This is a genomic window from Mesorhizobium sp. M1066, assembly GCF_040318635.1.
Lineage (GTDB): Bacteria > Pseudomonadota > Alphaproteobacteria > Rhizobiales > Rhizobiaceae > Mesorhizobium.
In genome coordinates, this window is the sequence record NZ_JAMYMR010000001.1 from 576,060 (window position 1) to 633,730 (window position 57,671).

The following is a 57,671-nucleotide window of genomic DNA, read 5'->3' on the forward strand; positions in this document are numbered from 1 at the left end:
TCGCGCCTGGCGATAAGGTTGCGATGATGTCGCCAGGGTTTTCGTTCAACCGCAAACTTGCCATGATTCAGGGCGCCGAGTTTCTCGAAGTCGGATGTCAAGCTCATTCCCTGCCAATGGAGCAATTGCTTTCCGGTCCGGCAAAAGACGCCAAGTTCATTATGTTGGCCAATCCAAACAATCCGACCGGAACATTCCTCCCGATAAGCGATATCGAACGCCTCGTAGCACAATCGGACCGCTTGGTTGTCCTTGATGAAGCCTACGTCGACTTTGCACCCGATCATGGCCTGCGCCTCATCAACCAGTATCCGAACGTTCTGATCTTGAGGTCATTCTCGAAAAGCTATGCCGCCGCCGGCATTCGCGTCGGTTTCGGTTTCGGTCACCCTGAAATTATTGGCAGGCTGCGAAACATCCAGAACGTCTTCAACATGAACGTCATCGGGCATGCCGTTGGTATCAGCGTGCTTGCGCATCGCGGCGCCTACGCAGAGAACCACAAGCACATCAAGGATGAACGAGAGCGAGTGACAGTCGCGCTGTCGCAACTCGGATTTTCCGTAACGCCCTCCCGCGCAAATTTCTTGCTGGCCCGTGTGCCCGCGGGACAGGACGGCTCATGGTGGCAAGCAGCATTGGAAAGGCAAAAGATACTTGTCGCGTTTTTTCCGGACAAAGGCTTGGAACACTGCATCCGCGTCAGCATCGGCACAAAAGAGCAGATGGATGCATTTCTTGCTGCCGCTGGCGACATTGCTGGAAGCTTAATGGTGCCAAGCTCCAAGGGCAGGGAAGCGTCAGGCTCTGCTTCTTCGTTACGCTGACGCAAATCGGCGATCACACACATCTCTTCCGACTTGCTTGGTCATCCCAGCAAGAGAACAGCCTGCCTTTTAAAATCGGGGACTTATCGAGTGACAAACGTCTTTCCTTCAAACCTAGCGTTCGGCATCTTCGATCATCTGGACGAGGATGGCCGCGACATCGGTCGGCAATACGAAGATCGCCTGATATTAGCAGAGGCGTGCGATCAGCTAGGGTTCTATGCCTATCATCTCGCAGAACATCACTGTACTCCCCATGGGAGAGGTCCATCGCCGAATCTGTTCTTATCGAGCGTCGCCCAGCGCACCCGGCGCTTGCGTCTCGGACCCTTGGTGATGCTGCTTGCGCTTTATCATCCGCTGCGTGCGTTCGAAGAGATCTGTATGCTGGACCAGTTGAGCGGTGGCAGGCTCGAACTGGGCATAGGGCGCGGTGCTCTCCCGATCGAATTGGGCTACTTCGGGATTGGTGCGGACGCGGTGCCGGGCCGTTATGCCGAAGCCAGCGAAATCCTCATGGAAATACTTGTTAATCCGATGAAGGTCGGCACGCTATGCTATCAAGGCCGCCATTTTGATCTCAATGACGTTCCTTTGACGTTAAGACCTCATCAGCGTCCACATCCGCCGACATGGGTTGCTGCCAATCGACCCGAGTCCGCAGCTTGGGCGGCTGCGAATGGAACCAATATCGCGTGTGTAGGACCTTCCTCTTCTGTTCGCAAAACTACTGATGCGTTCCGCGCCTATCGAGAGGACAACGCTGGCGCGGGGGATCAGGCGCAATTTATCGGATTGCTCCGCATGGTCGTGGTTGGGCGTTGTGACACACATGCCTATTCGCTCGCGGCACCTGCTTACGAACGCTGGCTCAAGAGCTTCCAATTCCTTTACGAGCTTAACGCTATCCCCACTCCACCAAACCTGCCGCTGACCTTCGATGCGGCAGTCGAGAGTGAATTGTGCGTGGTAGGATCAGCAGAATCTGTGCGAAAAGCTCTGTTAGGTCAGTTGGAAGTGGCAGGTGCCAACTACCTGCTTTGTCAACTGGCATTTGGAAATCTGCCGCTAGATGCTTCCCTGTACACTGCGACGAACATTCAATCCGAAATCATGGCTCGATTTGGCTGACCATGAAATTCGCAGTCTGAGGTTGAATCGTTGTACAGCGCTCCCTCACATCCACGTGCTCTAGCGTGCACGTGGTGGGGACGGGCAATCGGGAGGGAGGCCAAACTGACGACGAGCCGGCGGCACAGAATACCAGGTTTGTGCGTTGGCTGGCGTCTGGGCCATCTTGTGAACCTGCATGATCCTAAGGAGATGATGGCCGAGCGCGTCACAATGCAGGCACGCGTCTGCTCGTCGCGCTCGCGCTAGCCGTTGCCCATAGCCCGCCGCAGAGGTTCTTCTCGCCCGGGGCGGCGTCGGTGCGGCGCCTCCAGCTTCATCAGCGGCCCGGCGGTAGCAAAGCCGCCACTCGCTTCGGCGCTGTTGAGGGCGCGCTCGCGAGCGGCTTTGCTACGCCCAGCCACCACCAGGAGCGAGCTCGCCCGATGATGGGGTGCACCGCGGTCGGGATACGATGCTGGAGGAAATCGTTCGCAGCCGGTCTTCACGAACTGCGAGGAGTGCTTGTCCTTGAATGCTGCCTGCTGGCCGTCTGCGGTGCCTGAGTGGTCCGCCGACACGCCCGAAAGTCAACGCCACTACCACAAGGCCGCCAAAAACTCAGGTCTGGGAGCCAGCTTGGACGGTGGTCTCGTGTTCGGGGATGTCGTCGAAGGAGGCGTAGTTGAGATAGTAGAGTTTGGAATACAGGCCGCCCATAGCTATTAGCTCATCGTGGTTGCCAGTCGCAACAACTTGGCCATTCTGAAGCACGATGATGCGGTCGGCCCCCCGGATCGTGGCGAGACGGTGGGCGATGACGAGGCCAGTCCGCCCTTCAAGCAGCTTGATCAGAGCCTTCTGAATCTGCAATTCCGTATAGCTGTCGATGTTGGCGGTCGCTTCGTCGAGCACGAGGATCTTGGCGTCAGCGACGAGGGCGCGGGCGAAACTGATAAGCTGGCGCTGGCCGAGAGATAAGTTGTCGCCGCGTTCGCCAAGTTGGGTCTCATACCCGTCGGCGAGGCTCATGACGAAGTCATGCGCGCCGACCGCCTTCGCCGCCTCGATCACCTTGTCGCGCGTGGCTTCCGTCTTCTGGTATCGAATGTTCTCGAAGACCGTCCCGGTGAACAGGAATGGCTCCTGCAGCACCATGGCGACCTGGCGGCCGAGCGATTCCTGGGTGAGGTCGCGCACATCATGCCCGCCGACCAGCACCTGACCCTGCTGAACATCATAGAAGCGGTGGACCAGGGCCATCGCACTCGATTTGCCAGAACCGCTCGGTCCGACCAGTGCGACCGTCTCGCCGGGATTGACCCTGAAGGAGACATTTTTCAGAACCGAACGGTTCGGATCGTAGCCGAATGTGACGTCCCTAAACTCGACCGAGCCGTCCATTTCGGGCGAAAGTACCTCGGCATTGGGTTTGTCCTGAACATCGATCTTGACATCGAGCACATCGGTCAGGCGCTTGCCTGAGGCCATGGCGCGCTGCATGATCGAATATTGCAAGGTGAGTGAGCGGATCGGGTCAAAGAAGCGCTGGATGTAAAACAGGTAGGCTACCAACACGCCCACATCTATACGGCTATTCACGACCATCGAGCCGCCGACCACAATAACGGCGGCCAAGGCGAGGCCCGTGAGGCCATCGACGATAGGCACCATGACCAGTGCATATCTGGCAGCGATCAGTTGGGTCCTGAGGTTGGCATGGGCCCGGTCGTCGAAAAGAATGAAATTCACCTGCTGGCGATCCATCGACTGTATGGTCCGCACGCCGTGAATGGCTTCGGCCAGCGCGCCATTGACGACTGAATTGGTTTCGTGTGCAGCCATGAAGGCGTCGCGGGCACGCGGCAGCCAGACAATGCGGACGATCACCAGGATCGGCAGAACCGACAGCGTCAGGAGGCCGAGGCGAAAGTCGAGCCACAGCATTACGAAAACGATGCCGAAGAGAAGCGCAACATCGCCTAGGGAATATACCGAGGTTTCCAGGAACTCCTGTATGGAGTTAACGTCGCCTTGCAGGCGCGACATCAGACGTCCGACCTCAGTCTTGTCCATGAACGAGAGCGAAACCTTTTGCAGATGGCCAAACATGGCGCGGCGGATGTCGAACAGGACAGTTTCGGCAATTTTCCCATCCAAGGTTTCCTGCATGTAACCGGCGGCGAAATTGACCAAAATCGCCGAAAGGAACGCGCCGACGGCCGCAAGCTGGGCTGAGCGATCGCTCGCTACCGGGTTCATGCCCTGGTCGATCGCGTAGCGGATGATCAAGGGGATGAGAAGCTGCGTCCCGGTGAAGATCAACATCGCGACAATCGTGACAAATACCTTTGCCCGATAGGGATGGACGAAGCCCCAGATCCGGCGGAGGATGCTCTTGTCGAAAGCCCGGCCGAACATCTCCTCCTCGATCCGGTGCGAGCCGACGACCGCGCGCGGAGGGCGTCTGCCGTCGTCACGTTCGGCTTCGAGTTCGCCGGGGCCCTGGTCCATCAGCGGGCGCCCCCATACTGGGTCATATGCTATCACCTGGGCGCGTCTGGAGATCGTAAAGGGCCCTGTAGCGTCCCCGCTTCGCCAGAAGCTCTTCATGCGTGCCGCGTTCTACGATTTCGCCGTTATCGACAAAAAGGATCTGATCGGCATGCAGAAGCGCACTCAGCCGGTGCGCGATGATGATCGTCACCCGATCCTTGGCGAAGCGCCGCGTCGCCGCGCGAATGCGCTGCTCGGTGCCGGCATCGATCGCGGCCATCGAGTCGTCGAAAACGACGACAGAGGGGCGCAGCATCATGGTGCGAGCAATCGTGAGACGCTGGCGCTGGCCGCCAGAGAGAGAGACGCCGCGTTCGCCCACGACCGTCTCATACCCTGCTGGGAGCCCGAGGATGTAGTTGTGGAGCTGGGCGAATTCGCCAGCGCGTTCAATTCGCTGTCTCTTCGCCCAGGGGTCGCCATAAGCGATGTTGTTCTCGATCGTGGTGGTGAACAGGAACGCATCCTGCTGTACAACGGCAACCGCCTTGCGAAGGCTCTCGAGGGTGACATTGCGTATGTCCTGGCCGTCCAACGTGATGGCGCCACCGGTCACGTCGTAAAAGCGGGGGATCAGATGAGCCATCGTCGATTTGCCGGAACCCTGCGGACCGACGATCGCGATCGTCTCGCCTCTCCGGGCCTCAAAGCTGAGGTTCTTCAGAATGGCGCGGTTTTCGACATTGGGGTACGCAAATGAGACATTGTGGAAGCGCAGAGTGCCGTCGCTTATCTCAAGCGGTCTGGCCTCGAGAGCATCCCTGATCGTGATCTCCTGATCGAGGAGACCGAAAAGCCGCGAACCGCAGCTGGAAGCGCGGGCAAAGGCATTGACCATGAGGCCGATCTGGCGGACTGGCATTTGCAGGATGGTCATGAAGGTCAGGAAGGTCGCCATCGTTCCGACGCTGATCTCGCCAGCGATGAGCTTGTTGCCACCGATCCAAAGCACCAATCCCATTGCGAAAAAGAAGGACAAGGTCATCGCCGACGTGCTGGGTACGTAGATGTCAACGAGATCGTTGGCGAGGCCGAGCGCGGTCTTGGAAGCGCGGTCGAACTTCAGCATCTCATAGGATTGAGCCGCAAAAGCGCGGACCACGCGGATGCCTGCGAGATTTTCCTTCATCACGCGGCTTAGTACCGAAAGGCGCTCATAGAGGTCGAGCCAGGTGGCGCGCAGCCTAAGCTGTGTGGTCGATGAGCGCCAGGCGACAAAAGGCACGAAGCTCAGCGCGACCAGGCCGAGCATGAGATCGATCGAGATCATCATGTAAGCGCCGATCCCGATCAGCATGGTGAGCAGGACCACGCGAACGAGCGCGGTGGAAAAATACATCCGCACGCCTTGGAGATCGAGCATTCCGATGGTGATCAGATCGCCTGAATGGACCCGATCGTGAAAGGAAAAGCTGAGACGCTGGATCTTGTCGTAGTAGGCGAGCCGCAGTTCGTACGCGACATGATGCCCGACGGCTTCGGCAAAATAGTTCTGCGCCATCGTGAAAAGGCCGCGTAGCGCGCTGACGGCGAGCAGCAGGAGAGCCGGGGTCCAGAGCGCTTGTCCTGCCGCGCTCCCGGCGACACCGCCCCCGATGGCTGTCTGGGCCTGGTCGACAGCCCGGCCGAGAAGCTGGGGAATGAGCAACTGGAGGATTGCCGCCATGATCGTCGAGCCCATAGCGAAGGCGACCTGCCAGGGATGCCGAAAATTCATACGCGTTATGCGCAACAGCGTACTCAAATCCCGGCCCCAGCGCGCCGCTTCAACATGGGTCAACGAATTCAGAGCGTCCGTTGCGCTGCCGACAGCATCACTGTTCACGGGTGTATTCCCGACTGCATTTTGCGCCTTCGAGGAAAGCCGAAGGACGCATCATCAAAGGCGACCGCCATTTTAATCCTGTCCACAACCTGCAGCCTTGCCCGTTCCCAGAAGCCGAGCCGCCGCTTGACTAAGTGGCATGTCGATCACCGTGATTCCGCTTGCCGCAAGGAAACGCGCTTCGTTTCTGGTCAGGGTTTCCGCGTCCATTACGGTGCAATAGGGACCGCGGGAGCGCTTCATGATCTGTCTGGCGTAGGTGCGCAGCATTTGATCGTTGAAGCGGCAGCCAACGAAGAAAAATCCACGGGTGATGCGCCGTTCCTTCACCACGTCAGGGATAGGTGTCTGGATATCAATTTCGGTCAGGACTTCGACATAGTCGGAATCTGCGACGAGAAAGTTTTGCGAGGGCCTACTACTCCCGTGAGGTGCATAGAGGACCGTCTTTGCCCCCGATCGGGCGTCGAGCTCCCTCCCGGACAAATCGTAGGTTTTTGTCCAAATGTTGCCGATTTCGTTCGCCCGCGTGACGCCTTGTATCTCAACGACGTCCGTTCGGCCGGTCTCCACGAGAGCCGTGCGCATCGCGCTGTCATACCAGCTGTCGATGATGAGGGAGAGCGGCAGCCTTGCGAGCCAGGCGTGGAGGAGGGTTGGCCTCACCGGCGCTGCGAATATCTCGGTCATCCAAGCTTGAAGCGTCCGGCGATGCCGGCGCTGTTCGATGAACTGCGCAACCGACCACATATTGGTGCGGATCCTGGAAGGGGCGGGCGCCCGTGCATTGAGTGCCGCGGCAACGACCTCCGGAGTATGCGGCACAGGCGGTTCCGCACAGTTGAACCCAAGAAGACCCGGACCGAGATAGGGGATCACCTCATCGGCGGCGAGCGCTGCCTTCGCCAGGTCAAGCAGCTTATCGGCAAAACTGTCCCGCACTATGACAAGGTGGCCCGATGTCAGGATCGTATTCATGCTCGTTTCCTCGCGACGCACTTAGCGGCAGCATCAGTCCTCTTCGGAAACCTTCCTTGCCTCGACAGTGATCGGCAGACGCGTATCCCGTGGGAGATCGGGTAAGACGAGCCGCCACCCGTTCCGGAGCGTGATAGTTCCGCCCCACAACTCTTCCTTCTCAAGCTTGATGATCGGCTCTTCGAGGTCTTTTTTGGGGACATACGCCGACAAGCCAGCATCGGTCCTGCGGATCATGACTTTCATCTGGCCGTCCCTTCATTGGAATTGCTTTCAGCACTGCAGGACTCGGCTTTCTCGAGGCTCATCAGTTCACGCGCTCGCATGCCGACGACGGTGCCACGGTCGATCCACTCGACCGCATAGATGAAGAACTGCTGGAGAAAGGTGCCGATGTCGCGCACATATCCCTCGTCGCCCTTGCGCACGAGATTTTCGCCGATCTCCCTGCCAGGATAGGTGCCGTCATTCTTTATGTGGCGAGTGGCACGTACCCGCTCTCCCGGCATGAATCGTGGAGGCCTGCGGATTTCGATCTCCTCTTCGCGTCCGAGCGACATGTCCGTTCCCTGATTTCTCTTGCGGCTGCAGGTTGTGAACAAGGCGTTGCAGGCGTCCTGCGTAGGCAGCCCCGCCCATGTCGGCAGCCCATGTGGTCACGCAGGAACGCAGGTCTTCGGCACCGGACATACCGAGGCACATTGCTGCGCATCGAAGACCCCCTCGCATTCGGTGCACTTCTGTGACTCGATCACGTAGCTCTCGCCTTTGAACTTGATCGCGCCGGAAGGACATTCGAATTCGCAGGCGCCGCATTGGGTGCATTGGGATGCGATGATCTTGAAAGCCATTTTAACTCCTGGTCCGAATGGATGAGACAGCTCAGGCCGTCGCCGCGAGTGCGGGGGCCCCTGACGCGGCGGTGTAAATCGCGCTGATTGCCGTCTCGATATAGTCATGGGCACAAGCGTCGGTGGCTCTGATTCCAGCGTCCGCGAGCTGATCCTGCGGGCAAGTTCCAATCCTGGCGCACAGCACGATATCTATGCCTTGAAGGGCTGCGACGATGCCACCGAGGGCGGCTTCCTTGCCCAAGCCGCCGAGGCAATACTTCTCCACCTTGCGATGCCCGACAAAGCTGATCCCTCTCGGCGAGGCTTCGTAAACCTGGAATTCCTTCGCATGGCCGAAATGTTCGTTGACGCGGCCGCCGCCCTTGGTCGCCACCGCGAAGAGGACGGCTTTGCCGGGCCTCGCTGCCTTGACCAATCCGATCGCTTCACTTCTGGCCGCCACGTGATCACGGCGCTCCTGCGCGACCAGCTCCCGATAGGCGTTACGCTTGCTGGCATCGTAGGTGACCTCGCCGGGAATCCGGTCGGCCCTGAATTCCTGGCCACGATCCTCGCCAAGCATGCCGACGGCATCTGCCCGGCACTGCCGGCAGTGGCGCATCAACTGGGCGCCGCCTTCGAGACGATCCTGAAGAGCCTTCAGCTCCATTGCGTTTGGGCCGCGCTGCCCACTCAGTCCGTAATGCGTGCCGTGCGCCGGGTCCGAAATCAGCGGCATGAGGTTGTGCAGGAACGCGCCTCGCTCCTTGACCCATCTATTCACCTCGATCAGATGCTCATCGTTCACGCCAGGAATCATCACCGAATTGATTTTGGTGAGGATGCCGCGCGCGGTCAGCATCTCCAGGCCCAACATCTGCCGCTCGTGCAGCATCCGGGCGGCTTCGAGGCCGACGTAGCGGCGATGGTCGTAAAAGATCCAAGGATAGATCTTTGTACCGACCTCAGGGTCGACCATGTTGATGGTGATCGTCACGTGATCGACATTCATGTCGGCAAGCTCATCGACATGGTCCGGTAGCGCGAGCCCATTCGTGGAGATGCAAAACTTGATGTCTGGGATTTCCCTGGCGACCCTGGCGAAGGTCGCCTTCGTCTTCTTCCAGTCGTAACAGGCATCGCCCGGTCCGGCGATGCCGAGCACGGAAAGCTGCGGCACCTCGCTGGCGACCGCGATCACCTTGCGTAGCGCCTGGTCGGGCGTCAGCTTTTCAGAGGCCACCCCAGGCCGGCTTTCGTTGGCGCAGTCATATTTGCGATTGCAGTAGTTGCACTGGATGTTGCAGCCCGGCGCGACCGCGACGTGCATGCGCGCGAAATAGTGATGCGCCTCTTCTGAAAAGCAGGGGTGATCCTTGATCTTCTCCCAGACAGCCGGATCCGTGTCGTCGGGCTTTGTCGACGAGCCGCAGGATGACGCGCAGCCACCGGGTTTCATGGTGCCAAGCAACTGGTCACCGAATGTCGTGCTGAGGCTCTCAAGCGAAATTGCCGGTGCAGACATGAACGGCTCCGTTGCTGCGTGATGTCGCAGTTCAAAGCGCAAGAGCTATGCCAGCTCAAAGAGCTGTTTCGGTTCACGAATAGGCTTGTCGTGTCAGATTCCTTCGGATTGCTCCGACACACCTTTGTCGGGCTTACGACAGTGGACACGCAAATAGGGTCGCGAGGCTACCAGCCTTGGGCGCGCAAAGTGTGAACGAGACCACTCCGGGCTGCTTACGGTTGACGTCATCACGACGTCTAGAATTTCTTCACCACGATACCATGCCGGCGCAGGGCGTAGCCGACTTGCCGCGGCGTGAGCCCGAGGATACGAGCCGCCCTGGCCTGAACCCAACCGGCCTTGTCCATCGCGTCGATCACCCGGTCGCGTTCCGCCAGACGCGGGGGACAAGTGGGATCGTTCGGATCGCCTGCCGTAAAGGGAGATATCTTGCCTGCGGAGGCACCGATGCAACTGGCCGGCAGCCGCAATCCGACCGGCGCTGCGTTGACCCGTGCGAGATCGTCGATGGCATTGCCGCCATTCGAGCGGTCGGCTCGCTTCCAGAGGAGCCAGGAAAGGCACTGGCCCTTCTTACAGGCGAAATCGGATGGAGTGATCGTCCTTGAGCGCGCAAGTGTGGCCGTCCTTTTGACGCAGTTCTCCAGCTCGCGGACGTTACCAGGGAAGTAACATTGCGAGATCAGGTCAAGCGCCGGCGCCGCGAAGGCTAGTGCGCGATCGTTCTCCTTGTTGAACCGGTTGAGGAAGGCGTTCGCAAGGCGTGGAATATCGCCGGTTCGCTCTCTGAGCGGAGGCAGGATAATTGGCACGACATTGATGCGGTAATAAAGGTCGGCCCTGAACTCCCCTTTTATGACGGCCGTCTCCAGGTCCTTGTTGGTGGCGCATATGAGGCGCACGTCGACCTGTAGCGTTTTGGTGCCGCCGACTCGCTCCAACTCGCCTTCCTGCAAGACACGCAACAGCTTGGCTTGAAAGGCCGGCGAAATCTCGCCGATTTCATCAAGTAGCAGCGTTCCCTCATTTGCCAATTCAAAACGACCGGCGCGCTGGGAGATAGCACCCGTGAAAGCGCCCTGTTCATGCCCAAACAGTTCTGACTCCAGAACGCTTTCAGACAGTGCGGCGCAGTTCAATTTGACGAAAGACTTCTTCCTCCGACGTGAGAGCTTATGGATGGCCTGCGCAAAGAATTCCTTGCCGGTGCCGCTTTCACCCCGAAGAAGCACGGTGGAATTGGTCCCTGCTACGACCGAGACGGTTTCGAGCACCTGCTTGAGTGCGGGGCTTTCCCCGATGATCCCGTCGATTTTGGCATCCGCATGCCGGGCAGGGTCGTAGGTCCTCCCCTCGTTGGGCGATTTCTCCGGTCCCGATTGCTCATGGCCACACCGCTGACGATCTGTACTCAGGGCGCGATGGAGGCGGATGGTCCGGCCGACAAGGTTGGCGACCATCGTCAGGAAATAAATGTCCTCGTCGTCGCGAAAGTCGGTGGCGCCGTCTCCGGCGCGGTCGATCGACAATGTCCCAAGGATATCATGATCAGCCTTTAGCGGGATACCGATAAAGGCAATTGGGATGGTTCCGATGCTCGAAGACGTTTGAAGGTCAGCCTGAAATAGTTGGGACTTGCGCACGTCCGGTATGAAGAGCGGCGTCCCCGTAGCGACGATTTGATCTGTTACGGCCTGTGGTATGACGCGGCGAGTGCCTGATTGACGTACGTGGGTATTGCCGGCAGTCGCGGCAATCTCCAGCTCTCCTTCAGCGTCCAGGACGACGATTGCTCCGTGACGCATCTGCAGAAATGAAGGCAGGACGTTCACGACATTGGCGAGCGTAATCTCCAGCTCGCTGGGGGCGGTCAGCACCTTCGATATCTCGTAGAGTCCTCTGAGCGCGATATCTGATTGGGGCATGCTTTTGATGGGCGGTTCAGGGCGGGTCTCCCGAGGTCCAACCTCGTCGACCCGATCTTGCGGTCCGTGGGTCATGGAAACACCTCAGGGGTTGTCGTCCAGAGTGCTCCTCCTTTTTTATCTGAATTCTGAAAGCACAGTATTCATGAGCTTCTCTTCGTCAAAGCGACGATCGAAGCAAAGAAAATAGACTTGGCGTTGGGCGAGACCTAAACTGTATCAAGATCAACCCTCTTAATACGTGCGTGCGTCGGTCATCCGAATTTGAAGAGGACTCCGAAACCGCCGCGTGGATAGTTCCACTCGATCTCGCCACTGGTCTCACACAAAATCCGGCAGGTGCCGCACTCCATGCAGCCGTCAGCAGTGATCTCCACTTGACCTTTGTCGTTCAACTCATAACATTTCGCCGGGCAGACGTGGGTAAGCGCGAGCAAGTTCGCGCTTGGCCTCTCGTGCGGTCGCACTTTGATATGCGGGCGGCCGGAATCCACCAAGTAGCGGTTCTGGTAAAGCTTGTCCTCGACACGTGACTTTGTCACTGCGATCGTCATTTCGTCTCCCTTCAGCGCCACGCCAATGCAAGGCGGACCGCGTCGCTGACCAGCCCCCAACGCGAGCGCGCCTTGATGAAGGCCGCCGTGGTCGCCTTTTCCTTCTCGATCTTCGGCGTGCCGTCGACACGCATGAAGTTCTGCGCGGCTTGCGACATCAACCGCGGATAAGTTGTGAAGTAATTGCAGGAATTGGTGTGGAGCAAGGCCGGCATATCTTTGTATTTCTTTAGGTCCTTGACCACGAAGGACTTGTCCAGCATGGCTTTGTAAAGAGCGAGATTTCGTTTGGTCATAGGAGCGTTGCGGCTGTTGACCTCGATGATTGCCTCAGCCGCGATGCGGCCGGAGGTCATGGCGAGGTTCGAACCCTCGCGGTGAATGGCGTTGTTCAGTTGCGCGGCATCGCCGACCACGACCCAACCATCGCCAAACAGCTGCGGAATAGCCTTGTAGCCGCCTTCGGGAATGAGGTGTGCGGAATATTCTTTCACTTCCGAGCCGGCGATCAGCGGCCGGATCGAAGGATGGCTCTTTAAGGCATCAAGGAGAACGTAGGGGCTCTCGACCATCGCGGCAAAATCGGAGACGAGGCAGCCAATGCCCAGTGAGATCGACTCCTTGTTGGTGTAGAGGAAGCCGAGCCCGGCCATGCTGCGGGAGGTCGTGCCCACCGCCTCGATCACGCAGCCTTCATCGCCCTTGACGCCGAACCGCTGCTCAATGACCTCTTCGGGCAGGAAATGCATTTCCTTAACGGCGAGCGCCACGGTTTGTGGCTTCGGCATCTGGCGCAGGCCGGCTCGCGTGCCAAGCAGTCCGCAGACACCTTCTGCGAGAACGACCACGTTCGCGTAGATGGCTCCGCCGGCCCGATCTGTGCGGACGCCGACCACCCTGTCCTTGGCGTCACGGATGAGCTCCGTCACGGTCGTCTCGCACAGAACCGTCGCGCCGGCCTCGCGCACCTTACGCGAAAACCATTTGTCGAACTGGGCACGGATGATTGTGTATCGGTTGGGCTTGGCCTCATTGAAGTCGTCCGACCGATAGTGAATCCCGGTATGGGATGTGTCGTCCATCACCCAAAGCCGCTGTTCAACCAAATGCCGCTCGAGAGGCGCATCGTCCCTGAAATCCGGGATGATCTTCTCCAGCATGTTCGCGTACATGATGGCACCTTGGACATTCTTGGAGCCCGGATATTCACCGCGCTCCAACTGCAGCACCTTTAGGCCATGGCTGGCCATGGTGTAAGCAGCTGCGTTTCCGGACATGCCTGCCCCAACAACAATGGCGTCGAAGTTTTCCTCGATCATGTCCGTCCCTTAGCTCGCAAGCTTATCGCGACTGTGGGGCGACAGCCGCCGCGTGAAGGCTTCCGTCAGTGCGGGCAGGAAGCGGATCGCGTCGGTGACGATTCCGAGGTGAGCGAAATCGAAAATCGGCGCGTTCGGGTCGGTGTTGATGGCCACGATGAGATCCGCCCCCTCGACGCCAACCCGATGCTGGACGGCGCCGGAAATCCCGGCCGCTATGTAAAGCTTCGGCCGGATGGTCTTGCCAGTCTGGCCGATCTGCCGATCAGCTGGCATCCAGCTCTTCTGGACCAACGGGCGCGAACAGCCATGCTCGGCGCCGATTGCTCGCGCGAGGTTCTTCACAAGCTGCAGGTTCTCCGCCGCGCCAAGACCAAGGCCTCCCGCAACCACGACGTCGGCATAGGCAAGGTTTGCCTTTGCCGACTGATTGTCCGGCAGGAAGCCGAGGACTTTGGTAGCGATCTCGTCCTCGGCAAGCGAGAGCTTGTGCCGGATGACACGCCCGACCGGTTTATCCGTCCGCTGCGGCATGGGCATGACCCTTGGCCGCACTGTCGCCATCTGAGGGCGGAAATTGAGCGTATAGATCGTGCACAACAAGGAACCGCCGAAAGTCGGACGCGTGGCGGCGAGCGAACTGTCGGTATCCACATCGAGTTCGGTGCAGTCGGCCGTGAGCCCTGTCTGCAAGGTCGTCGCCACGGAGCCGGCAAGATCCCTGCCGAGTGTGGTGGCACCGAGAAGAAGGATTTCGGGTTTGTGGGTATCGACCAGATCCGTCATCGCCTTGGTGAAAGGCTCGTTCCGATAGTCGGCGAGCAGGGGCGCCTCGGCGATGTAGACAAGGTCAGCACCATAAGCGAATGCTTCGGCAACGGCGTTCCCGACGGCCTCTCCCGGCGGTCCGAGCACGACGCCTGCAAGCTGGACCTGAAGCTTGTCTGCTAATTTGCGGCCTTCGCCGAGCAGCTCGAATGATACGGGATGGACCTGGCCGCGTTCGAGCTCGATGAAGACCCAGACGTGCCGGTAGTCCTTGAAATGGGTGGGCAGCTCCTTCTTTATGCCGGCGCGGCCGGCGGCAGGGCGAGGGGTTTCTCGGTTCGCGGTCGACATCGTTTTGCTCCTTGCCGTCACGCGCCGCCGTTAAAGGCGAGCTCATGTTCCAGCGCCGGCTGGCGGGTGAAGATTGCGGTGATGAGTTCGTCAGCGACATCGCGCAAGGCCTTCTCGGCGGTGTCGATTAGTGCCGCCTTTTCAGCTCGAGCAGGAGGGGCGAAAACACGCTTGACGACGGTCGGTGAGCCGCGCAGGCCGCATTTGGTGAGATCCTCAATGCCGGCGTCGGCCGCACTCCATTTCAAGACCTGGCTGCGCGCGGCGCACAAGGCGTCGTGGATCGAGCCCCGGCGGATCTCGTTTGTGCCTTCTAGCATGGTGATGAGACAAGGCAGCCTGCTCTTCAGCATCTGTGTGCCGCCTTCGGAGCGGCGCTCGACCTTGATCTCGCCTGCAGCAAGGTCAATAGAGGGGATCTTCGCGACATAGGTCAGTTGCAGGAGTCCGAGGCGCTTGGCGATGCCGGGCCCGACCTGGGCGGTGTCGCCATCGATCGTCTGCTTGCCGGTGAAGACGAGGTCTGGCGTGCCGAACGTCTCGCCGACCTTCGCGATTGCCTGGGAAAGGGCGAACGAGGTCGCCAGCGTGTCGGAGCCGGCAAAATAGCGGTCGGTCAAGAGCACCGCTCGGTCGGCGCCGTAGCCGAGCGCCTTGCGCAGCGCGTCCTCTGCCATGGGCGGACCCATGGTGAGCACAGTGACTTCGCCGCCATAGGCATCGCGCAGTCTGAGCGCTTCTTCGAGGGCGAACAGGTCGTAAGGGTTGATGATGGTCGGAACACCCTGGCGCATGATTGTGTTCGTCACCGGATGGACCCTTATCTGTGCCGAGTCCGGCACCTGCTTGATGCAGATTACGATGTGCATTGGCGGTTTCTCTAGGCTCCTGTCCGGGTGCGGGCATTGCGGTTATCTCCTTGATCCGCATAATTCGTGCCAAGTCTCTTGCGCTGCCCCCTTCCTACAACTTCGGCTGGTTGCTTCTGACGGCGCTGTGGTGATGACCGGATTTGTCGGCTGCTCGACATTGTCGCGTCGCAACCCTTGTCGCCGCTCATTCCCGTCCGAACCGCTTCAGTACCGAGTCGAACGGGACAAAGGTGTGACCCGGCGCGGCAGGTCTGTTCGGATCGTGGTCTTTGAGCACCTTGAAGACCCGATGCGTGAGCGGCGAGGAAATCGCAAAGTCCTCGTAAGCGCGTTCGAGCGTCGCGCGCACCCTCGCGGCAATCACCTGGTCGGGTAGACCGGAGAAATCTTCTTCGGCAAGGTATTGGCCCACGCGCTTCATTATATGGAGCCGCGAGACATTCAGCACCTTGGGGTCATAGGAGACGCCAAGGACTGAGAAGAACTCCTCCGCGGCCGACAGGCGCTTCAGTCGTGCGAGGATGTCTGTGACATCGATGGGGCGGCTGTCAGCAGAACAATTCATTGCATTCTCCCTGGTCGCAAAACTGTGGCCTTTGCGCGCGCGCGCACGGCTGACCTGGACCCGCACAGCTCGAAGACGGACGCCTCGCTGCACATTTTATCGTAGAGCTCGACCAGTTGAGTTGCAGTGAGCGTCGATTTGGTCTCGGCCGCCTCGCGCCGGACGCGGGCCACCATCGCGGCTGCCAGATCCGGGTCGAGATCGCGACCGCTTTCGCTCAGCACATGGGCAATCGCAGTGGCGCCGGAATGCTTGCCGATGACGATCCGCCGGCAGCGGCCCACGAGAGCCGGATCAAGCCCCTGATAAGTACGCGAGTCCTTCAGCAGCCCTGCGACGTGAATGCCGGATTCGTGGGTGAAAACATCGGCGCCGACGACCGGCTTGGTGGCCGCGGTCTGCCGGCGGGCGGCCCAGGCCACCTCGGCGGCGAGGCCGGGCAATGCGGTCAGCTCGATGCCGGTATCTGCGCCGCCGAAGACCGCCATCGCGGCGGCCACCTCTTCCAGCGCGGCATTGCCCGCACGCTCGCCGAGCCCCAGGACGGTAACGGAGGCATGGCGCGCGCCTGCGCGGATCGCGGCTAGCGTGTTGGCGCCAGCAAGTCCGAGATCGTTGTGCGCATGAAATTCAAGGTCGATTGGAGACTGCACCACCAGCTGGGCGACAAGTTCGAAGGTTGAAAACGGGTCGAGAACACCGACTGTGTCGGCCAGCCTCACGCGGCTTGCGCCGGCGCGTGCGGCCGTCTCGATGACGCGGGCGAGATGATCCCGATTGGCCCGCGAGGCATCCTCGCACCCCACCGCGACGAAGAAGCCGGCGGCGGCGGCGCGCCTGACCATATCATCGATGACCTGGAGCGCTCCCGCCTTGTCGAGGCCGAGCTTGGCGGCAAGTTGGATGTCCGACGCAGGCAGCGACAAATTGACCGCTTGGACCCCGCTCTCGATCGCTGCATCGAGATCCAACGACGTCATCCGGCACCAGGCCATGAGCCGAACCGGAAGACGCCGCGCGACCACGGCGCGAATTGTTTCGATCTCGTCGACGCCCATGACCGGCGTGCCGATCTCGATCTCTGTCACGCCGGCCGCCGCAAGAGACTCAGCGATCTCCAGCTTTTCCGTCGTGGTAAAGGCGACGCCCGGCGCCTGCTCGCCATCGCGCAACGTCGTATCGTTGAGAGAGACATGACGGGTCATGACCGGTAGCCTGTTCTTCTGCCGCTCACGCATAGACCGGATTACCCGGCCCAGAACCGAAAAAGCTGCGCAGCTTCCCCACGATTGCCGGCATGACCTCGAGCACCCGGTCGATATCCTCTTCGCTGTTGTCCCGCGCCAAGGAGAAGCGGACTGCCGCGTGCGGCGTTTTCATCGCGCTTAGGACATGGCTTGGTTCCTGAGAGCCGGAGGTGCAGGCCGAGCCAGAGGAACACGCGATGCCAATGCGGCTGAGGAGAAGTGGAATTCCATCACTGTCGACATGTTCGAAGGAGATGTTTGCGGTGTTGGGCAACCGTTGCAGGGGATCACCAGTGACACAGGTGCCTGGGATGCGCTGGAGGATCCCGCCCTCCAGACGATCGCGGAGCGACTTTACCCGTGTGGTCTCGTCGTCCATGAATTTCAAGGCGAGTTCGGCCGCCGTGCCGAGCCCGGCTATGCCGGGCGTATTCTCGGTGCCAGCACGCCGGTTGTGTTCTTGGTGACCCCCCTTGATCAGCGAATGGAAGTTGACGCCACGTTTTACGAAAAGCGCACCGATCCCTTTCGGCCCGTGCAGCTTGTGGCCGGAGAGCGACAGCATGTCGATTGAGGTCGACTTCAGGTCCATCGGAAGCTTGCCGACCGCCTGTACAGCATCGGTATGGAATAGGGCGCCCACTTCCTTGGCCAACTCGGCAAGCCTGGCCACGGGGAAGATCACACCAGTCTCGTTGTTCGCCCACATTATGGAAACGATTGCCACCTGTGGGGTTAGGGCGGCCATATAGGCGTCGAGGTCGAGCCGGCCACGGCAATCCACCGGGATCCTGTGCACCTTGACGCGGCGGGTCTTCTCAAGATGCGCACAAAGCGTCAGCACGGCGGGATGCTCGACCGCGGACGTAACGATCTCGGTTCGGTTGGGCGCCGCCTCGAGCGCTGAAAGAAGCGCTGCATTGTCGCTTTCTGTCCCACCCGAGGTGAAGGTGATCTCATCGTCGAACTCCGCGCCGATCAGCGCTTGCAACTGCCTCCGCGCCTTTCTCACCGCCGCACTGACTGAGGCGCCAAGAGCGTGCGCCGACGAAGGGTTGGCGAATTGATCCCTAAAGAGCGGCAACATCGCTTGCAGGACCGCAGGATCGACCCGTGTGGTTGCGTTGTTGTCGAGGTAGACAGGCTTCATAGGTGCGATCCTCAGTTGACCAGAATGACGCGGCGCGGACCGACTCGTTGAGCCTCTGGCGCATGCCGTTGATGATAATGGGCCTGAACTGGCAGCCCGCGCAGACGCCCGGTGTGTTTGACGCAGACCGGATCTCCGTCGAGATGGACATGTTCGCAGTGGCCGCCGTCAGCCGTAAGGACGCCCGAACGCGATAACGTTATCGATGAGCCGAATTTGGCACAGCAGCGCGATCTGTCCGCAAGCAGCTCGGGTGACACCAGGACCCGAGCTGTTTCGGGAGGCGGCGTTCTTTGCACCCTACCGGAAGCGAATGGCGGTCCCGAGATCCGTTTTCCTTGGTCTTTAGGACGGGGACATCTGTCGTGCCGGCCATATAAGTCTCCTCTGCCGCAAAATGAGTCCGACGGCCGCATAGGCGCTTCGGGCGTTTAACTGAAGGACTTGCCGCAGCCGCACTTCTCGCGCGCATTGGGGTTATCGAAGACAAAGCCGGAAGATTCGAGCCCGGTGAGGAAGTCAACGGTCATGCCGGCGACATGGGGTTGGGAACCCGCGTCCACGAACAGCTTGATCCCATTTGTGCCAGTGATCGCGTCGCCCTCGCGCGACACGCTCTCCAGGCCCATTAAGTATTTGAAGCCGGCGCAGCCGCCGGCCTCGACCATGATGCGAAAGCCTTCCGCCGGCTCGCTGGCGCGGGAAAGAGCAGTCTTGAAGGCAGCAACAGCGTTGTCGGTGAGCGTAATCATGGCTCCATTCTCCTCAGTCCGGGACCTGCTTGCGCATCACGTCGCATGCACCGTGCCAAAGCGAAAAAAACGTTTCAGCACAGCGCGGCATCTCTGACACTGCCGTGCTTCTTGTGAGTGCATTGCTGCGAAGCTGTCGGCCAACCGACACGTGCTGTCGGGTTTGTCGGGTCTGCCACGAGGGATGTTGGGCCTGAGTTCTTGGTTGAACTCACATCACCAAATACAGAACTTCTTCTGAGCTTGCTTCGGCGCAGTTGGCACGGTTTTTGAACCTCCGTTTGGCGGACGGCAAGAGCATGCCGATCCGCAATCATGCCGTGGGTGCCCGCGCGATGGATGGGGCGAAGCAAGGGAGCAACATGTCAGGACCGGGTCAGACACGCGTTGTTTGGCAAAGCAGCGCCGCCCGTGGCATCCGAATGCCCGCTTGGCCGATTGCGACAACACGCACACTCGCTCACCACCGCCCAGTAGCCGCCGACCGGCTCGATGAGATGCCATCGGCATGTGCCTGCTCGCCGGTTTTCGCACGGGTGCGACGCCGTGCGCACGCTGTCCAGACACCTTGTTCATGGGCCAGCAGCAGATCAGGATCGAGCATTTCGGCGCGCCTTATCGGCTGAAGATTCCCGGGCAGGGCAGATGATCCTCACACGTCGGTAGAAACAGGGGTAAGCATGGACCAACGCGAGAAACCGTCGCCGGACGAAATCCGGCGGGCGTGCAAAGACAATCCGAAGATCCGGGAGCATGATCTCGCCGCTCGATTGGGCATTTCGGAAGTCGAGTTGGTCGCGGCGCATTGTGGTCATGGCGCGGTGCGCATCGAGCCGCGCGTCGATGATCTGCTGACCGGCCTCGAAGCGGTCGGCGAGGTGATGGCAGTCACCAGCAACGAAAGTGCCGTGCACCAAAAGATCGGCGTCTACGGCAAAGTGGTCACCGGCAACCAGCATGCCATATTGCTCGGCGACGGGATCGACCTGCGCATCTTCCCGAAAGCGTGGGCGTATGGCTTCGCCGTCGAGAAGCGCGAGGGAGCCGAGATCCGCCGCAGCCTGCAATTTTTTGATGCCACCGGCGAGGCGATGCACAAAGCTCATCTCAGGCCCGCCTCGAACCTGCAGGCCTATCAGGATCTGACGGCAGAGCTTGTATCCTCCGATCAGGAGCCGATCATATCCCTCGAGGCGAGCGGGGCGCGCGATAACACAGTGAGTCCAGACCACGCCGCCACGGTCGACGACCTACGCGAGCACTGGGGCCGGCTAAGCGACGTGCATCAGTTCTACCATATGTTGAAGACACTGAAGCTCAGCCGCTGCCAGGCTATGCGTATGGCCGACGAGGACAACGCCTGGCTGCTCGACAATGATGCCGTTGGCGCCCTGTTCCAACAGGCGGCCGAAGACGAGATGCCGATCATGTGCTTTGTCGGCAATCGTGGTTGCATCCAGATCCATTCCGGCCCGATCAAGTCGGTCAAGCAGATCGGGCCGCGGATCAATGTGCTCGACGAGACCTTCCATCTGCATCTTAGGACCCATCGCATCCGCGAGGTCTGGGCCGTGCGCAAGCCGACGAGGGACGGTCACGTCACGTCCATTGAAGCCTATGGCGCGGACGGCAAGATGATCATCCAGTTCTTCGGCAGGCGCAAGGAAGGCGAACGCGAGGGCAGCGACTGGCGGTTTCTGGCCGAGAGTCTGCCATGTGTTCCCGGTCCGGATGTGGAGAGTGCCGACAGGCCCTCGGATTGAACAGGCCGCCATAGGACTCGGCACCACGTTCCGACACCGGCTCGCGAGGAATTTAGGTCCATGTGCGGAAAGGCTTGCCTTCATAAGCGCATACGGACGGTTGGGTGTGCACGCCGGAATAGACCGCGTCGATACAGTCAAGCTCGTCGCGGCCGGACTGCTGCGCACGAGTGCATCGCCGTCTGACCGAAAATCCTTGCAGCGCCTGCGAGCGATAAAATACGCCATCAGCGCCGAACCGAAGCGCGCCTCGACCTTGTTGATATTTCCGATCAAACGCCGTCGGGTCTTGTCGGATCGCACCCGATCCTTGCGCTGGATCGCATCGTTGCTCAATCCGGGCCGTGCGAGGCGAGCTCCTCGTTCGTGGACCGGAAGGCTGTGCAGCAGCAGCCAAGCCGAACAGCCCGACGTCGCGGACTCGACAAAACCGACCACGGATGTCGGTTGTCGGACGGTGTCCTAAGAATGATGGACAGGTGATCATCAACTTAGCGGCGGCGGCCCAGTTCAGGCTGGCGTCGCTTGGTGCAGGCCAGGGGTACGCCTATCCGGCACGCGACTTGCTTTGACAATTTGGCCAGCGGGGTGTCAGCAGTGCGTCACGGAGCTCAGCGGTGATTGATCGCCTCTCAACCATAACGGGATAAGCGGCGGCTTTGCTTCTGACCGCAGCGCGGCGGAGATGCCCTTCGGATTGACTTCGCAACCGATCTCATCGCGCTGGCAGTGGGCTGATCGGGCGACAGATCTCGAACGCGCCCGACAAGAGACGTGCTCATGCTGGAAATCGACTTTATGAACAGCGGTGCAATCTCAATCGAGCCATGAACGCCAATGTAGAGAAAACAAAATGGCGACCAACCCCGTTCCAGATCATGTCCCGCCCGAAATGGTGAGGGACTTCAGCCTGTTTACATCGCCAGGGATGCCACCAACACCCAACGGGGATCCACACGCAGCTGTCGCTTGCGTACATGACGGGCCTCCGATCTTTTACTCCCGCTACAACACTCAAGATGGCCGGGGTACCTGGGTCATCACCCGCGCCGCGGACCAGCGTAGGGTGCTGCAGGACGCAGAGACTTTTTCCAGCCATCGCAGCATCTTCTCCTCCATACTGGGTGAAAACTGGCCGACGATCCCGCTTGAGCTCGATCCACCGGCCCATGGTGTCTTTCGCTCACTGCTCAATCCGCTGCTTTCGCCAAAGCGGGTGTCGGCTTTGGAACCGGCTGTCCGCGAACGGGCGGTCGAGCTGATCGAAAAGATCGCCGCGTCGGGCACAAGCTGCGACGTGATGAAGGATTTTGCCTTTCCTTTCGCGGTGAGCACCTTTCTTCGCTTTCTGGGGTTGCCTGATGACCGACTCGATACATTCGTCGGCTGGGGGAAAGATCTGCTCCACGGCGACGATAAGGAACGACCTGTGGCTGCCCGGACGATCGTGGCATTCATCGACGAACTTGCAGCGATGCGCCGCGACGAGGCGGTTGACGATTTCATGACCTTTATCGTGCAGGCACAGGTCGAGGGCCGCCGGCTGACGGACACCCAAGTCCGCGGCATCGGCGTGCTTGTCTTCGTCGCTGGGCTCGACACGGTCGCAGCAGCTATAGGCTTTGACTTGGCGTACCTCGCACGCAACCTCAAAGATCAGCAATTGCTGCGGAGCGAACCGGACCGCATCCCGCTCGCAACCGAAGAATTACTGCGGGCCTATCCGCCCATTCAGTTGATCCGCGTGGCCACGAAAGATATCGACTTCGAAGGCGCGCCGATCCGGAAGGGGGACTATGTTTCCTGCGCCACGATGATTGCCAATCGTGACCCGGCGGAATTCGAATGCCCCAACACGATTGATTTAGAGCGGGAGGACAACCGCCACGCAGCGTTTGGCTATGGTCCCCACCGTTGCCTTGGCTCACACCTTGCCCGGCGGGAGATTGTCATTGGCCTGGAGGAGTGGCTGGCGCGCGTCCCGGCTTTCAGGATCAAGCAGGGTACGGCACCGATAACTTCTGGCGGCCATGTGTTCGGGATCGAAAATCTGATCCTGGACTGGTCTTAGATCCACCCCGATCCGAGGCACAGACAATGGAGGCAGCGCCATGCGCATCATCGTCCAAAAGGCCAAATGCCAGGGTCACGCGCGATGCGCGGCGCAAGCGCCGGACATCTTCAAGCTTGATAATGACGGTTACATCCTGCCTGGTGACATTGAAGTTGCGGAAGGGGAGGAACTGCCTGCATCACGAGGCGTGCGATCCTGTCCTGAACGTGCGCTGGAACTCACTCCGACGCTCTGAATCAGACGTCATTCAACCGTGAGTCTGGCGGCATGGCGCCGGCCATGTGGCCGCACTCAGCACGCGACGTTTGTCCTGCACGGTCCACGTCCAATTCTGCGGGGGCATTTCCGTCGCCAGTGTTCCCGGTGAGGCGCAAACGGCAGGGCAGGGGTTCGCGAACACCTCTTCCAATCACACAATTTGCGTCAGAGCCGATGGACCAGACGAGAATTGCCGAACTATTCGACGCGAGGCGACACGGAGTGCCACACCGATGAACTGCCCGACCCATGTTGCGGCAGGCCGTGTCTCTGCATGATTTGATAGGACGAAGCCAGGAGAACGCACCATATTTGCCCAACATTATGCCCGGCTCAGCACCGGCCAACGGCCGCAGATCGAGCTGGAGAGGAGGTTCGACCAGCATGTGCTTGCCTGTGTGCTTTCACGTGCGCTCGAGGAGATCGAGGCCGGCGAGGCGACGGCGACGGAGGCAACCGGACTCTCGCTCGCCGAGCTGCGCGATGTCCTGGCCCGCTGTTTCCCTGCTATTCCTATCAACGCGTTTGCCTTGAAAGAGGTAAGCGAGCCCGAGCCGGATCCGGAGGAAGAACTTCTGCATGGACTGCTGCTGGCGCATGCCCGACCTGGCGACCCGACGAGCGCCCGCTTCGCCAGGATCATCGCCCGGCGTGCCATGCGCAATGACCACCTCTGGCAGGACCTTGGCCTTGTTAATCGAACCGACCTCGGCCGCCTGCTCGCCTCGCATTTTCCGACGCTGGCGGCCGGCAACACCCAAAACATGAAATGGAAGAAATACTTTTACCGCAAGCTCTGCGAGGCCGAAGGTTTTTCGCTGTGCAGCGCGCCCAGTTGCCGGGAATGCAATGATGTCGAAAGCTGCTTCGGCCCGGAGGAAGGCGAAAGCCGCCTCACAGGGATCAAGGACGGCATCGCCTCGGATTGAGAACCGCTTTCGTCTGTCGTACAGCCGCAGCTTTCGCGCCGCGCCATATGTCTCTTGTCGAATGTCGACTGCCCCCTTCGGGTGCATGCTGTCCGATTACCCGCCATGCTCGGTTCGGCGGGCGCCGTCATGATGGCGGTGCAGGATGCGACCCGCACCATCGCCGCCGAGCAACTGGTGTTCTCCGGGCCGTTGCTGCTCGCCTGCCTGGCGGTTGCGGCGCCTGGGCGGCCGCTGTTTACCGCCGTGATTGTTCGCGCTGGTGCACAGTTTCGCCTCGATCGCCCATTGGGGCGGCCAGATTGTCTCCGGCGTCGCCCTCAATTTCGTTGCTGCCGGCTCCGCCATCATTCTCGGCCAGGTTCCGGCAGGGCGCGCGCTGGAGTTCCTGGAAGCTTTTCGAACTTTCTGGATCCGCCTCAATGCGAATTGCGTGTGCTTGTTAGACAAATTAGGTCACTAGATGCGGATACGCTCGCGACCTCGCAGGTCGTTCACGTCAGCACGAAGGCGTCTCTACGTGTGTTATTAGCAGCTATGCGCCTGATATGCGTCATTGAAAATTGATGGCCACCCTCTGAAAGCGGACGTCGATCGCAACCAACCATGACGTGACGAGCTCACCCGTTTTGCTGGGCCCTATGCCTCAGCGCCTCGACGACATCGACATCGCTGGCGACAGTTGCCGCCGACTTTGATAGGTGGTGCCAAGGCATTAGGGGGGAGCAGACCAGTTCCTTGGCGACCAATACCCCGGCCCCGGTGCGGGTGTTGCATTCAGCGACTCTAGGGGTTAATCCGGGGGCGAATGAAACCACCGGCTGAACACATCACCGACGCCATGGGCTCGATCGATAGACACGGAATTTATCTCGACTACCAAGCGACGACGCCGCTGGACCCTCGTGTCCTAGAAGCCATGCTGCCGCATCTAACTGCCTTGGGGAATCCGCACTCCAGTCGACATCACCACGGCATCGCGGCGATGGCCGCGGTCGACACGGCGCGGGCGCAAGTCGCCGCCCTGGTCGGTGCTGAACCGGACGAGATCGTCTTCACCTCGGGTGCCACGGAGGCCGACAACCTTGCGATCAAGGGCCCGCTCGCTTCGTCCAGGCGGGACGGCGTCGTCACCTTGGCTACCGAACACCATGCCGTATTAGATGTGGTGCTGGCGACTGGCCGGAGAGGCGCCCGGTCGACGATCATCGGCGTGGACGGCGAAGGCCTTGTCGATCTCGATGCACTTGCGCAGACTGTGGACGAAGGGACGGCCGTGGTCAGCGCCATGGCCGCCAACAACGAGATCGGCGTCCTGCAACCCCTCGCGGAAATCTCCCGGATCGCGAAGCGCGCCGGCGCCTTATTCCACAGCGACGCGGCGCAGGCGATAGGCAAAGTTCCGTTCGACGTGGCCGAAACCGGTGTCGACATGGCTAGTATCTCGTCGCACAAGCTGTACGGACCGATGGGCGTTGGCGCCCTCTATATGTCCCGTGACGTGGGTCGACGCATCAGCCCGATCATCGAGGGGGGCGGTCAGGAGCGCGGCTTCCGCAGCGGTACGTTGCCGGTGGCGCTATGTGTCGGCTTCGGCGAGGCCTGCAGGATTTCCGGGGAAGTGATGACGAAGGAGGCTGGGCTCCTGCGGGAGTTGCGGGCCGCATTCATGGAACGTCTGCGCGATATCGGCGTGCGGTTCACGATCAACGGTACGATGGGCGAACGCTTGCCAGGAAATCTCAATCTCAGCTTCGACGGTGTGGACGCCGAGGCGTTGCTAATGCGCCTGCGCGGGAAAGTGTCGGTAGCTTCGGGTTCGGCATGCACTTCCGACAGCCTCGATCCCAGCCATGTCGTGATGGCACTGGGGTTTGGCTTGGAGCGCGCCGAAGAAGCCATCCGCATCGGCTTCGGACGGTTCACTACGCTCGACGAGGTGTTAACAGGCGCCGGGACGATGGCGGAAGCGGTGGCTAAACTGCGCCGAGTCGGCTACAACCGGACTAAAGGAGCTTAAGTCGATGAGCCTGTTGCCTTTAGCTGCCCAGATGGATGAGGACGCGCTCGAGGACAAGCTCGAAGCGGCCAAGGCTGATCTGGCGGATGAGTACGGTCAAAACCACAAATATCCCTGGATCATCGGCTTCTCCGGCGGCAAGGACAGTACCCTTGTCCTGCAGCTGGCGATGGAGATGCTGCTCGAGCTCCCGCCCAGCGAACGAAAACGCACGGTGCACGTCGTCTCGAACGACACCCTCGTCGAAGCCCCGGTTGTCGCCGACCTGGTTGACCGGACCTTGCACCGCATTTCTGACGCTGTGACGGCAATGCGCTTGCCCATAGTCGTGGCGAAGACGGCGCCCAAGGTCGACCAGACTTTCTGGGTCAACTTGATCGGACGGGGCTATCCGGCCCCAAGCAGGACCTTCCGCTGGTGTACGGACCGCATGAAGATCCAGCCGACATCCCATTACATCCGGAGTCGAGTATCTGAAAACGGCGAAGTCATCCTTTTGCTTGGTGTGCGCCGTCAGGAATCAGCGACTCGTGCGGTTAGCATGAGCCGCTATGATAACGGCGAGAGGCTGAATGACCACAACGACCTCAAAGGCTGTAAGGTGTTTCGACCGATCGTGGATTTCTCCACCGACGAGGTCTGGACAACCCTGTTGCAACGTCGCCCACCATGGGGCGGCAGCCACCGCGATCTGGTGGCACTCTACAAGGATGGTCAGGGGGGCGATTGCCCGCTGGTGCTCAGTAAGGATGATGCTCCGTCATGCGGTACGTCGTCCTCGCGATTCGGCTGCTGGACCTGCACCGTCGTCGTGAAGGACCGGAGTATGGCCGGCTTCATCGAGGCGGGCCACGAGAACCTCGAACCACTTATGGATTTCCGCGACTGGCTTGCCGAAATCCGGAACGATCCGGCTCGCCGATCGGCGCGGCGCCGCAACGGCCAGACGACGTTCCTTGCCGACGGCTCATTGGTCCCGGGACCGTTCACGCCGACCGCGCGTCGGGAAATTCTCGATCGCCTGCATCAGGTCGAACGTGCCACCGGCCGCACCCTGATCACCGCCGCCGAGATCGAGGCGATCAACCGCATCTGGGCCGAGGACGCCGCCGCCGTCGTCGCTTCTGTCGAGGCTACCGCTCTTGAGGCGGTTTCGTGAAGCCGGCGCTGCTCCGTACGCCCGCCGGTCGGGAATTGCTGCAGCGACTGTCCACCGAACGGGGTGTTGATCCCTTGATCGTGGATGACCTGTTGGACGCCATCGATGAGCATGCCGGTATGCTACGCCGCCGCGGTCTCTTCCAGCGCTTCGATGCTATTTTGGACAAGGCCCGGGAATAGCATGCGCCTTAACGCCATCGGGCTACGCAACTGGAAGTCCTATCGTCGCTTCCGGTTGGACATTCCCTACGATCGCGAAAAACCAGTCGCGCTGATCGAGGGTAACAACGGATCAGGGAAGACCAGCCTGCTCGAGGCCTTCGTGCTGTGTCTCTACGGGCGGCTTGGCATTCCGCTGCTGGCCCGCGCTAATTCGGTCAGCCGTGTAGACCGGTCATATGAACGCTTCATGGAGCGTGCGCTGAACTCAGGAGCGCGCCAAGGGCGGGCGCAAATCGCGATTGAGATCGCTTTCCAATCGGACGACAACGAGTACGTCATCGAGAGGATCTGGCATTTCGTTGACGGCGCCCTGCGCAAGAACGACGAGGAAGTGCGCATCTTCCAAGGGGCCGACCGCATAATCCTTGCTTCCCCCGATCCCGAAGACGACGAGCGGTTCGTCCGGGACTTCGTCGATCAGAACATCCTACAGGACAATCTTGCGGGCTTTTTCATCCTAGACGGTGAACACCTCGAGCGCATGGCGAGCATAAATATGGACGGCCAGGTCAAGACGGCGCTGGAAGCCGCGATCGGGATTGACCGGCTGCATCGCGCCTCGGCTGACCTTCGCGCCTATGCGCGGGAGCGGCGCCGCAACCTTCCCGACAACGGGGCTGCCACGGCCGAAGCCCGACTCGCGCTTAACAATCTGGGGCGCGAGATCGAGGAACGCGCGACGTCGGTGGAACTGCTTCTGGACGTCATCGGGCCGTTGCGGGAGCGGCGTGATGACGTAGTCAGCCGTATCGGCCGCCTGCACGGCGACAGCTACCGTGCCTTCAAGACGCATTTCGAGCAGCGCGAAAGCGTGATCCGGGAACGAGACGCTCTCCGCGATGAACTGCGTCGTTTGCTGAGCGGCGAGCTCGCACAGGCGCTGGCCGGCGAAACTCTCAGGACTGCCGCACTAGAGCGGATCGAGGCTGAGCATAAGGCCGCGCAAGTCAAGGGAGACGAGGAGCGGAACCTGAACCGAGCCTCGGAATTCGTGGACCGTGTCTCGCGCCACACGACGGTGACGGACGATGTCGCCCGTGCTCTCGCTCTGGCGTGGCGGGAGATGTGGGGAAATCGCACCTCGGATGCCGGCGGCCCCCTGCTCTCGCATTTGGGCGAGACAGATCGCCTTTCCGTGATGGAGCATCTCCGTAAGTTGTCGTCGGTCAGTGCCTCCGACATCCGGGATCTTGCCCGCGCGGTTTCTAGGGCCGACGAGAGAATTGGCCAACTCGATCGCGCCTTAGGCGAGCAGAAGGGTACGGACAACGAGTCCAAGTCGTTGGCGGAGGAGTTGAACGGAATCCAGGAAGAACTGGCCCGCGCGGAAGCCCGTCACGCGATGGAAGCTGCCGCGTTGCGGGAGTTGGAGAACAGGCGTTCATACGAGGAGCAACAGTTGGCGGCGGTCTCGCTGGGCGAGAGCGGCAACGCGGTGGCGCTCAAACGGAGCGCCGCGGCGGACCGGGCCGCCGATCTGATCGACGCTCTTGCCGACGCTGCCGTTCCGCAAAACCTCGATGCGCTGTCCGCCGACATTACCGACGCCTATCGCTCGATGGCGCACAAGACTGTGGTCGAACAGATCAAGGTCAACGAGGAGGGACGTGTTACACTGCTCGACCGGTTCGGACGGGATCTGCATGAACTCGACGCCAGCGCCGGCGAAAACCACATCTTCACGCTGTCGCTGATGTCCGCTCTCGCCCGCCTAGCCGCGGACTTCCCCATCATCATGGACAGTCCGTTCGCGAGGCTCGACGCCGAACATCGCCGTAGGGTAATCGGCCATTTCACGGAAATGGACCGACAACTCGTCCTTCTTGTTCATCCGGCCGAGCTTCATCCCGGCGAGCTGGCGCTTGTGACACGACGGAGCGGCGAATCGCTGAAGCTGCCTTCAACCGAACGCCTTCCAGTAACGGGAGCGGCATCCTGATGTCGGCGACAATGGTAGAATTCACGCGCGGCGACTTCAGAACGTCGCGCTATGCCGACGAACTGAACAGCCGATTTCAGGGCTTCCTAGGTCTGCCGCATCGATACGGGCCGGCAAGGCTCGCTCTGGGTCGGTCGCTAAGTATTCCCCAACTCCCCTCCTTTGAATTGGGCAGCATGGGTTACGGCAAGCCGATCAAGGGCGAGCAGCTGTTCGGCCAGGGTATAGAGTTGGCAACGTGGATCACCCTGATCTCGGAGCATGACGCGAGGTCGGGCGAAGCGATGACCCGCAAGCGAATGCAGTCCTTGGCGGCATCGCATTGGCAGCGCGGCATAACGCTGCTGTGGGAAGACTGGAGAGCCAGCACCTGGGACTTCGACACGTTCGTTGGGCGCTTGGTCGGCATGGCCCGTCTGTAATCAATTCAGGCGGCCACCAGGATTTCGTTGATGCGCTTCTCCAACTCCTGAGGCCGCCGACCGGACTTCTCCATCATGGTGGCGAGGAACCAGCGGATGTCGCCCACCGTGTCGAATCGCCTGCTCAGCCTGCCGATGAGCCGCTTCGTATCCACGAACCTGAGAAGCCAACGCCACTTGTCCTCGTCCGGACCTGGGGACGAGTCCACGATGGCGTCGAGAAGCGGTCGGACAGCCGCGGCAGCCGCCAGGCCGTTCTCGTGCGTGAAAGCCTCCAGCTCCTTCTCGCACTCGGTTTCGAGCTCTTCGGCGAGCTTGTGCACTAGGTGGTTCGACGCGCGATTGATGCCGGCCACATGACACGCCACGAAAAGCCGCTGCACGAGCAGGAGGTTCTCAATCTCTACCAATGCACGCTCGAGCGCCGCCCTGCATTCCGCCTCGGTCCCTTTTCCCGATCGTGTGAAGGACTTCACTAGATCGGCCATTAGGTCGGGCTCCAGCAGATAGGCTTCGATCTCCCAACGGCGGGTCGTATAGAACTCCTCGTTCCACGTCGCCGCCTCGAAATCGGCATCATCGAGCGCGAAGAGGTTATCCCAGTCGCGGTGTCGGAAAAGCCAGTCCCGGTCCACGAAACCGAACGCAGGTATCTTGTCCACCTCACGACTCTTTTTGACCGCGGCGGCCACCGCGGTGCATCCTGAGCCCTGCACGAGGTCGTTGGCCTGGACGAAATCGACGCGGTCCATGTAGCTAGCGAACCAATACCGCTCGAACAGCCGCAAGTCGTCGACGCCTTCGAGCACGATGCGTGGCAGGCCTAGATGGGTAGCACCGATCTGCCGTTCGTCGTCGAAATCGTCGAACATGACTACATTGTCAGTCATCGTCCGACCTGAACTTGGGTTTGACAAGACAGCCGCTCTTGAAGAGCCCGTCCTCGACGGTCTTCGGAGCCAGAAGCCGCATCGAGTCCGTCTGGTGCGAGGTCAGCACGAAACTCAGACCGTCGCGCTCTTGCGCCCAACTCTTGAGGATGTTGATGAGGCGACGGCGCATCACGGTATGCAGATGCTGTTCGGTCTCGTCGATCAGCACGATCGTTGAACCGGTCATGTGTGCGGCGATACGGACGGCCAACTGGACCAGTTGCCGTTCGCCGCTGCTGAGCTGGTCGAGCCGATGACGGTCTCCGCTCGCGGTCTCCACGGGGATCGACAGTTCATTGCGATCAACGGTGCCGAGACGCTTCGTTCCCTTGAACACAACGTCGTTCACGATCTCCCGGCAGATCTTTCCCCGGTCGTCGCCGAGCCAGGCGAACCAGACGAGCAGGTTCTCGATGGACTCGGCCCAGTTCGTGCCGTCTGGACCGATCAGATGGGCGGGCGAATAGCCCAGGGATTTGGGACGCACGATGGAGCGGTTTTCATGCGGCGGCCGACGCAGGCCTCGGTCGGAATGGAAATACAGCACCGTCGGCAGGGCCATCGAGGTGCCCCAAAGCGACAGCGGATGCTGGTCTAGGCTCTGGATTATCGCCTCGGCGAATTCGAGCGCCAGCGGGGAGGACGAGTTGGATCGCTCGACAGGGCCGTAGCCGAGCCGTTTGCCGAAGAAAAGCAGTTGCTGGTCCTCGTACACTCCGATGCGCTCGCACTCCGCGGAAGTCCAAAATTTCAGCGGTTTGTCCGCCCCCGCCACCATCGAGATCAGGTGCATAACCGACCGGCGCCCGTCGTCAAGCTGGACCAGCGCGTCGAGCTGGATCGCGCCTTTTCCGCTATCGAGCGCCTCGTGGCCGTAAGCCTCGCTTGTGCGCGCCCGCAGCAAGGACATAGCGCAGTAGATGGCGTCGAGAATGGTGGTCTTGCCCGCGCCGTTCTTTCCCATGATCAGGAAGACGTTGGTGGGGTTGCCTGTCGGATCCAGGAACGGGACGAACGTCTTTCCCCGCAAAGGGCCGACGTCAACGGTAGAAATGCCCACCAGAGAGAATTTGGTCGGTCTGTTCATGTGTGCCTCGAATTGGCCGCGGCTACGGCTCGCTTCACATCGGCGACGTCCACACGCGCGCCGTGTGCCCGGAGAAGCGGTCTCCCGGCCAGCTTGATGAGCATGTCGCCACGCATCATCAAGTCTTCGGCGCCGGACTCGTCAAGAATGATCCTGGAGTCCGAGGACTTTTGGACCGTCAACGCGATGCGACTGGGTATGTTGGCCCTAAGCAGACCGGGGAAAGTAGCTGCTTCCGGTCGCTGGGTCGCCAGCAGGAGGTGGATGCCGACAGCCCTGGCCTTCTGGGCGATGCGGACCAGTGGCTCTTCCGCGCCGGTGCGCGACATCAGAAAATCGGCGAGCTCGTCCACAACGACCACGAGCCGTCTCATCGGACTGCCGGCGGCACGTGCCTCCGCGATGTTCCGGGCGCCGAATTCTCTTAGACGCTCCTGTCGCGCGTCCATCTCCTCGACGACGGCACGCAGCATTACCACGGCAGCCCCCATCTCGGTAACGACCTTTTCGCCACGCAACAGTTTGAGCCCGTCGTACTCCGCAAAGTCTACGCCTTTCGGGTCGATCATGAGCAACTCGGGCGGGTTGTCCGAAGCCAGCATCGACAGAAGGATGGCGTTCATGCAGACTGACTTGCCGCTGCCGGTGGCGCCAGCCACGAACATGTGCGGCGCCTCGACGAAGTCGAACACGACGGGTTCGCCGATAACGTCGACGCCTGGGCATACCGCCAACGCCGCATCGGAGGACATGAACGCCTCAACCAGCGGAGGCCACGGCACGTCGCGCCATGCGCCGGACGGCCGGGGAATGTCGAGCACGACCCGCCGCTCGCCGGGTTCGCGGCCGAAAGCGATCGTACCCGTACCCAGACCGATGGCGAAGGCCAGATCCTCGAGGCCGCGGCGAAGTCTGTCGTAGTCCTCGACGCCGCCCAAGGTCAGCCTGTGACGAGAGAGGCGGGGTCCTGAAATGGGCTCGCCGATCGGGTTCGCGTCCACGCCGATCTGCTGTAGTCCCTTCTTGAGGATATCGAACTGTACGTCACCCTTGTTGGTCGAGTGATCGTCGTCGACCGACGGCCGGAAGTAGAGGCTGTCTAGGAGGACATCGTGGAAACTAGTACCCGGCAACCAGCTTTCATGCAGCAGTTCCATACCACGACGCGCGTGGCGCTGCAGCACCTCGACATACAGGTCGTGGTTCTCGAACAGGTCCTCGTCCCGGCGAAGGGACAATAGCAGCGCGAAAGCGTCGTCGTAATCGGGTTCTTTCGCGCGACCGGTTATCTGCTCCAGATGCAACTCGCTCGGCGACTTCGGCATGGCCTTGTAGCGCTCGTCCGGTTCGTCGCTCTCCTGTAGGGAGCGGGCGATGGCGATGCGGACAATCCACCAGTAGACGCCGCGCCTGCCGTCCTGCATCAGACCGTCGTCGATAATCCGCTCGAAAAACGCGCGCTCCTCGACGGTGAAATAGATGCTGTCCTTCATAGCTCTACCGGCATCAGCTTGGCAGTCTCGCCGCCCTCGTTGTCGATGCGGTATCGGCGCAGGATATGCTCACCGAGCAGATCGTCGGCCAGCTCAGTGAATTCGGTGTCGGTTGGCAATAGGATGAGAGGCGCGCCAGCCTCCGGAAAATAGTCACGCATCAGGAGGTTGCGGTTGGTGGAGTCAATACGGCCCAGGGGTGTGTCGACGATCACCGGGATGGATCGGGCGGCCTCCTCCTTCAGCGCCCAAAGCATCGACATGGCGATAAGTTGGCGCATGCCTGCCGAGATGCTGTGGCGCGAGACCTCCTCGCCGTCCTGGTCGAAGTAGCTCATGATGAATTGTCCGTCGAGGCGGACGCTTTTCACCAATTCACTGGGCGCGAGCAGGATGGCCACCTTTTGGTTCACTCGATCCTCCACGGACTGTCGGATGCGTGAGCGCCGCAGTTCCAGATAGCGTTCGAGGGCGCGCTTAGCCCGGAGAGCAAACCGATAACCTTCGTCCAGCTCCATGGAGACTTTGTACTCCTTCATCTCCTGGGCAGCGCGTTCGTCGTGGCCAACGGCTTCGTGGGCAAAGCCCTTTTCGTCCACCAGTGCCTTGGCTGACCGCTGCATCGCGTCGCGAATCGCTTCTCCGATCCTAGTAATCTCGGCGGTGATTTCCTCATACCGAGCTCGAGCCTCGTCGGTGCTCAGCTCCGCTTCGTCCAGCTCCTTGCGCAATCTACGCGTCTCGGTGACCAGTTCGCGCATGCGACGAAGTTGCGCACGTTCCTCGGCGAAGTCGGCGGCTCCGCGGCTTCTCCAGACTAGGAACCGGTCGCGCAGCGCCTTGGTCTTCTTGGCGCTTAGCGACGCCAACACCGGATGCTGATCGCCGGACACAACGCCGAGCGTTCGCAACGATTCCCTAATGTCGTTCTGCAGGTCAGTCTGCTGCTTGGCATTCAGCGTCACCGGATCGTCGATCGTGGTGAGGCTGCGTACCGTCATGGCCGGTAATTCCGCATGTAATCTCCCGGCCAGGCTCGCGTCGGCCGTGGTCTGGCGGTCCAAAACGGCGAAGGCCTCATCCACAAGGTGTGGCTGGGTACGGAAGACGATCTCGAGCGGCAGGCGTTCCGCTACTTCGTCTGCCAGGGTCTGACGTTGGGTTGCCAGGACTTCCAACCGGTCGTGGAAGCGCTTCGCCTCGCTTTCCGAAAGGGTGCCGCTGCGCAAACGTTGCCGTTCCCCATCGAGCCGAGCGCGCCTCGCCTCCAGATCAAGCAGTTCTTCCTCGGCAGCCACCCGTGCTCGCGCCTGGACGGCCTCGTTGGCGCGAGCCTCTCGGGCGGCGTTTTCCGCCTCAACGACGCTTTTCATGACGTCGACAGGCAAACGCGCCCGGCTTCGGCGGTTGGCGTCGTCGTTCACCTTATCGATCAGGTGTGCTACGAAGTGCAGCCCCAAAAGACGTTCGATCTCGCCGGCCTCGCGTCCGATCTCCGCGTCGGCGAGCGACTGCACCTGTTCGCCGTCAAAAAAGAAGAAGGGCACCAATTCGCGCGGGAGCATTGCCTGCAGCGCGTCTTCCGCAGCGTTGCCATCAAGCGGCGAACTTACCGGGCCGAATTCGACCAGTTCGGAGTATGCCGAAAAGCTCTTCTGGCCAACGAAAGTGCGGCGCGCCCGATGCACCACGCCGCCTTCGGTCCAGCACAACGACACGCTAGCACGGTTATGCCCCTGCTGCCGCGCGGTCTTGTTGAACACCCCGGACCAACGTCCAGGCTGGCCAAGAACATATTGTTTATCTGTAAGCGCGGTGCGCGAGAAGCCTACCCGCCGCAGAGACTCGTCCTGCGCGCCCGCGAAGAGGAGTTTCGCGCTGTTGAGCAGGCTAGTTTTTCCGGCGCCGTTGCGCCCCTTGATGAGCACTATGTTGCGCTTACCACCCTGCGTCTCGGACAGGTCCACCGAGCAGGTCCCGTTATAGGCGAACATATTCTCGATATCGAAGGAAACGAACTTCAATCCTTCGACCCCAGCCCGGCTGAAATGACTTCTTCGACCCTTCGGGTCAAGCGCGACTTGGCGCTGCGGGCGGACATGTTCGGGAATTCGCTTTCCAGATCCAACAACGCCTGCACGGTCACCGGCGGTAGCTCGAACTCGCGGGACACCCGCTCGATCAACTTGTCCTCTGCTTCGGATATGTTAGACATTTTAGCCCCCGTAGCACCCAATACCACGAAATCCTTATGTTGTATGAATTTTCACACCGAGGGCGTACAATGGCTTCAATATTTTTCTGATGGTTAGCGGCTTTCGTCGGCCGTTTCAGTGTCCGGTGACCGGCTGACGCCACGAGTTCGCCTGTGGCCTGCCAGGCTTGCTCGAGGAATTCACCCCTCATGCACGAACATGACGTAATCGCGGGAGCGGTGGCCCCACCAAAGCTGTGGCGGCGATGTTCGGAGCTCTAGCCGGCTGGCTGTCCCCGATAGGATGAAGACGGGCTCACGATTGACACCGGGCCTAGGCATCGAACGGAGGACAGCCATGGAGCAGTATATCGGTCTCGACGTATCCATGAAAGAGACGGCAATATCGATCCGGCAGGACGGCAAGAGGATTTGGCGAGGCAAGTGCGCGTCCGACCCGCAACTGCTCGCGGCGGTGATCCGCAAGCGCGCACCGTATGTCCGGCGGGTCGTGTTCGAGACGGGGCCGCTGTCGGTGTGGTTTTACCATGCGCTGACGGCAGAGGGCCTGCCCGCGATCTGCATCGACGCAGGCATGCCAAGGCCGCGCTGGACATGGCCGCGAACAAGACAGATGCGACCGACGCCGATGGCCTGGCACATCTGGCCGAAGTCGGCTTCTACCGAGAGGTTTGGGTCAAAAGTTTTGATAGCATGTTGATTCGCACGCTGATTACCGCGCGGCGCCAGCCTTCTCAAGATGCGTTTGCAGATATCCAACCAGACCGCGGATTGATGAAGACGTTCGGCCTCGTCGTGCCCAAGGCCGGCAGCGTATTCGAGCGCAACGTTCGCAGCCTTCTGCAGGGCGAGGAAAAGCTGGCGCGCATCGTCGTGCCAATGCTTCGGGCATGGAGTGATATCCGACATCAGACGGCAGAGCTGAGCAAGCAGCTGGCCGCGATGGCGCGTAACGACCAGCACTGCCGACCGCTCATGTCGGTGCCTGGTGTCGGCACCGTCACAGCCACCGCCTTTGCCGCGGCCGTGGAGGATCCGGCGAACTTCAGAAACTCGCACGCCGTGGGCGCATGGGTAGGCCTGACCCCGAGACGCTACCAGTCCGGCGAAGTCGATAATGACGGCCATATCTCGCGCCGTGGCGACATCAGTTGCGCGGACTGCTATACGAAGCGGCCGCGGTCATCCTGAACCGGTCGACGGATACCAGCACCCTGCGAACCTGGGCGTTGGAGCTCAAAGAACGGCTCGGCTTCAAACGAGCCGCCGTGGCCCTGGCGCGCAAGCAGGCAGTGATCATGCACGCGATGCTCCGGACGGGCGAGCTGTTCGATTCGCACGGAGGAACGCCCGCCGCCGCCTGATCGTGCAGACGCTCGACCACGACGATTTCTTCAGGCCATTCAACACGTTCGTCACGTCCGGCGCTTCGCTGTGTTCGTTGGCCGCTCGCCCGACACGGCGACGGCTGAGGACATCCGTCGATTCCAGCTGCATCAGCATGAGAGCGGCGTCGGCCCTGCGACGATCAATGGCGCGGGGTCTCGGCACTGCGGTTCCTGTTCCTCGTGACGCTGAAGCGTCGGGATCTGGCGCGTGGCTGGTGATCATGAGGTATCAGCGCAAGCTGCCCGAGGTGCTGAGCGTGGAGGAAGCGGCGCGGCTGCTCGAAGCCGAACCCGGCATCAGCACAAGGCTGCCCTTGACGTCGCCTATGGCGCGGGCCTGCGCGTGTCCGAAGTCGCGCACCTCAAGGTCGATGACGTTGACTCGCACGCATGTTGATCCGCGTCGCACAGGGCAAGGCACGCAGGGACCGCAACGCCATGCTCTCGCCGCAACTTCTGGAACTGCTGCGGCTGTGGTGGCGCGAAGGCAGGTGGCGCGGCTCATGCTCCCCCATGGCCGGCTGTTCCCGGCGCGCAGCTTCACCGCGCCGGTCTCATCGAGGCAATTGCACCGCGCAGTCCAGGAGGCAGCCGAAGTCACCGGCATCCGCAAACGCGTCAGCCCTCACATGCTGCGTCACAGCTTCGCCACCCACCTGCTCGAACAGGAGGTCGACATCCGTGTCATCCAGGTGCTGCTCGGGCACAGCAAGCTCCATACGACCGCGCTCTACACCAAGGTCTTGACCCGGACGATCCACGCGGTTGCAGGGCCGCTCGACCGGCTGATGGCGCTAATGGAAGGCAAGACGCCGCCCGGCTGAGCCGTGCACATCGCTGTTGAGGTCGCCGACATCTTCCGTGCTGCCGGCCCCGCCTATCGGACCGCCCATGCAGGTCACCTGAGCCTCATCCAGCTCAGGCGATCGAGCATTGCCGCACCGCGGCGCTCGGCGGTCACGTCGAGGCGTGCGAAGACTGTGGCCAGTGGCGCATCGCCTCCGGCCGCGCGTATATGGCTCGCCGATCGGGAGGCCGACCTGCTGCCGGTCGGCTACTTCCATGTGTCGTGTTCACTCAGCCCGCCGAGGTCGCGCCATCGCGTTCGGCAACAAGGCGCTGGTCTATGACCTGCTGTTCAAGTCCGCATCGGAGACGATGCGGACGATCGTGGCGGATCCCAAGCACCTCGGCGCGCGCATCGGGATCACCGCCGTGCTCCACATATCGGGATCGGCAATGACCCACAATCCCCATATCCACATGATCGTGCCGGGCGGCGGCATTGCGCCGGACGGACGCCGGTGGATATCGTCGCGGCCGGCCTTCCTTCTCCCAGTGAGAGTACTGGGCCAGCTGTTCCGCCGTCTGTTCCTGACCCGGCTGGGTCGCGGACAAGAAGGCCGACGCCTTCGCGATGGGTTCTGATCCCGGGGGTTCTTCCTCGTTCAACCTCGCCGTGCTCTTTTTGCGAACCAGCGGGTTGCCGGTCACCTACATACAGTAGTCAGGGGCGAAACAGGGTCAGCGGGAACGAAGCGAATCAAGGCTTAGGAACCCATTTTAAATAAAGGCTCTTCGAGGCCGTGGGAACCGTCTTGGCGTCAACGAGAGCGATGAGAGAGCGGAACCGCTTCTCGCAGCCGCGGTTCGAGTTGATGCGACTTGCGACGAGGGTCGAGGCCTTCGGTAGATCCAGCATCAGCTTGACCTCGTTTGGCGAGAACGACTTGACCATCTCATTGTAGGATGGCGACGCCGCGTTCGAGACGCCGTATGAGTTGCCAGTTGCTGCCGTCACGACTACCTCCACAAAAGTGGCCTGCGCTGTTTCCGGAACGCGGTTTTTCCGCGACAGCTTGAGGAGCCGATCGGCGAAGGGCGGCTCGTTATGGAAGTTATCCCAGCCATTGTGCACACTTAAGAGCTTCCTACTCGCTGATGTAAAGATACTGTGGACCTCGGCTTCGCTCAGCAGCGACAATTGGCCCAGTGTCTCGAAGAACTGCAGCGAAGCCTTCTGACGGGCTTCGTCGCCTTTTGCCTTATAGTCCTGGTGTCGATCCACCAGCGCCGACCTGGTCCGGGGGCTCAGGTCGTTGCTGAACGATTCGCAGATTGCGATGGCGTTCAGGCGGGCTTCCTCTCCCGACGCTGGGTCACAGTAGATGCCATGTAACATGACGAAGATCAGCTCGCGCTGGGCCTCGAATGTTTCCTGGATACGGCGTTCCCATTCTTGTCGTTGATCCTTCTTGAACTTCGTTGCTTTCAGCGCGGCGAGCAGGGACTTTGTGTCCACCCCCTTAGGGTTGTGGGCGCTCGAGAGCGCATGCTTCTGGCAGCGGCTTAGAAAGCTCAGGAACTCGTCTTCGTCGACCGTCCCCGCAGCTGGGTGTGCGATAGAGAAACTGTTGCGTGTGGCCCTGCACTGGTCGAGGAAGAAGAAGTCGTCGTCACCGATCAGGTTGAGCTTACGGCAGAGGTCGAGCAGCTCGGCGTCCTTGAGGTCGAGGAGCGTGTCCTCGTCGAAGGACTTGTCGTCGAGGATTTGAGGGACGACGTTGATGCCGAACCGTCGCACCTTGTCACGCAGTTCCACCACGGCCGCGTTCCAAACATAGTTGATGGCTGCGTCGAACAGACCGCTGGCGACGGCGACACACATTTTGACGATCCGCTCATCGCGCAGGTGCGGAGGGATCTTCTTGATCAGGCGTGGGAGCTGGGACCAAGCATGGGCTATCTGGTCGTCCTCGGCGAGCACATTGCGGGGGACTCCCAACGCGGCGGTAAGTTGTGCTAGCATGGGCGAGGAGAGAGGGGTCACGTCGGGCAGTGTGACGGCGGGCAGGTCGGTCTTTGGCTTAACTAGGACGTTGCTCATACCTACTCCTTGCATCGACGAGACCATCTCGCCCCATCGGTAATCTTTAGCCGAAACAGAGTGAGGTCAGCCGACGCGTGCGGCCTTTGTACGATTACGTCCGCCTGCCACTCTTTTAACGCTGCGCACGGAGACGGCTTTGGGAGCCACGACGTCGCCGAGCCGCTCTATACGGAGGGCCGCGCGCGAGGGAAGGCGAACGACGAGTTCGAGTTGCCCCCCGATCGCCTCGACGTAGCTTTTGAGAGTAGACAAGTACATGTCCGCTTGTTTCTCGATCTTCGAGACCGAATGCTGCTTGATCTTGAGGACCGAAGCGATTTCGGCTTGGGCCTATCCAGCGGCACGCCGCAACTCACCGAGACTCTCGACTTCTCCCCTTAACTCTTCGAAACGCGCGTCGACCCGCTCCCGACGATCCTCGGGGAGCGCCGCGATTAGGTCGTCAAGCTTGCGTGCCATCACTTCTTCTCCTTCTTCGCCGCCGCCAAACGGTCGAGATGCCCTTGATAGCTTGTCCGCTTGGCGATCAGACTTTTATAGAAGCGCTTGTCACTCACGCCCGACTTATCGCCGGCGACGAGCAGGATCGCCTTCCGCTTCGGGTCGAATGCGAACGCAACCCGCCGGACACCATCATCAGCGTCGAAGCGAAGTTCTTTCATGTTCGCGCACGACGAGTCATTCAAGGTATCCGTCATGTGGTCGCCCCAGCTGGGGCCCGAACGCACCGACAGCTTAGCCGAGGCCAATAGCTCATCTTGGACTGTCTGGGGCAACGCCTCGAACTCCCCACCGAACTCATCGCCAAAAACGACTTCCCAAGTCATATATAGCTCCTAGGCTATGTGGTCAAACATCATCAAGCTGCCAAACGATAGTCTGCGGCCGAAACAAGGTACGCGCGGTCGAGGATAATCCGGCCGCCGTTGACAGGACTGGCAATTCGCGACCTGTCTGCGCTATCGAGCGGCATGGTCACCGGCGTTCTGACGGGCATGGCCGGCGCGTAGCTGTCGCTTGCCCAGAATGCCGGCTTGTCATGAAGGATATGACCGCCGGCAAGGGTTCCATTGCGCCGGCAGCGCTCACAGTCGCCAAATGGAAACCGGTGCCGGCGAGGTTCGCATGTTTGGCGGCGAAGGTCGCGTGGCCCGGAGGTGAAGCCGGCGAGGCGCTTGCGCTGGTCCATGCGTAATCGTGCGGAGGACCGCGCCGCGCCGTGCATCGCATCTCTCGTCCCGCTGCGCTGCTGAGGCCTCTTCTGCCAGGCGGTCTAGGTTTCGCGCTTCGGGCCGAGCAGGAACACTGTCAGGGCGGCGGCGAACGTGGCAATAGCACTGTAGGCAATGGCACTGGTAATCCCGGCATTGTCCACCAATACTCCGCCGAAAATCGCGCCGGCTGCGATTGCCACTTGGAACGCTACGACCATCAGCACACCGGCGCTTTCGGCGTGCTCGGGGACGGCCCGCCGCACCATCCACGTCTGCAATCCTACCGGCACCGCGCCGAAGGCAAAGCCCCACGCGGCAACCGCAATCGCCGAGGCCAAGGCCGATGCTCCCGCCATCAGCAGAGAAACAGCGGCTATCGCTATGAGCAGCGGTGCAAGGGCCGCGACTGCCTTGAGACTGTACTCGGCCAGAAGCCCGCCGGCCAAATTGCCGAAGAATCCGCCGATGCCAAAAGCAAGCAACACAAGCGAGATCGTTTCTACATCCAGCGCGGGAATCTTCTCGAGGAAGGCGCGGATATAGGTGATTCCGGCGAAGTGGCCGGAAGCGACCAGCAGGACGACCAAAAGCGCAATTTTGACCATCGGAATCTTGGCCACATCCAGCATGCTGCGGAAGCTAGCCACTCCAATCGGAGGCAGTCTCGGAATGGTTATGAGTTGCACGAGCAGTGTAGCGGCGGCGCCGGCTGCGGCGAGCATGAAGGCGCTTCGCCATCCCCAGATATCGCCGACATAAGCGCCGATTGGAGCTGCGCAGACGGTAGCTACGGAAACGCCGGTGAGGATGATCGACATGGCGCGCGGCAGGAGGTGGCTTGGAACGAGCCGCATCGCCAGTGCTGCCGACATCGACCAGAAGCCTCCGAGCGCTATGCCGAGCACGACGCGTGCAGTCAGGAGAGCCGCCAGCGACCACGCGCCGGCCGCCAGAACGTCCGACAGGATCAGCAGCAGCGTCATGGTCCACATGACGGTCCTGCGGTCCAGGCGCTTTGTGATAATGGCCACCGTCGGCGCCGAGATCGCCCCGACGATAGCTGTCGCCGTCATCGCCTGTCCAGCGGCTCCCTCGCTGATACCGAGATCATGCGCGAGGGGCGTGAGCAGGCTGACAGGCAGAAACTCTGCCGTGACCAGCCCGAAGGTGCCCAAGGAAAGCGAAATGACCGCACCCCATGCGGGACCAGACGGTGGGACGGGCTTTTCTGGGTCGTGCAGAACAGCGTCCATGACACCTGCTGCAGATTGGGTCATGAACGAAGTCTCCACTTTGATGCAATGCAACGTGATGTTGGCTGCCTTGACCCAAATCTAAAAACACAAGCGCATTTCCCGGCGGCGTTGCACGGAGGAGGGGATGTTCATTGCTTCGCGATATTTTGTGACGGTGCGGCGCGCAACATCGATGCCGGTTTCCTTCAGCCGGACAGCGATGTCCTCATCGGAAAGCACGTCGCCGGGAGATTCTGCGGCAATGATCGCTTTGATCCGATGCCGGACAGCTTCGGCGGAGTGCGCGTCGCCGCCTTGGCAGGACGCGATCGCGACGGTGAAAAAATACTTCAGTTCAAAGACTCCGCGCGGGGTAAGCATGTACTTGTTCGAGGTCACCCGGCTTACCGTCGACTCGTGCACGCCGATCGCGTCAGCGACGGTTCTAAGATTGAGAGGCCGCAGGTGGGCGACGCCATGTTCCAAAAAGGCATCCTGCTGACGCACGATTTCAGCCGCAACCTTAACAATGGTCTTGGCGCGCTGATCGAGGCTGCGGATTAGCCAGTTCGCGTTTTGCAAGCATTCGTCGAGAAATGCTTGATCTTTCGAATTTTGGGCAGTTTGACGCGAGACTTCGGCATAGTAGCTTTGGTTGATCAGCAGCTTTGGCAGCGTGGCGGGATCAAGTTCGATCTGCCACCCGCCTTGAGGCGAGGGCGTGACCCAGACGTCGGGTATGATTGATTCAGACGCACCGGATTGGAATCGGTTCCCAGGCTTGGGATCGAGCGCCCGAATCTCATGCATCATGTCGAGAAGGTCTTCTTCATCGACGCCGCAATGCTGCTTCAGTGCCTCAAAATCGCGTCGTGCAAGCATTTCAAGATGGGCAACCAAAGCTGCCATTGCCGGATCGAGCCGGTTTCGCTGGCGCAATTGGATCTCGAGGCATTCTCTGAGACTTCGCGCAAAAACTCCCGGTGGATCAAATTGCTGCAAGGTTCCGAGAACCCGTTCCACAACAGCCTCACGGACATTCAGGCTCTCGGCCAGCTCCAAAAGGTTTGCCCGAATATAGCCAGTGTCTTCCAGATCGGCGGCAAGCTGGCCAGCGATCAACCGCTCCTGTGGTGTGAACGCAGTGAGGGCGATCTGACGAGCGACATGGTCGTGCAATGTTTCGGCGAGGGTGGCAAACTCGTCGAGGGAAGGGCCATTGCCCGGGGGGTTGTTGGTCGTGTTGCCAAGTGATTTCCATTGCCCGAGCCGTTCAGGCGACCCTGCCCCGGTCGGTCCTTCAACGGCGTTTGTGCCAGGGCCGACAGGCTGATCCGCTCCCGAAATCGAAACGTCGTCAAAAGGCCCGCCATCGTTTGATGCAGATTCCAAGAGCGGGTTCTTCTCGATTTCCCGCTCCACGAACTGATGCAGTTCAGGATGCGCCAGTTGCAGCAAGCGAATCGACTCAATCAGTTGAGGCGATGCGACCATGGATTGCTTCTGGCGCTGAAGCAGGCTTGCTGAGGATTGCATGGTGAGCGGGATAATCCTGTCGAGGAGCCCCTTGGGGCCGGCAATGGCACCAATGGGACGTTTGCTAGGTCATGCGGCGGCTTTCAGCGTTTCGAGAACGTTTTGCGGGGATGAGACGCCATACGGGTCGGCCTCGCAGTTGTCGGAGAAACCTTCCTCCTCGAACCACTGCTCCACCACGCCATTGTTGATCAGGGCGGCGTAGCGCCAGGAGCGCATCCCGAAGCCGAGATTGTCCTTGGCGACCAGCATGCCCATTTTGCGTGTGAACTCGCCTGAGCCATCGGGGATGAGCTCGACCTGCTTCAGGCCCAAGGACTTCCCCCACGCATTCATGACGAAGGCATCGTTGACTGAGACGCAGTAAATCGCGTCAATTCCCTGCTTCGCAAACTCATCATAGAGCTCTTCGAACTTGGGCAATTGGTAGGTCGAGCAGGTCGGGGTGAAGGCGCCAGGCAGCGAGAACAGGATGACCCGCTTGCCGGAAAAGTAGTCGTCAGATGTCTTTTCTTCCCAGCGATATGGATTTGGCCCCTGGACTGACTTATCGTGAACACGCGTGAGAAAGGTGACGAAGGGAACTTTCTTTTGAACTGTCATTAATTTGCTCCTGCAAAAGTAGAAACTGGCGCGCTGAATTCTGGCAGAGGCTGGCGCAATACCGAGCTAAGGCTCGTATGCCGGGCATGGAATGAGGGCCTCGCGGCTCGCAACCTCCTTTATCCCTCCCGACGTATGGGAACGTCTTGGCGGTGTCTTGGCCACCCGAACGCAATCGATCTGAGCGAGATGGAGACGTCGAGCCGCTTGCTTTCCACGGCTATGGCGCCGCAAGCGGGATCGGTCACCCACGATCGTGCGTTTGGAAAAGGGATAGCGGCCGGAAGTAGCCAATATCGCGAGCATGTGGGGGCCTGAAATGTCACTTCACGCAGACTCGGGTCACTAGACTGGTTCAGCGTCTTGTCGATATGTGGCAGTGACCCGCCGGCCTTGGCTTGGGTGACCCTTTGACGGGGCCCTTGGGCACTCACATGCTGAACCGAACCGGTAAACGGCATTTGCGCGAGCGGCCCGTGTTGGCGTGCCGGCATCGGACCAGCCATGCGCGAAGCAGCCACCGAGAACGGCCTTCCGGAGGAGACGATGTCCCGATGTTCAGCGGGAACGGGCACCGTCTCCTCAGACCACTGTCTAGAGCTTCGCGCGTCGGTCATGGTGCAAGTCGCTTTCATCGTGATTTGATGGTGCTCTAACCAGGAGCAGCAAGCGGCGTGCCATTTCAAATAGAGGTGCTGTTGGACCGCCCCTTCTTCTCGGAGGCCGTGTCTTAGAAGATCGGGCGCGCGCTATGCCGCCTCGTCACATAGGCAACAACGGCGGATATTCGGCGCTTCAGCCCCGGCTGGGCAAAGAAGAACCGGAAGCCGAGCCGATGCACTACCTGAGGCTGGCGGGCACTCCAGTCGTAGCGTGTGCCGCTAGCGTTCATGGGTGCGCAGGCACGGCTATCGCGAACACGCGCCTGTCGCAGCAACATGAGCGCGCGCTCTTGGGCAAGCGCCTTGGCGCCGTGAGGATCGAATTCCCCAATCCTGTCTGTTTGCCGCCCTCTTATGTTCGAAACTGGACCAGAATGTCGCAGGCCCGACCGAAAGGTCGACCAGCGCGTACTATCCGACACGTTCTGTCGCCTTCGTTTCGTCCGCGACGCCGGCCTATTTCGCCGAGCTCTTCTCCGGCCTCAGGCTAAGCCGCTGAGAAGCTGCCACGATTTTTTTCTGCTGCGGCCAAATTGGCACGAGATTTGAAGCACCTTCGTTGCGGGCCGGGAGCCGCCGACCGACTTTCATTTCGTGGGTGACACGAATGGAGCGAAGAAAGAAAAGCAAAATGTCAAATCCGCGTCGGATAGCGTCTAACAGCAGGGGGCCTTCGGCGAAACCGCCCTACCAAACAGCGCGTTGGCCTTGTCGACCCTTGCGCAGGAAATCTTGGCTGGCGGCGAGTCAAAGGCCCACCACACCGACTTTATCCTGACCTGGAAGGTGCAGGATAATGTTCTGCATCTCGCCGCGTGATCTGCCTAGACAGTTACGCGTTAGCCGATCTTGATAATCGGTCTGCCTCCGGACGACGTCGTCTACATGCCGTCTTAGGTCTTCGCGCCGCAGCGTCCGCCGGTCACCTTCCGCCCTTCCATCTCTACCGAGTGAAGTGCCACCATGCCCGAACAATCTTTGCCGACGCTGCCGATGTGGCGCGTCGATCACATTGAGCCCTCGCCCGAGATGTTGGCGCTACGGGCCAACGGTCCGATCCACCGCGTGCGCTTCCCGTCCGGGCACGAAGGCTGGTGGGTGACAGGCTATGACGAGGCCAAGGCGGTGTTGTCCGACGCGGCGTTCCGGCCCGCGGGAATGCCGCCGGCGGCATTCACCCCCGATTCGGTGATTCTCGGTTCGCCAGGATGGCTGGTCTCGCACGAGGGGGGCGAGCATACGCGGCTACGCACGATCGTGGCGCCGGCCTTCAGCAACGGCAGGGTGAAGCTGCTCGCGCAGCAGGTCGAGGCGATCGCCGCGCAGTTGTTCGAGACGCTGGCGGCCCAGCCCCAGCCCGCCGATCTGCGGCGCCACCTCTCCTTTCCGCTTCCCGCCATGGTCATTGGCGCGCTGATGGGCGTGCTCTACGAGGATCACGCCTTTTTCGCCGGGCTGTCCGACGAGGTGATGACGCACCAGCATGAAAGCGGCCCGCGAAGCGCGTCGCGCTTGGCCTGGGAAGAACTCCGCGCCTACATTCGCGGCAAGATGCGGGACAAGCGCCAGGATCCGGGCGACAACGTGCTGACGGATCTGCTCGCGGCGGTCGACCAGGGCAAGGCGACCGAGGAAGAGGCGATCGGCCTGGCGGCGGGCATGCTGGTTGCGGGGCACGAGAGCACCGTCGCGCAGATCGAATTCGGCCTGCTGGCCATGTTCCGCCATCCGCAACAGCGCGAACGCCTGGTCGGCGATCCATCCCTGGTGGACAAGGCGGTGGAGGAAATCCTGCGCATGTACCCGCCGGGCGCCGGCTGGGACGGCATCATGCGCTATCCGAGGACCGACGTGACCATCGCGGGCATGCATGTTCCCGCGGAGAGCAAGGTGCTGGTCGGCCTGCCGGCGACGTCGTTCGATCCGCGCCATTTCGACGACCCGGAAATCTTCGACATCGGACGTGACGAAAACCCGCACCTTGCGTTCTCCTACGGGCCCCACAACTGCGTCGGCTTGGCGCTGGCCAGGCTGGAACTCAAGGCGGTGTTCGGTTCGATCTTCCAGCGCTTTCCCGCGCTGCGCCTGGCCGTGGCGCCCGAAGAACTGAAGTTGCGCAAGGAGATCATCACTGGCGGGTTCGAGGAGTTCCCGGTGCTCTGGTGATACGCGGACGCCACCAGGAATCCCGATGTTCTCGAATTGCCGGCGCGCCTGCCGCGCCGATCAGATCAGCCAGCCAACAGGTGACCAAGATGGACGTGCAAGACACCATGGCATCATGCCGGGACGCCTTCGCCGAACTGGCGTCGCCAGCGTGCATTCAGGACCCGTACCCATTCATGCGGTGGTTGCGCGAGCACGATCCGGTACATCGCGCGGCGTCGGGCCTCTTTCTGTTGAGCCGCCACGCCGACATCTACTGGGCGCTCAAGGCCACGGGCGATGCTTTTCGGGGGCCGGCGCCAGGCGAACTGGCGCGCTATTTCCCGCGTGCGGCGACCAGCCTGTCGCTAAGTCTGCTGGCGTCCACTTTAGCGATGAAGGAACCTCCAACGCATACGCGTCTGCGCCGGCTGATCTCGCGAGATTTCACCATCGGCCAGATCGACAAGCTGAGGCCGACCATCGCTCGCATCGTCGCGGCGCGCCTGGACGGCATGGCGCCCGCGCTGGAGCGCGGGGAGGCGGTGGACCTGCATCAGGAATTCGCGCTGGCCTTGCCCATGCTGGTTTTCGGCGAACTGTTCGGCATGCCCCGGGAAGACATGTTGGGGCTCGTCGGCGGCATCAGCGCCATTCTGGAAGGCCTGAGCCCGCACGCCAGCGATCCCCAGCTCGCCGCGGCGGACGCGGCCAGCGCCAGGGTGCAGGCCTACTTCGGCGACCTCATACAGCGCAAGCGTATCGATTCCCGCCACGACATCGTGTCAATGCTGGTCGGCGCACACGACGACGATGCCGACATGCTGTCGGATGCGGAGTTGATCAGCATGCTGTGGGGTATGCTGCTGGGCGGCTTCGCCACCACTGCTGCGGCCATCGGCCATGCTGTCCTGGCGATGCTGGCGTATCCCGAACAGCGGCACTGGCTGCAGGGAGATGCCGTGGGGGTGAAGGCATTCGTCGAAGAAGCCCTGCGCTACGACGCGCCCGCCATGTTCAGCTCCATTCCGCGTATCGCCCAGCGCGACATCGAAATGGGCGGCGTGGTGATCCCGAAGAACGCGGACGTGCGCGTGCTGATCGCGGCCGGCAATCGCGACCCGGACGCCTTCGCCGATCCCGATCGCTTCGATCCCGTGCGGTTCTGCGGCACCAGTCCTGGCATGTCGATCGACGGGAAGATCATGCTGACCTTCGGCCACGGCATCCACTTCTGCCTTGGTGCGCAACTGGCCCGGGTGCAATTGGCCGAAAGCCTGCCGCGGATCCAGGCGCGCTTCCCCACGCTGGCATTGGCCGAGCAGCCGACCCGGGAGCCCTCCGCGTTCCTTAGGACATTCCGCGCGCTGCCGGTACGGCTGCATGGGCAGGAGAGCTGAGATGCGCGTCGTGGTCGATCAGGATCTGTGCGGAACGACCGGGCAGTGCGTGCTGACGCTGCCGGGCACCTTTCGCCAGCGCGAACCGGACGGCGTGGCCGAAGTGTGCGTGGCGACGGTCCCGCAGGCGCTGCACGCCGCCGTGCGGCTTGCGGCCAACCAGTGCCCGGTCGCCGCCATTCGTGTCACCGAAAGCGACGCTGGCCATGACGAGCGCGCCAGCGCCGACCCTGCGCCTTCTCCGGAGCAGGCCCAGCGGCATGCTGCGAAAGACCGATGCAATTCAGGAGACACGATGGGACGGTTTGAAGGCAAGGTGGCCGTGGTGACCGGCGCTGGCGCCGGCATCGGCAAGGCATGCGCTCTCGCCATCGCGCGCGGGGGCGGCAGAGTGGTGGTGGCCGACATTGATGGCTCGGCGGCCATCGCCTGCACCGCGCAGATCGCGGCCGAAGCAGGCCACGCGCTGGCCATAGCCATGGATATCGCAGATGAGCAGGCTGTGGCAGCGCTGTTCGAGACGGCGGAGCGGCACTTTGGGGGGGTTGACCTGCTGCTGAACAATGCGAGCGCCATGCATCTGACCCCGCGCGACCGCGCGATCCTCGACCTGGACCTGGCAGTCTGGGACCAGACCATGGCGACCAATCTGCGCGGCACGCTGCTCTGCTGCCGGCAGGCCATCCCACGGATGATCGCCCGCGGCGGTGGCGCGATCGTCAACATGTCGTCGTGCCAGGGGCTCAGCGGTGACACGGCGCAAACGTCCTACGCCGCGTCGAAGGCGGCGATGAACATGCTCTCGGCTTCGCTCGCCACCCAGTACGGTCATGCGCAGATCCGCTGCAACGCGGTTGCGCCGGGTCTTATCATGACCGAGCGTCTCCTCGCCAATTTGGACGAATGCATGCAACTGCATCTGCGCCGGCATCAGCTCCTGCAGCGCGTCGGCCGCCCCGAGGACGTGGCCGCGCTCGTGGCGTTCCTGCTCTCCGACGATGCTGCGTTCATCACCGGCCAAGTCGTGTGCATCGATGGCGGCATGCTGGCGCATGTGCCGACATACGCCGACGGCGGCAACAGCTGCGCCGCGCGCCCTGTCGGCGACACCGAATCGGCGGCGGCGGCGCGCTGCTGATGGACATGCTGCTCAACCCGCTGAACCGTCGGCACCGGCTGCGGTGCGACATCCCGGTCATGCCTGGCGCTTTCCCCCTGGTCGGGCATCTTCCCGCCATTGTCTGCGACCTGCCGCGCCTGCTGCAGCGAGCAGAACGGACGCTGGGCAGCCACTTCTGGCTGGATTTCGGCCCTGCCGGACATCTGATGACCTGTGTGGATCCGGACGCTTTCTCACTGCTCAAGCACAAGGACGTGTCCTCGGCGCTGATCGAAGAGATCGCGCCCGAATTGCTTGGCGGAACGTTGGTTGCCCTGGACGGCGGCGCGCACCGGCAGGCGCGCGATGCCATCAAGGCAGCGTTCTTGCCCAAGGGACTGACCCAGGCCGGGATCGGCGACCTGTTCGCGCCCGTCATCCAGGCGCGGGTGCAGGCGTGGCGCGCCCGCGGCGAGGTAACCATCCTGCGCGAAACCGGGGACCTGATGCTGAAGCTCATCTTCAGCCTCATGGGAATCCCCGCGCAGGATCTGCCGGGATGGCATCGCAAGTACCGGCAATTGCTGCAATTGATCGTAGCCCCCCCGGTCGACCTGCCCGGACTGCCCTTGCGGCGCGGCCGTGCCGCCCGCGACTGGATCGACGCGCAGTTGCGCCGGTTCGTCCGCGATGCGCGCGCGCATGCCGCGCGCACCGGGCTGATCAACGACATGGTGAGCGCCTTCGACCGCAGCGACGGTCCGCTCTCCGATGACGTCCTGATCGCGAATATTCGCTTGCTGCTGCTTGCCGGTCACGACACCACTGCCTCGACGATGGCCTGGATTGTGATCGAGCTGGCGCGGCAGCCTGTGCTGTGGGACGCCCTGGTCGAGGAGGCGCAACGCGTGGGCGCGGTGCCGACCCGGCACGCGGATCTGGCGCAGTGTCCGGTCGCCGAGGCGCTGTTTCGCGAGACACTGCGCCTGCATCCGGCGACCACGCTCCTGCCGCGTCGCGCGCTGCAGGAATTGCAACTCGGCCAACGGCGCATTCCCGCGGGCACCCATCTATGCATCCCGCTGCTGCATTTCTCGACCTCGGCGCTGCTGCACGAGGCGCCTGATCAGTTCCGCCTGGCGCGGTGGCTGCTACGCACAGAGCCGATCCGGCCCGTGGACATGCTGCAGTTCGGTACCGGCCCACACGTCTGCATCGGCTACCACCTGGTATGGCTGGAAATGGTGCAGTTCTGCATCGCCTTGGCGCTGACCATGCACAAGGCCGGGGTGCGGCCGCAGTTGCTGAGCGACGTCGAAAAGGGCCGGCGCTATTACCCGACCGCACATCCGTCAATGAAAATTCGAATAGGCTTTTCATGAGCTGGCATCGCATGCCCTGTGTGGCAAGGCAGCGGCGCCGGCGGGGCGCGGCATTGCTGCACTCAGCGCACGCACTCGTGTGACGCCGGCAACACCGTGACGACTTGTGCTCGCCGTGGCCGTCTCAGCTACAAGGACATCAACAACATGCAGACCGGTTCCACTCCACGCGACCGAATTGGCGTTTCCGCATTCGGCGGATTGGGCGCGCAGGCGCGCGGCGCCTCTGGCGGGCTGCTCCCGGAGATCTGGATGCAGGACGGCGCAAAGCGGGTCGAACAGGCTCTGGGGCGTCTGCTCTGCGCCGAAGACGACGGTAAGACAGAGCTGATGGCGGCCATGCGCTACGCCACCTTGCATGGCGGGAAGCGCACCCGCGCCTTGCTCTGTCTGGCTGCCGGCGCACTGGCGGGCACGCCGGCGCACATGCTCGACGACGTCTGCGCCGCCATCGAGATGATGCACGCCTGTACCCTGGTCCACGACGACCTGCCCGCGATGGACGACGACGTGCTTCGCCGCGGCCTTCCGACCGTGCACGTAAAGTTTGGCGAAGCCACTGCGATCCTGGTCGGCGATGCGCTGCAGGCCCACGCCTTCCTCACCCTGGCGAGCCTGGATGCGCCGGGCGACAACCGTATCGCGCTCGTGCGCGAACTGGCGCAGGCGGTGTCCGCCGAGGGTGCCGCAGGCGGGCAGGCCATCGATCTGTCGTTGGTCGGAAAGCATGCCGGGCTGGACAGGATCCTGGCGATGCATGGGATGAAAACCGGAGCGCTAGTGCGCGCGTCGGTTCGCATGGGCGCGCTATACTCCATCGCGGACGATGCCGCGCACGCTGCGCTGTATGCTGCGCTCGATCGCTACACCGCCTGTTTCGGCCTGGCGTTGCAGGTGGCCGACGACATTCTCGACGCGACGGCGGATACCGCGACTCTTGGCAAGACCCCCGGCAAGGACGCGGCGGCGCAGAAGCCGACCTGCGCGTCGATCATGGGGCTGCAGGCTGCGCGCCAGTTCGCCCTGTACTTGTTGCACGACGCCGGGGAGGCCATCGCCCCTCTGGGGCCGCGTGCGGAAGGGTTGGCGCAGATGCTGCAGCGGGCCAACCTCTATCTGTCCGCGCCATACGCATGAGCGTGCGCATCCGTAAGGACTCGCCCCTGTGCTGCTGCGATCGGCCGGCGGGCGCTGCATGCTGCACTGTGTCCGTGTCGGCGGCGACGTGCGCGGCGTCTGCCCGTTTCTGTTCTCGTTAGCCCTCTGCAGAAGGAACATCCCGCGTGAACGCGCTGTCCGAACAGATCCTTTCCGAATTGCGCCACCTGCTGAGCGAGATGAGCGACGGCGGCAGCATCGGTCCGTCCGTCTACGACACGGCGCGAGCTCTGCAGTTCCACGGCAACGTCACCGGTCGGCAGGACGCATACGCGTGGCTCATCGCGCAGCAACAGGCCGATGGCGGATGGGGAAGTGCGGACTTCCCGCTGTTTCGCCATGCGCCCACGTGGGCGGCGTTGCTGGCCTTGCAGCGTGCCGATCCTCTTCCCGGCGCCGCCGACGCAGTCCAGGCTGCAATCCGGTTCCTCGAGCGCCAGCCCGATGCCTACGCGCATGCGGTGCCGGAAGACGCGCCCATCGGCGCGGAGCTGATCCTGCCGCAGTTGTGCGACGAGGCCGCATCCTTGCTGGGCGGCGTGGCGTTTGCGCGCCACCCGGCGCTGTTGCCGTTGCGGCAAGCACGCCTGGCCAAGCTGGGGGCTGTGGCGACGTTGCCGAGCGGCCATCCGTTGCTGCACTCCTGGGAAGCCTGGGGGACGTCGCCGGCCACCGCATGCCCGGACGACGACGGCAGCATCGGCATCAGTCCGGCGGCCACCGCCGCGTGGCGTGCGCACGCCGTGACACAGGGAAGAACGCCGCAGGTCGGGCGCACCGACGGGTATCTGCAGGCGGCATCGCGGGCAACGCGCACCGGCATTGAAGGTGTCGTTCCCAATGTCTGGCCGATCAATGTATTCGAGCCATGCTGGTCGCTGTACACCCTGCATCTGGCCGGTCTGTTCGCGCATCCCGCGCTCGCCGAGGCGGTGCAAGTGATCATCGCGCAACTCGACGCCCGCCTCGGAGTCCGCGGTCTGGGCCCTGCCTTGCACTTCGCGGCCGATGCGGACGACACCGCCGTTGCGTTGTGCGTCCTTCGCCTTGCAGGCCGCGACCCGGCGGCCGACGCGTTGCGCCAGTTCGAAACCGGCGAGCTGTTCGTCACCTTCCCGGGCGAGCGCAATGCCTCGGTGTCGACCAACATCCATGCCCTGCATGCGTTGCGAATCTTGGGAAAACCCGCGGCCGGCACCAGCGCCTACGTCCAGGCCAATCGCAACGCCCACGGTGTATGGGACAACGAAAAATGGCACGTTTCGTGGCTTTATCCCACCGCGCATGCGGTCGCTGCGCTCGCGCAAGGCAAGCCTCAGTGGCGCGACGAGCGCGCGCTGGCGGGGCTGCTGCGGACGCAGCGCGACGACGGCGGCTGGGGCGCCGGTTGCCCGTCCACATTCGAGGAAACCGCCTATGCGCTGTTCGCGTTGCACGTGATGGACGGGAGCGAAGAGCCGGCAGGGCGCCGGCGCATCGCGCAGGCGGTAGGGCGTGCGCTGAAGTGGATGCTCGCCCGCCACGCGGCGCATGAATTGCCCCAGACGCCGCTGTGGATCGGAAAGGAACTGTATTGCCCCACTCGGGTGGTGCGCGTGGCCGAACTCGCCGGGTTGTGGCTGGCGCTTCGTTGGGGGCGGCGCGTCTCGGCCGAGGGAGCAGGAGCGGGGCCATGATCCCGACCGATCGCGCGCTGCAGCAGGTGCTGGAGTGGGGGCGTTCCCTGACCGGGTTCGCCGACGAGCATGGCGTGGAAGCAGTCAGGGGCGGCCAGTATATCCTGCAGCGCATCCATCCGAGCCTGCGGGACACCAGCGCCCGCACCGGCCGCGATCCGCTCGACGAAACGCTGATCGTGGCGTTCTATCGCGAGCTGGCGCTGCTCTTCTGGCTCGACGATTGCAACGACCTTGGCCTGATCGCGCCGGAGCAGCTCGCCGCGGTGGAGCAGGCGCTGGGGCAGGGTGTGCCGTGCGCGCTTCCCGGATTCGAGGGCTGTGCTGTGCTGCGCACTTCGCTCGCCGCGCTCGCCTACGATCGTCGCGACTATGCTCAGCTTCTCCACGATACCCGGTGCTACTGCGCGGCGCTGCGCGCCGGACACGCGCAGGCGGCAGGGGCGCAGCGCTGGTCGTACGCCGAGTACCTGCACAACGGCATCGATTCGATCGCCTACACGAACGTGTTCTGTTGCCTGTCGTTGCTGTGGGGGCTGGGCATGGCGACCTTGCGCGCGCATCCGGCGTTTCGCCAGGTCCTGCGGCTCATCTCCGCGATAGGGCGCTTGCAGAACGACCTGCATGGACGCGAAAAGGATAGATCGGCCGGCGAGGCCGACAACGCGGCGATCCTGCTGCTGCAGCGGTATCCAGCCATGCCTGTGGTGGAGTTCCTCAAGGACGAGTTGGCTGGCCACACACGCATGCTGCACCGGGTGATGGCGCAAGAACGCTTTCCCCCGCCGTGGGGACCGCTGATCGAAGCCATGGCGGCCATCCGCGCGCAGTACTACGAGACCTCAACCAGTCGCTACCGCAGCGACGCTGCGGGCGGAGGCGAGCGTGCGCCGGCCTGAACGCGCGGGAGACGGCGGCGTCCGCGCGCTGCCGTCGGTCCGATCCGACGCAACGCCGTCGCCCGATGACGCGGAAGGAGCGAGCATCAGCGACACCAAGTTGAGCCGGCGCAAGGACGACCACCTGGACATCGTGCTGGATCGGCGAACGGCACGGGCCAAGGCCGCTGGCTGGGAGTACATTCGTTTCGAACACTGCGCATTGCCCGAGTTGGACCTGACGCAGATCGACCTGAGCGCCTCGCTGCTGGGCAAGACCATGCGCGCGCCGCTGCTGATCAGCTCCATGACCGGCGGCATGCCACGCGCCGAGGCCATTAACCGCCATCTGAGCGAGGCAGCGCAAGCCTTGGGGATCGCCATGTGCGTCGGTTCGCAGCGCGTGAGCCTGCGATCCCCCAACTCCCATGGGCTGACGCGCGCGCTGCGCCGCCTGGCCCCAGACGTTCCATTGCTGGCCAACATCGGCGCCGCGCAACTGCGCGAGGCCGACGGCCTGGACCTGGCGCGCCGGGCGGTGGATGCACTGGAGGCCGATGGACTCATTGTCCATCTCAATCCACTGCAGGAAGCGGTACAGCCGGAGGGCGACCGCGACTGGCGCGGCGTCCTGGCGCAGATCGCTCGCGCCGCACGCAGTGTCGGCGTGCCGATCGCGGCCAAGGAAGTCGGGTCGGGCCTGTCCGCCTCGGTGGCCTGTGCACTCGTCGAGGCGGGGGTGGCGGTGATCGATGTCGCCGGCGCCGGCGGCACCAGCTGGGCCGCGGTGGAGGGCGAGCGCGCCCCCGATGCCGCCGACCGCGCAGTGGCAATGGCATTCGCGGATTGGGGGATTGCGACCCCGGCCAGCGTGCAGGCGGTACGTCGGGCGCTGCCAGCGGTGAAGCTGATCGCGTCGGGCGGGATCAGCGACGGCGTCGACGTAGCCAAGGCCATCCGCCTGGGCGCGGACATCGCCGGGCAGGCAGCCGGCGTGCTGCGCGCGGCTACGGTATCCACCGAGGCCGTTGTCGCGCATTTCGAGATCGTCATCCGCCAGTTGGCCGTCGCCTGCTTCTGCACCGGCTCGGCTGATCTGGTGGCGTTGCGTCAGGCGCGCTTGTTGCCCTCGGCGCATCTGCCCGCCGGTTGATGCAGGCGTCGCGCGCACGTGGCGGCGGGCGCCTAGTTTACTGAGTGAGAAAGTCTCGGAAGCGGGGGATTCGCGCTGGTCGCGGGCTTGTTCGGGTGCTGCTTCGTGATCAGGGAGGCGCCCCGCCATGCTCGAACGGACAGCCGAGAGCAAAGGGTATTCGACGGCTATGTCGATGCTTGATCCAGTGATCGGTCACGCGAACCGCGCTGAGCCCCTGAAAGGGCCGGAACACCAGGTGCGGCGGGAGGCCGGCAGGAGCAGATGGTACAAAGCCATTGCCATCAAGGAGTGGCGATCACATTGACCCCCAGTCAGCGCGGCCGGCCGTATGAACAGAAGAGACGAGCGATTTCAGCCGCCGGACCCCTTGATTTAACATTCCGATGATTTCGGAGCGCTGATCGGGCGTCAGCTTCGGACGGCGTCCACCGTCGGGGGCGCCAAAAGGCAGGATGATTGATCTTTTTACGTATCATTTGTCTGATGCATGATACGCGAACAGATCCTAACACGTTGACCTCGATCGCTAAATAAGATACGCTGCCATATCATCTGGCATTGGAATGGATCTTTTACATATCATATGGACTCTCAATCGGAAATTCTACGGGAAATCGGTGGGCTTTTCAGGCAGGCGAGGCTGGCCGCTGCGATGACGCAAGAGCAGGTCGCTGATTTGGCGGGTATATCCCGTCCCCGATATCGCGACATCGAAAAGGGAGCCGCAGCCGCGCGTGCAACAACGCTCATGAATATCGCTCGCGCGCTCGGTCTGGAAATGATGCTGGTTCCGCAAGTCATGGTGCCGGCTGTCCAGGCTCTATTGCGTCCGCATGATGATGACGATCGACCCGCCTTTGTTTCTCAACCTGACGATGACGATCATGGCTCCAGTCTTGCTCGCACCTAAGACGATCCCGTCGCTGGACGTGCTCTTGAACGCAGTGAAGGTCGGCACACTCGTTAGGACGCCGGGCGATTTCAATGCATTCAACTTCGATGAGGCCTACCGCGCGACGGGCGGCTTTCCGGTTCTCAGCCTGTCGTTTCGGGCAGCGACGGGAGGATTGCGGAAAGATCCGAAGCCTGTGGCAAGCGCCTTGCCCGCTTTCTTCGCGAACCTCCTGCCGGAGGAGAAATTGCGCGAGGCGATGGAAAGGCACCACGAAGGCAATGTGCGGCCAGGCAATGATTTCGACCTTTTAGCGGCGCTGGGCGCCGATCTGCCGGGAGCCGTACGGGCGTTGCCCAGTGACGGCGCGATAGCGGTTTCACAGGACGCTTCAAAGGATCAGCCCAAGGCACGGTTCTCGCTTGCCGGCGTGCAGATGAAGTTGTCGGTCATGAAGAACATTGGAAAAGGCGGCGGCCTTACCTTGCCAATGGACGACGAGCAGGGCCGGTACATTGCCAAGTTCCCTTCGACGGCCTTTCCGGGCGTTTCCGAGAACGAATTCGCCAACCTGGCGCTGGCAGCAGCAATCGGCATGGAAGTTCCTGAATGCGAACTGGTCGAGAAGTCCGATTTTGAGGGCGTTCCCGAAGAATTCAACACGCTGTCTGACGGCAAGGTC

The 57,671-nt window shown here is 61.8% G+C and carries 48 protein-coding genes and 5 pseudogenes (2 of these 53 cut by a window edge); 26 read left to right on the top strand and 27 right to left on the bottom strand.

What is annotated here, in order from left to right:
- Both hisC and NKH52_RS02600 read left to right on the top strand, forming a co-directional pair.
- A protein-coding gene (hisC, locus tag NKH52_RS02595; protein ID WP_352657238.1) for a histidinol-phosphate transaminase crosses the window boundary here: on the top strand, positions 1-827 show its 3' portion. It extends 313 nt beyond the left edge of the window; 827 of the gene's 1,140 nt are visible here — the last part of the coding sequence; the start codon falls outside the window, past its left edge; it ends in the stop codon at positions 825-827.
- Positions 828-917: 90 nt separating this feature from the next.
- Complete coding sequence (locus NKH52_RS02600) at positions 918-1,958, top strand: LLM class flavin-dependent oxidoreductase (protein ID WP_352657241.1); 1,041 nt, start codon at positions 918-920, stop codon at positions 1,956-1,958.
- 600 nt (positions 1,959-2,558) lie between these two features.
- Here the strand turns inward: NKH52_RS02600 and NKH52_RS02605 are convergent.
- The 16 genes from NKH52_RS02605 to NKH52_RS02680 all read right to left on the bottom strand — a co-directional run bounded on the left by NKH52_RS02605 (position 2,559) and on the right by NKH52_RS02680 (position 19,160).
- The gene (locus NKH52_RS02605; protein WP_352657244.1) at positions 2,559-4,451 is read right to left on the bottom strand and encodes an ABC transporter ATP-binding protein; all 1,893 of its coding nucleotides are present in this window, start codon (positions 4,449-4,451) and stop codon (positions 2,559-2,561) included.
- Between the two features lie 22 nt (positions 4,452-4,473).
- Positions 4,474-6,318: an ABC transporter ATP-binding protein gene (locus tag NKH52_RS02610; RefSeq protein ID WP_352581812.1), complete on the bottom strand. Its 1,845-nt coding sequence runs from the start codon at positions 6,316-6,318 to the stop codon at positions 4,474-4,476.
- Between the two features lie 72 nt (positions 6,319-6,390).
- Entirely contained in the window at positions 6,391-7,296 is a 906-nt protein-coding gene (locus NKH52_RS02615; protein WP_031213722.1) for an SIR2 family NAD-dependent protein deacylase, read from the bottom strand.
- Between the two features lie 33 nt (positions 7,297-7,329).
- On the bottom strand, positions 7,330-7,542 hold the full coding sequence (gene nifT / locus NKH52_RS02620; protein WP_023813715.1) for a putative nitrogen fixation protein NifT: 213 nt from the start codon (positions 7,540-7,542) through the stop codon (positions 7,330-7,332).
- Positions 7,539-7,856: a nitrogen fixation protein NifZ gene (locus tag NKH52_RS02625; protein WP_023736294.1), complete on the bottom strand. Its 318-nt coding sequence runs from the start codon at positions 7,854-7,856 to the stop codon at positions 7,539-7,541. The genes nifT and NKH52_RS02625 overlap by 4 nt, the downstream gene beginning before the upstream one ends.
- Before the next feature lie 96 nt (positions 7,857-7,952).
- Positions 7,953-8,147, bottom strand: coding sequence for a 4Fe-4S dicluster domain-containing protein (locus NKH52_RS02630; protein WP_023672218.1), 195 nt, complete (start codon positions 8,145-8,147; stop codon positions 7,953-7,955).
- A gap of 31 nt (positions 8,148-8,178) precedes the next feature.
- Positions 8,179-9,654, bottom strand: a complete 1,476-nt coding sequence (gene nifB / locus NKH52_RS02635; protein ID WP_352731169.1) for a nitrogenase cofactor biosynthesis protein NifB — start codon at positions 9,652-9,654, stop codon at positions 8,179-8,181.
- 239 nt (positions 9,655-9,893) lie between these two features.
- Complete coding sequence (gene nifA / locus NKH52_RS02640) at positions 9,894-11,657, bottom strand: nif-specific transcriptional activator NifA (RefSeq protein WP_434221478.1); 1,764 nt, start codon at positions 11,655-11,657, stop codon at positions 9,894-9,896.
- Positions 11,658-11,836: 179 nt separating this feature from the next.
- On the bottom strand, positions 11,837-12,136 hold the full coding sequence (locus NKH52_RS02645; protein WP_023678245.1) for a ferredoxin family protein: 300 nt from the start codon (positions 12,134-12,136) through the stop codon (positions 11,837-11,839).
- 11 nt (positions 12,137-12,147) lie between these two features.
- Positions 12,148-13,455 (bottom strand): FAD-binding protein, encoded by a 1,308-nt coding sequence (locus NKH52_RS02650; RefSeq protein WP_023813709.1) that lies wholly within the window; start codon positions 13,453-13,455, stop codon positions 12,148-12,150.
- A gap of 9 nt (positions 13,456-13,464) precedes the next feature.
- Positions 13,465-14,574 carry an electron transfer flavoprotein subunit alpha/FixB family protein gene (locus tag NKH52_RS02655; protein ID WP_352657253.1) on the bottom strand — a complete coding sequence of 370 codons (1,110 nt, stop codon included), beginning with the start codon at positions 14,572-14,574 and terminating at the stop codon, positions 13,465-13,467.
- A gap of 17 nt (positions 14,575-14,591) precedes the next feature.
- Positions 14,592-15,443, bottom strand: coding sequence for an electron transfer flavoprotein subunit beta/FixA family protein (locus NKH52_RS02660; protein ID WP_023795975.1), 852 nt, complete (start codon positions 15,441-15,443; stop codon positions 14,592-14,594).
- A gap of 187 nt (positions 15,444-15,630) precedes the next feature.
- On the bottom strand, positions 15,631-16,011 hold the full coding sequence (gene nifW, locus NKH52_RS02665; protein ID WP_352441428.1) for a nitrogenase stabilizing/protective protein NifW: 381 nt from the start codon (positions 16,009-16,011) through the stop codon (positions 15,631-15,633).
- A complete protein-coding gene (nifV, locus tag NKH52_RS02670; RefSeq protein ID WP_352657256.1) occupies positions 16,008-17,216 on the bottom strand; it encodes a homocitrate synthase in 1,209 nt (402 codons plus the stop codon). Before nifV ends, nifW begins: the two co-directional genes overlap by 4 nt.
- 25 nt (positions 17,217-17,241) lie before the next feature.
- Positions 17,242-18,408 carry a cysteine desulfurase NifS gene (gene nifS / locus NKH52_RS02675; protein ID WP_352657259.1) on the bottom strand — a complete coding sequence of 389 codons (1,167 nt, stop codon included), beginning with the start codon at positions 18,406-18,408 and terminating at the stop codon, positions 17,242-17,244.
- A 431-nt stretch (positions 18,409-18,839) separates the two neighbouring features.
- Positions 18,840-19,160 carry a HesB/IscA family protein gene (locus NKH52_RS02680; RefSeq protein ID WP_023766895.1) on the bottom strand — a complete coding sequence of 107 codons (321 nt, stop codon included), beginning with the start codon at positions 19,158-19,160 and terminating at the stop codon, positions 18,840-18,842.
- A gap of 680 nt (positions 19,161-19,840) precedes the next feature.
- On the opposite strand from NKH52_RS02680, the gene NKH52_RS02685 reads away from it, so the two are divergent.
- The 10 genes and pseudogenes from NKH52_RS02685 to NKH52_RS02730 all read left to right on the top strand — a co-directional run bounded on the left by NKH52_RS02685 (position 19,841) and on the right by NKH52_RS02730 (position 29,948).
- Positions 19,841-20,923, top strand: coding sequence for a hemin-degrading factor (locus tag NKH52_RS02685; protein ID WP_352657262.1), 1,083 nt, complete (start codon positions 19,841-19,843; stop codon positions 20,921-20,923).
- 853 nt (positions 20,924-21,776) lie between these two features.
- Complete coding sequence (locus tag NKH52_RS02690; protein WP_352657265.1) at positions 21,777-22,994, top strand: cytochrome P450; 1,218 nt, start codon at positions 21,777-21,779, stop codon at positions 22,992-22,994.
- Positions 22,995-23,034: 40 nt separating this feature from the next.
- A complete protein-coding gene (locus tag NKH52_RS02695; RefSeq protein WP_352657268.1) occupies positions 23,035-23,232 on the top strand; it encodes a ferredoxin in 198 nt (65 codons plus the stop codon).
- Positions 23,233-23,563: 331 nt separating this feature from the next.
- A complete protein-coding gene (locus tag NKH52_RS02700) occupies positions 23,564-24,184 on the top strand; it encodes a nitrogen fixation protein NifQ (protein ID WP_434221480.1) in 621 nt (206 codons plus the stop codon).
- Positions 24,185-24,437: 253 nt separating this feature from the next.
- A pseudogene (locus NKH52_RS02705) lies at positions 24,438-24,545 on the top strand (ABC transporter permease); the annotation flags it as partial.
- A 447-nt stretch (positions 24,546-24,992) separates the two neighbouring features.
- Positions 24,993-26,204 carry a cysteine desulfurase family protein gene (locus NKH52_RS02710; protein WP_352657271.1) on the top strand — a complete coding sequence of 404 codons (1,212 nt, stop codon included), beginning with the start codon at positions 24,993-24,995 and terminating at the stop codon, positions 26,202-26,204.
- 4 nt (positions 26,205-26,208) lie between these two features.
- The gene (gene dndC, locus NKH52_RS02715; RefSeq protein WP_352657274.1) at positions 26,209-27,363 is read left to right on the top strand and encodes a DNA phosphorothioation system sulfurtransferase DndC; all 1,155 of its coding nucleotides are present in this window, start codon (positions 26,209-26,211) and stop codon (positions 27,361-27,363) included.
- Positions 27,360-27,545 carry a hypothetical protein gene (locus NKH52_RS02720; RefSeq protein WP_352657277.1) on the top strand — a complete coding sequence of 62 codons (186 nt, stop codon included), beginning with the start codon at positions 27,360-27,362 and terminating at the stop codon, positions 27,543-27,545. Before dndC ends, NKH52_RS02720 begins: the two co-directional genes overlap by 4 nt.
- Position 27,546: 1 nt before the next feature.
- Positions 27,547-29,526 carry an AAA family ATPase gene (locus tag NKH52_RS02725; RefSeq protein ID WP_352657280.1) on the top strand — a complete coding sequence of 660 codons (1,980 nt, stop codon included), beginning with the start codon at positions 27,547-27,549 and terminating at the stop codon, positions 29,524-29,526.
- Positions 29,526-29,948 carry a hypothetical protein gene (locus NKH52_RS02730; RefSeq protein ID WP_352657283.1) on the top strand — a complete coding sequence of 141 codons (423 nt, stop codon included), beginning with the start codon at positions 29,526-29,528 and terminating at the stop codon, positions 29,946-29,948. Before NKH52_RS02725 ends, NKH52_RS02730 begins: the two co-directional genes overlap by 1 nt.
- Before the next feature lie 5 nt (positions 29,949-29,953).
- Here the strand turns inward: NKH52_RS02730 and NKH52_RS02735 are convergent, their stop codons facing one another.
- The 5 genes from NKH52_RS02735 to NKH52_RS02755 are packed head-to-tail and all read right to left on the bottom strand — an operon-like array spanning position 29,954 to position 35,645.
- A complete protein-coding gene (locus NKH52_RS02735) occupies positions 29,954-30,820 on the bottom strand; it encodes a hypothetical protein (protein WP_352657286.1) in 867 nt (288 codons plus the stop codon).
- A 10-nt stretch (positions 30,821-30,830) separates the two neighbouring features.
- Complete coding sequence (locus tag NKH52_RS02740) at positions 30,831-31,967, bottom strand: AAA family ATPase (protein ID WP_352657289.1); 1,137 nt, start codon at positions 31,965-31,967, stop codon at positions 30,831-30,833.
- A complete protein-coding gene (locus NKH52_RS02745; protein ID WP_352657292.1) occupies positions 31,964-33,460 on the bottom strand; it encodes an FtsK/SpoIIIE domain-containing protein in 1,497 nt (498 codons plus the stop codon). Before NKH52_RS02745 ends, NKH52_RS02740 begins: the two co-directional genes overlap by 4 nt.
- Complete coding sequence (locus tag NKH52_RS02750) at positions 33,457-35,484, bottom strand: hypothetical protein (protein WP_352657294.1); 2,028 nt, start codon at positions 35,482-35,484, stop codon at positions 33,457-33,459. The genes NKH52_RS02745 and NKH52_RS02750 overlap by 4 nt, the downstream gene beginning before the upstream one ends.
- The gene (locus tag NKH52_RS02755; protein ID WP_352504634.1) at positions 35,481-35,645 is read right to left on the bottom strand and encodes a hypothetical protein; all 165 of its coding nucleotides are present in this window, start codon (positions 35,643-35,645) and stop codon (positions 35,481-35,483) included. The genes NKH52_RS02750 and NKH52_RS02755 overlap by 4 nt, the downstream gene beginning before the upstream one ends.
- Before the next feature lie 367 nt (positions 35,646-36,012).
- On the opposite strand from NKH52_RS02755, the pseudogene NKH52_RS02760 reads away from it, so the two are divergent.
- The 3 pseudogenes from NKH52_RS02760 to NKH52_RS02775 all read left to right on the top strand — a co-directional run.
- Positions 36,013-37,039: pseudogene (locus tag NKH52_RS02760) on the top strand (IS110 family RNA-guided transposase).
- Between the two features lie 37 nt (positions 37,040-37,076).
- Positions 37,077-37,887 (top strand): annotated as a pseudogene (locus tag NKH52_RS35480) (tyrosine-type recombinase/integrase).
- Positions 37,888-37,890: 3 nt separating this feature from the next.
- Positions 37,891-38,449, top strand: a pseudogene (locus tag NKH52_RS02775) (IS91 family transposase); the annotation flags it as partial.
- A 157-nt stretch (positions 38,450-38,606) separates the two neighbouring features.
- On the opposite strand, the gene NKH52_RS02780 reads toward NKH52_RS02775, so the two are convergent.
- The 6 genes from NKH52_RS02780 to NKH52_RS02805 form a co-directional block, all read right to left on the bottom strand.
- The gene (locus tag NKH52_RS02780; protein WP_352657304.1) at positions 38,607-39,950 is read right to left on the bottom strand and encodes a hypothetical protein; all 1,344 of its coding nucleotides are present in this window, start codon (positions 39,948-39,950) and stop codon (positions 38,607-38,609) included.
- Between the two features lie 461 nt (positions 39,951-40,411).
- Positions 40,412-40,780, bottom strand: a complete 369-nt coding sequence (locus NKH52_RS02785; RefSeq protein WP_352657307.1) for a type II toxin-antitoxin system RelE/ParE family toxin — start codon at positions 40,778-40,780, stop codon at positions 40,412-40,414.
- Positions 40,781-40,812: 32 nt separating this feature from the next.
- Positions 40,813-41,142, bottom strand: coding sequence for a hypothetical protein (locus NKH52_RS35485; RefSeq protein ID WP_434221479.1), 330 nt, complete (start codon positions 41,140-41,142; stop codon positions 40,813-40,815).
- 84 nt (positions 41,143-41,226) lie between these two features.
- Positions 41,227-42,444: an MFS transporter gene (locus NKH52_RS02795; protein ID WP_352657309.1), complete on the bottom strand. Its 1,218-nt coding sequence runs from the start codon at positions 42,442-42,444 to the stop codon at positions 41,227-41,229.
- Positions 42,445-42,501: 57 nt separating this feature from the next.
- Entirely contained in the window at positions 42,502-43,938 is a 1,437-nt protein-coding gene (gene rpoN, locus NKH52_RS02800) for an RNA polymerase factor sigma-54 (protein ID WP_352657312.1), read from the bottom strand.
- Between the two features lie 69 nt (positions 43,939-44,007).
- Entirely contained in the window at positions 44,008-44,541 is a 534-nt protein-coding gene (locus NKH52_RS02805) for a peroxiredoxin (protein ID WP_352657314.1), read from the bottom strand.
- 1,625 nt (positions 44,542-46,166) lie between these two features.
- On the opposite strand from NKH52_RS02805, the gene NKH52_RS02810 reads away from it, so the two are divergent.
- The 11 genes and pseudogenes from NKH52_RS02810 to NKH52_RS02860 form a co-directional block, all read left to right on the top strand.
- Positions 46,167-47,369, top strand: coding sequence for a cytochrome P450 (locus NKH52_RS02810; RefSeq protein ID WP_352657317.1), 1,203 nt, complete (start codon positions 46,167-46,169; stop codon positions 47,367-47,369).
- Between the two features lie 89 nt (positions 47,370-47,458).
- A complete protein-coding gene (locus NKH52_RS02815; RefSeq protein WP_352657321.1) occupies positions 47,459-48,748 on the top strand; it encodes a cytochrome P450 in 1,290 nt (429 codons plus the stop codon).
- A 1-nt stretch (position 48,749) separates the two neighbouring features.
- A pseudogene (locus tag NKH52_RS02820) lies at positions 48,750-48,875 on the top strand (ferredoxin); the annotation flags it as partial.
- A gap of 168 nt (positions 48,876-49,043) precedes the next feature.
- The gene (locus tag NKH52_RS02825) at positions 49,044-49,886 is read left to right on the top strand and encodes an SDR family oxidoreductase (protein WP_352657381.1); all 843 of its coding nucleotides are present in this window, start codon (positions 49,044-49,046) and stop codon (positions 49,884-49,886) included.
- A complete protein-coding gene (locus NKH52_RS02830) occupies positions 49,886-51,229 on the top strand; it encodes a cytochrome P450 (protein WP_352657324.1) in 1,344 nt (447 codons plus the stop codon). Before NKH52_RS02825 ends, NKH52_RS02830 begins: the two co-directional genes overlap by 1 nt.
- A gap of 147 nt (positions 51,230-51,376) precedes the next feature.
- Complete coding sequence (locus NKH52_RS02835) at positions 51,377-52,366, top strand: polyprenyl synthetase family protein (protein ID WP_352657327.1); 990 nt, start codon at positions 51,377-51,379, stop codon at positions 52,364-52,366.
- A gap of 146 nt (positions 52,367-52,512) precedes the next feature.
- Positions 52,513-54,063 carry a hypothetical protein gene (locus NKH52_RS02840; protein ID WP_352657329.1) on the top strand — a complete coding sequence of 517 codons (1,551 nt, stop codon included), beginning with the start codon at positions 52,513-52,515 and terminating at the stop codon, positions 54,061-54,063.
- Positions 54,060-54,962, top strand: coding sequence for a terpene synthase family protein (locus tag NKH52_RS02845; protein ID WP_352657332.1), 903 nt, complete (start codon positions 54,060-54,062; stop codon positions 54,960-54,962). Before NKH52_RS02840 ends, NKH52_RS02845 begins: the two co-directional genes overlap by 4 nt.
- 28 nt (positions 54,963-54,990) lie before the next feature.
- Positions 54,991-56,094, top strand: coding sequence for a type 2 isopentenyl-diphosphate Delta-isomerase (gene fni, locus NKH52_RS02850; RefSeq protein ID WP_434221481.1), 1,104 nt, complete (start codon positions 54,991-54,993; stop codon positions 56,092-56,094).
- A gap of 586 nt (positions 56,095-56,680) precedes the next feature.
- A complete protein-coding gene (locus tag NKH52_RS02855) occupies positions 56,681-57,007 on the top strand; it encodes a helix-turn-helix domain-containing protein (protein ID WP_352657335.1) in 327 nt (108 codons plus the stop codon).
- Positions 56,982-57,671: the 5' portion of a type II toxin-antitoxin system HipA family toxin gene (locus tag NKH52_RS02860; protein WP_352657387.1), read on the top strand. 567 nt of this gene lie beyond the right edge of the window; 690 of the gene's 1,257 nt are visible here — the first part of the coding sequence; the start codon lies at positions 56,982-56,984; the stop codon falls past the right edge of the window. Before NKH52_RS02855 ends, NKH52_RS02860 begins: the two co-directional genes overlap by 26 nt.

Excerpts from the sequence above, each read along its gene's own strand:
- NKH52_RS02785 (WP_352657307.1), bottom strand. The coding sequence starts at position 40,780 with ATGACTTGGGAAGTCGTTTTTGGCGATGAGTTCGGTGGGGAGTTCGAG.
- NKH52_RS02855 (WP_352657335.1), top strand. The coding sequence starts at position 56,681 with ATGGACTCTCAATCGGAAATTCTACGGGAAATCGGTGGGCTTTTCAGG.
- rpoN (WP_352657312.1), bottom strand. The coding sequence starts at position 43,938 with ATGCAATCCTCAGCAAGCCTGCTTCAGCGCCAGAAGCAATCCATGGTC.
- nifV (WP_352657256.1), bottom strand. The coding sequence starts at position 17,216 with ATGACCCGTCATGTCTCTCTCAACGATACGACGTTGCGCGATGGCGAG.
- NKH52_RS02645 (WP_023678245.1), bottom strand. The coding sequence starts at position 12,136 with ATGACGATCGCAGTGACAAAGTCACGTGTCGAGGACAAGCTTTACCAG.
- NKH52_RS02660 (WP_023795975.1), bottom strand. The coding sequence starts at position 15,443 with ATGCACATCGTAATCTGCATCAAGCAGGTGCCGGACTCGGCACAGATA.
- NKH52_RS02810 (WP_352657317.1), top strand. The coding sequence starts at position 46,167 with ATGCCCGAACAATCTTTGCCGACGCTGCCGATGTGGCGCGTCGATCAC.
- NKH52_RS02650 (WP_023813709.1), bottom strand. The coding sequence starts at position 13,455 with ATGATCGAGGAAAACTTCGACGCCATTGTTGTTGGGGCAGGCATGTCC.
- NKH52_RS02710 (WP_352657271.1), top strand. The coding sequence starts at position 24,993 with ATGAAACCACCGGCTGAACACATCACCGACGCCATGGGCTCGATCGAT.
- NKH52_RS02845 (WP_352657332.1), top strand. The coding sequence starts at position 54,060 with ATGATCCCGACCGATCGCGCGCTGCAGCAGGTGCTGGAGTGGGGGCGT.
- NKH52_RS02825 (WP_352657381.1), top strand. The coding sequence starts at position 49,044 with ATGGGACGGTTTGAAGGCAAGGTGGCCGTGGTGACCGGCGCTGGCGCC.
- NKH52_RS02690 (WP_352657265.1), top strand. The coding sequence starts at position 21,777 with ATGGCGACCAACCCCGTTCCAGATCATGTCCCGCCCGAAATGGTGAGG.
- NKH52_RS02605 (WP_352657244.1), bottom strand. The coding sequence starts at position 4,451 with ATGGACCAGGGCCCCGGCGAACTCGAAGCCGAACGTGACGACGGCAGA.
- NKH52_RS02725 (WP_352657280.1), top strand. The coding sequence starts at position 27,547 with ATGCGCCTTAACGCCATCGGGCTACGCAACTGGAAGTCCTATCGTCGC.
- nifB (WP_352731169.1), bottom strand. The coding sequence starts at position 9,654 with ATGTCTGCACCGGCAATTTCGCTTGAGAGCCTCAGCACGACATTCGGT.
- NKH52_RS02695 (WP_352657268.1), top strand. The coding sequence starts at position 23,035 with ATGCGCATCATCGTCCAAAAGGCCAAATGCCAGGGTCACGCGCGATGC.
- nifT (WP_023813715.1), bottom strand. The coding sequence starts at position 7,542 with ATGAAAGTCATGATCCGCAGGACCGATGCTGGCTTGTCGGCGTATGTC.
- NKH52_RS02740 (WP_352657289.1), bottom strand. The coding sequence starts at position 31,967 with ATGAACAGACCGACCAAATTCTCTCTGGTGGGCATTTCTACCGTTGAC.
- NKH52_RS02680 (WP_023766895.1), bottom strand. The coding sequence starts at position 19,160 with ATGATTACGCTCACCGACAACGCTGTTGCTGCCTTCAAGACTGCTCTT.
- NKH52_RS02835 (WP_352657327.1), top strand. The coding sequence starts at position 51,377 with ATGCAGACCGGTTCCACTCCACGCGACCGAATTGGCGTTTCCGCATTC.
- NKH52_RS02815 (WP_352657321.1), top strand. The coding sequence starts at position 47,459 with ATGGACGTGCAAGACACCATGGCATCATGCCGGGACGCCTTCGCCGAA.
- NKH52_RS02615 (WP_031213722.1), bottom strand. The coding sequence starts at position 7,296 with ATGAATACGATCCTGACATCGGGCCACCTTGTCATAGTGCGGGACAGT.
- NKH52_RS02780 (WP_352657304.1), bottom strand. The coding sequence starts at position 39,950 with ATGAGCAACGTCCTAGTTAAGCCAAAGACCGACCTGCCCGCCGTCACA.
- nifS (WP_352657259.1), bottom strand. The coding sequence starts at position 18,408 with ATGAAGCCTGTCTACCTCGACAACAACGCAACCACACGGGTCGATCCT.
- dndC (WP_352657274.1), top strand. The coding sequence starts at position 26,209 with ATGAGCCTGTTGCCTTTAGCTGCCCAGATGGATGAGGACGCGCTCGAG.
- NKH52_RS02830 (WP_352657324.1), top strand. The coding sequence starts at position 49,886 with ATGGACATGCTGCTCAACCCGCTGAACCGTCGGCACCGGCTGCGGTGC.
- NKH52_RS35485 (WP_434221479.1), bottom strand. The coding sequence starts at position 41,142 with ATGGACCAGCGCAAGCGCCTCGCCGGCTTCACCTCCGGGCCACGCGAC.
- NKH52_RS02745 (WP_352657292.1), bottom strand. The coding sequence starts at position 33,460 with ATGAAGGACAGCATCTATTTCACCGTCGAGGAGCGCGCGTTTTTCGAG.
- NKH52_RS02630 (WP_023672218.1), bottom strand. The coding sequence starts at position 8,147 with ATGGCTTTCAAGATCATCGCATCCCAATGCACCCAATGCGGCGCCTGC.
- NKH52_RS02730 (WP_352657283.1), top strand. The coding sequence starts at position 29,526 with ATGTCGGCGACAATGGTAGAATTCACGCGCGGCGACTTCAGAACGTCG.
- nifW (WP_352441428.1), bottom strand. The coding sequence starts at position 16,011 with ATGAATTGTTCTGCTGACAGCCGCCCCATCGATGTCACAGACATCCTC.
- NKH52_RS02685 (WP_352657262.1), top strand. The coding sequence starts at position 19,841 with ATGGACCAACGCGAGAAACCGTCGCCGGACGAAATCCGGCGGGCGTGC.
- NKH52_RS02795 (WP_352657309.1), bottom strand. The coding sequence starts at position 42,444 with ATGACCCAATCTGCAGCAGGTGTCATGGACGCTGTTCTGCACGACCCA.
- NKH52_RS02655 (WP_352657253.1), bottom strand. The coding sequence starts at position 14,574 with ATGTCGACCGCGAACCGAGAAACCCCTCGCCCTGCCGCCGGCCGCGCC.
- NKH52_RS02625 (WP_023736294.1), bottom strand. The coding sequence starts at position 7,856 with ATGTCGCTCGGACGCGAAGAGGAGATCGAAATCCGCAGGCCTCCACGA.
- NKH52_RS02735 (WP_352657286.1), bottom strand. The coding sequence starts at position 30,820 with ATGTTCGACGATTTCGACGACGAACGGCAGATCGGTGCTACCCATCTA.
- NKH52_RS02805 (WP_352657314.1), bottom strand. The coding sequence starts at position 44,541 with ATGACAGTTCAAAAGAAAGTTCCCTTCGTCACCTTTCTCACGCGTGTT.
- nifA (WP_434221478.1), bottom strand. The coding sequence starts at position 11,657 with ATGACCCACGGACCGCAAGATCGGGTCGACGAGGTTGGACCTCGGGAG.